General features: G+C 49.6%; 55 protein-coding genes and 3 tRNA genes (2 of these 58 cut by a window edge). 38 read left to right on the top strand and 20 right to left on the bottom strand.

Annotated features, from left to right (window positions below):
* The 5 genes in view from gspG to BM091_RS00530 are tightly spaced (at most 23 nt apart) and all read left to right on the top strand, a layout consistent with a single transcriptional unit that may run on beyond the window.
* On the top strand, positions 1-355 hold the 3' portion of the coding sequence (gene gspG, locus BM091_RS00550) for a type II secretion system major pseudopilin GspG (protein WP_093392614.1). The gene continues 77 nt to the left of window position 1, outside the view; only the last 355 of its 432 coding nucleotides appear in the window; the start codon falls outside the window, past its left edge; it ends in the stop codon at positions 353-355.
* A 10-nt stretch (positions 356-365) separates the two neighbouring features.
* Positions 366-758 carry a roadblock/LC7 domain-containing protein gene (locus BM091_RS00545; protein ID WP_093392612.1) on the top strand — a complete coding sequence of 131 codons (393 nt, stop codon included), beginning with the start codon at positions 366-368 and terminating at the stop codon, positions 756-758.
* A 14-nt stretch (positions 759-772) separates the two neighbouring features.
* On the top strand, positions 773-1381 hold the full coding sequence (locus tag BM091_RS00540) for a GTP-binding protein (protein WP_093392610.1): 609 nt from the start codon (positions 773-775) through the stop codon (positions 1379-1381).
* Between the two features lie 23 nt (positions 1382-1404).
* On the top strand, positions 1405-2943 hold the full coding sequence (locus tag BM091_RS00535) for a hypothetical protein (protein WP_093392608.1): 1539 nt from the start codon (positions 1405-1407) through the stop codon (positions 2941-2943).
* A 12-nt stretch (positions 2944-2955) separates the two neighbouring features.
* On the top strand, positions 2956-4548 hold the full coding sequence (locus tag BM091_RS00530) for a protein kinase domain-containing protein (protein ID WP_093392606.1): 1593 nt from the start codon (positions 2956-2958) through the stop codon (positions 4546-4548).
* Here BM091_RS00530 and rdgC read toward each other — a convergent pair whose 3' ends face one another.
* Entirely contained in the window at positions 4549-5700 is a 1152-nt protein-coding gene (gene rdgC, locus BM091_RS00525) for a recombination-associated protein RdgC (RefSeq protein WP_093392604.1), read from the bottom strand.
* 23 nt (positions 5701-5723) lie between these two features.
* Positions 5724-5903 (bottom strand): hypothetical protein, encoded by a 180-nt coding sequence (locus tag BM091_RS00520; protein ID WP_093392602.1) that lies wholly within the window; start codon positions 5901-5903, stop codon positions 5724-5726.
* Between the two features lie 169 nt (positions 5904-6072).
* Between BM091_RS00520 and BM091_RS00515 the strand changes: the two genes are divergently transcribed.
* The 16 genes from BM091_RS00515 to BM091_RS00440 all read left to right on the top strand — a co-directional run bounded on the left by BM091_RS00515 (position 6073) and on the right by BM091_RS00440 (position 21826).
* Complete coding sequence (locus BM091_RS00515; protein ID WP_093392600.1) at positions 6073-6411, top strand: hypothetical protein; 339 nt, start codon at positions 6073-6075, stop codon at positions 6409-6411.
* A 9-nt stretch (positions 6412-6420) separates the two neighbouring features.
* Positions 6421-6948, top strand: a complete 528-nt coding sequence (locus tag BM091_RS00510; RefSeq protein ID WP_093392598.1) for a hypothetical protein — start codon at positions 6421-6423, stop codon at positions 6946-6948.
* Between the two features lie 333 nt (positions 6949-7281).
* Entirely contained in the window at positions 7282-8229 is a 948-nt protein-coding gene (locus tag BM091_RS00505) for an acetyl-CoA decarbonylase/synthase complex subunit delta (RefSeq protein ID WP_093392596.1), read from the top strand.
* Positions 8230-8283: 54 nt separating this feature from the next.
* On the top strand, positions 8284-10260 hold the full coding sequence (gene cooS / locus BM091_RS00500) for an anaerobic carbon-monoxide dehydrogenase catalytic subunit (RefSeq protein ID WP_093392594.1): 1977 nt from the start codon (positions 8284-8286) through the stop codon (positions 10258-10260).
* A 128-nt stretch (positions 10261-10388) separates the two neighbouring features.
* A complete protein-coding gene (acsB, locus tag BM091_RS00495; protein WP_093392592.1) occupies positions 10389-12740 on the top strand; it encodes an acetyl-CoA decarbonylase/synthase complex subunit alpha/beta in 2352 nt (783 codons plus the stop codon).
* A gap of 83 nt (positions 12741-12823) precedes the next feature.
* Positions 12824-14176 carry an acetyl-CoA decarbonylase/synthase complex subunit gamma gene (gene acsC, locus BM091_RS00490; protein ID WP_093392590.1) on the top strand — a complete coding sequence of 451 codons (1353 nt, stop codon included), beginning with the start codon at positions 12824-12826 and terminating at the stop codon, positions 14174-14176.
* A gap of 105 nt (positions 14177-14281) precedes the next feature.
* A complete protein-coding gene (locus BM091_RS00485) occupies positions 14282-15163 on the top strand; it encodes a dihydropteroate synthase (protein ID WP_093392588.1) in 882 nt (293 codons plus the stop codon).
* Between the two features lie 200 nt (positions 15164-15363).
* Positions 15364-18114, top strand: coding sequence for a pyruvate, phosphate dikinase (gene ppdK, locus BM091_RS00480; protein ID WP_093392586.1), 2751 nt, complete (start codon positions 15364-15366; stop codon positions 18112-18114).
* Positions 18115-18194: 80 nt separating this feature from the next.
* On the top strand, positions 18195-19142 hold the full coding sequence (locus BM091_RS00475) for an HpcH/HpaI aldolase/citrate lyase family protein (RefSeq protein ID WP_093392584.1): 948 nt from the start codon (positions 18195-18197) through the stop codon (positions 19140-19142).
* Positions 19143-19146: 4 nt separating this feature from the next.
* A complete protein-coding gene (locus BM091_RS00470; protein WP_093392583.1) occupies positions 19147-19716 on the top strand; it encodes a chalcone isomerase family protein in 570 nt (189 codons plus the stop codon).
* Positions 19717-19719: 3 nt separating this feature from the next.
* A complete protein-coding gene (locus BM091_RS00465) occupies positions 19720-20031 on the top strand; it encodes an HNH endonuclease (protein WP_093392581.1) in 312 nt (103 codons plus the stop codon).
* Positions 20031-20231 (top strand): hypothetical protein, encoded by a 201-nt coding sequence (locus BM091_RS00460; protein WP_093392579.1) that lies wholly within the window; start codon positions 20031-20033, stop codon positions 20229-20231. Before BM091_RS00465 ends, BM091_RS00460 begins: the two co-directional genes overlap by 1 nt.
* A complete protein-coding gene (locus BM091_RS00455) occupies positions 20228-21235 on the top strand; it encodes a lysylphosphatidylglycerol synthase transmembrane domain-containing protein (protein ID WP_177193462.1) in 1008 nt (335 codons plus the stop codon). The genes BM091_RS00460 and BM091_RS00455 overlap by 4 nt, the downstream gene beginning before the upstream one ends.
* Positions 21236-21328: 93 nt before the next feature.
* Positions 21329-21404 (top strand) — tRNA-Val (locus tag BM091_RS00450).
* A gap of 4 nt (positions 21405-21408) precedes the next feature.
* A tRNA-Asp gene (locus BM091_RS00445) sits at positions 21409-21486 on the top strand.
* A 118-nt stretch (positions 21487-21604) separates the two neighbouring features.
* Positions 21605-21826 (top strand): hypothetical protein, encoded by a 222-nt coding sequence (locus BM091_RS00440; protein WP_093392575.1) that lies wholly within the window; start codon positions 21605-21607, stop codon positions 21824-21826.
* Positions 21827-21882: 56 nt separating this feature from the next.
* On the opposite strand, the gene BM091_RS00435 is transcribed toward BM091_RS00440, so the two are convergent.
* Positions 21883-22815 carry a metal-dependent hydrolase gene (locus BM091_RS00435; RefSeq protein WP_093392573.1) on the bottom strand — a complete coding sequence of 311 codons (933 nt, stop codon included), beginning with the start codon at positions 22813-22815 and terminating at the stop codon, positions 21883-21885.
* 128 nt (positions 22816-22943) lie between these two features.
* On the opposite strand from BM091_RS00435, the gene BM091_RS00430 reads away from it, so the two are divergent.
* From BM091_RS00430 to BM091_RS00420, 3 genes are read left to right on the top strand one after another with little or no spacing between them, the layout of a single operon-like run.
* The gene (locus BM091_RS00430; protein ID WP_143083072.1) at positions 22944-24230 is read left to right on the top strand and encodes an SEC-C metal-binding domain-containing protein; all 1287 of its coding nucleotides are present in this window, start codon (positions 22944-22946) and stop codon (positions 24228-24230) included.
* A 21-nt stretch (positions 24231-24251) separates the two neighbouring features.
* The gene (gene rlmD, locus BM091_RS00425; protein WP_093392569.1) at positions 24252-25649 is read left to right on the top strand and encodes a 23S rRNA (uracil(1939)-C(5))-methyltransferase RlmD; all 1398 of its coding nucleotides are present in this window, start codon (positions 24252-24254) and stop codon (positions 25647-25649) included.
* 9 nt (positions 25650-25658) lie between these two features.
* Positions 25659-27923 (top strand): PBP1A family penicillin-binding protein, encoded by a 2265-nt coding sequence (locus tag BM091_RS00420; RefSeq protein WP_093392567.1) that lies wholly within the window; start codon positions 25659-25661, stop codon positions 27921-27923.
* A 9-nt stretch (positions 27924-27932) separates the two neighbouring features.
* On the opposite strand, the gene BM091_RS00415 is transcribed toward BM091_RS00420, so the two are convergent.
* Positions 27933-28346: a DnaJ family domain-containing protein gene (locus tag BM091_RS00415; protein ID WP_093392565.1), complete on the bottom strand. Its 414-nt coding sequence runs from the start codon at positions 28344-28346 to the stop codon at positions 27933-27935.
* A gap of 52 nt (positions 28347-28398) precedes the next feature.
* Between BM091_RS00415 and BM091_RS00410 the strand changes: the two genes are divergently transcribed.
* A complete protein-coding gene (locus tag BM091_RS00410) occupies positions 28399-29118 on the top strand; it encodes an NAD-binding protein (RefSeq protein WP_093392563.1) in 720 nt (239 codons plus the stop codon).
* 2 nt (positions 29119-29120) lie between these two features.
* Here BM091_RS00410 and BM091_RS00405 read toward each other — a convergent pair whose 3' ends face one another.
* The 6 genes from BM091_RS00405 to BM091_RS00380 form a co-directional block, all read right to left on the bottom strand.
* On the bottom strand, positions 29121-29519 hold the full coding sequence (locus tag BM091_RS00405; RefSeq protein ID WP_093392561.1) for a cytochrome c3 family protein: 399 nt from the start codon (positions 29517-29519) through the stop codon (positions 29121-29123).
* Positions 29520-29559: 40 nt separating this feature from the next.
* The gene (locus BM091_RS00400; protein ID WP_093392559.1) at positions 29560-30246 is read right to left on the bottom strand and encodes a universal stress protein; all 687 of its coding nucleotides are present in this window, start codon (positions 30244-30246) and stop codon (positions 29560-29562) included.
* Between the two features lie 3 nt (positions 30247-30249).
* Positions 30250-31575, bottom strand: coding sequence for a (Fe-S)-binding protein (locus BM091_RS00395; protein WP_093392557.1), 1326 nt, complete (start codon positions 31573-31575; stop codon positions 30250-30252).
* A 24-nt stretch (positions 31576-31599) separates the two neighbouring features.
* Positions 31600-32265 (bottom strand): hypothetical protein, encoded by a 666-nt coding sequence (locus BM091_RS00390; RefSeq protein WP_093392555.1) that lies wholly within the window; start codon positions 32263-32265, stop codon positions 31600-31602.
* 225 nt (positions 32266-32490) lie between these two features.
* The gene (locus BM091_RS00385) at positions 32491-32835 is read right to left on the bottom strand and encodes a CGGC domain-containing protein (protein ID WP_093392553.1); all 345 of its coding nucleotides are present in this window, start codon (positions 32833-32835) and stop codon (positions 32491-32493) included.
* 31 nt (positions 32836-32866) lie between these two features.
* Entirely contained in the window at positions 32867-33685 is an 819-nt protein-coding gene (locus tag BM091_RS00380) for a TatD family hydrolase (protein WP_177193461.1), read from the bottom strand.
* A gap of 169 nt (positions 33686-33854) precedes the next feature.
* On the opposite strand from BM091_RS00380, the gene BM091_RS00375 reads away from it, so the two are divergent.
* A complete protein-coding gene (locus BM091_RS00375; RefSeq protein WP_093392549.1) occupies positions 33855-35558 on the top strand; it encodes an FAD-dependent oxidoreductase in 1704 nt (567 codons plus the stop codon).
* Positions 35559-35563: 5 nt separating this feature from the next.
* Here BM091_RS00375 and BM091_RS00370 read toward each other — a convergent pair whose 3' ends face one another.
* Both BM091_RS00370 and BM091_RS00365 read right to left on the bottom strand, forming a co-directional pair.
* Positions 35564-36184, bottom strand: a complete 621-nt coding sequence (locus BM091_RS00370) for a hypothetical protein (protein WP_093392547.1) — start codon at positions 36182-36184, stop codon at positions 35564-35566.
* Positions 36185-36242: 58 nt separating this feature from the next.
* The gene (locus BM091_RS00365; protein WP_218148762.1) at positions 36243-37436 is read right to left on the bottom strand and encodes a sulfite exporter TauE/SafE family protein; all 1194 of its coding nucleotides are present in this window, start codon (positions 37434-37436) and stop codon (positions 36243-36245) included.
* 403 nt (positions 37437-37839) lie between these two features.
* Here BM091_RS00365 and BM091_RS00360 point away from each other — a divergent pair, with 403 nt between their 5' ends.
* The 6 genes from BM091_RS00360 to BM091_RS00335 all read left to right on the top strand — a co-directional run bounded on the left by BM091_RS00360 (position 37840) and on the right by BM091_RS00335 (position 44747).
* The gene (locus BM091_RS00360) at positions 37840-39939 is read left to right on the top strand and encodes a molybdopterin-dependent oxidoreductase (RefSeq protein ID WP_093392545.1); all 2100 of its coding nucleotides are present in this window, start codon (positions 37840-37842) and stop codon (positions 39937-39939) included.
* Between the two features lie 20 nt (positions 39940-39959).
* Positions 39960-40460, top strand: coding sequence for a 4Fe-4S dicluster domain-containing protein (locus BM091_RS00355; protein WP_093392543.1), 501 nt, complete (start codon positions 39960-39962; stop codon positions 40458-40460).
* A gap of 15 nt (positions 40461-40475) precedes the next feature.
* A complete protein-coding gene (locus BM091_RS00350; protein ID WP_093392541.1) occupies positions 40476-42647 on the top strand; it encodes an NAD(P)-binding protein in 2172 nt (723 codons plus the stop codon).
* A 158-nt stretch (positions 42648-42805) separates the two neighbouring features.
* Positions 42806-43021, top strand: coding sequence for a hypothetical protein (locus tag BM091_RS00345; RefSeq protein ID WP_093392540.1), 216 nt, complete (start codon positions 42806-42808; stop codon positions 43019-43021).
* Positions 43018-43449, top strand: a complete 432-nt coding sequence (locus tag BM091_RS00340) for an SAM-dependent methyltransferase (protein WP_093392538.1) — start codon at positions 43018-43020, stop codon at positions 43447-43449. Before BM091_RS00345 ends, BM091_RS00340 begins: the two co-directional genes overlap by 4 nt.
* Complete coding sequence (locus BM091_RS00335; RefSeq protein WP_093392536.1) at positions 43446-44747, top strand: MFS transporter; 1302 nt, start codon at positions 43446-43448, stop codon at positions 44745-44747. Before BM091_RS00340 ends, BM091_RS00335 begins: the two co-directional genes overlap by 4 nt.
* On the opposite strand, the gene BM091_RS00330 is transcribed toward BM091_RS00335, so the two are convergent.
* The 6 genes from BM091_RS00330 to BM091_RS14360 form a co-directional block, all read right to left on the bottom strand.
* Positions 44742-45296, bottom strand: coding sequence for a GGDEF domain-containing protein (locus BM091_RS00330; RefSeq protein WP_177193460.1), 555 nt, complete (start codon positions 45294-45296; stop codon positions 44742-44744). The genes BM091_RS00335 and BM091_RS00330 overlap by 6 nt on opposite strands.
* A gap of 177 nt (positions 45297-45473) precedes the next feature.
* A complete protein-coding gene (locus BM091_RS13785) occupies positions 45474-45611 on the bottom strand; it encodes a hypothetical protein (RefSeq protein WP_177193459.1) in 138 nt (45 codons plus the stop codon).
* On the bottom strand, positions 45611-46669 hold the full coding sequence (locus BM091_RS00325) for an aminoglycoside phosphotransferase family protein (RefSeq protein WP_245735239.1): 1059 nt from the start codon (positions 46667-46669) through the stop codon (positions 45611-45613). The genes BM091_RS13785 and BM091_RS00325 overlap by 1 nt, the downstream gene beginning before the upstream one ends.
* Complete coding sequence (locus BM091_RS00320; protein WP_093392530.1) at positions 46641-47564, bottom strand: sugar phosphate nucleotidyltransferase; 924 nt, start codon at positions 47562-47564, stop codon at positions 46641-46643. Before BM091_RS00320 ends, BM091_RS00325 begins: the two co-directional genes overlap by 29 nt.
* A gap of 6 nt (positions 47565-47570) precedes the next feature.
* A complete protein-coding gene (locus BM091_RS00315; RefSeq protein WP_093392528.1) occupies positions 47571-48425 on the bottom strand; it encodes a hypothetical protein in 855 nt (284 codons plus the stop codon).
* Between the two features lie 18 nt (positions 48426-48443).
* The gene (locus tag BM091_RS14360; protein ID WP_281243956.1) at positions 48444-48755 is read right to left on the bottom strand and encodes a DsrE family protein; all 312 of its coding nucleotides are present in this window, start codon (positions 48753-48755) and stop codon (positions 48444-48446) included.
* Positions 48756-48854: 99 nt separating this feature from the next.
* On the opposite strand from BM091_RS14360, the gene BM091_RS00305 reads away from it, so the two are divergent.
* A complete protein-coding gene (locus BM091_RS00305) occupies positions 48855-49097 on the top strand; it encodes an FmdB family zinc ribbon protein (RefSeq protein ID WP_093392524.1) in 243 nt (80 codons plus the stop codon).
* 1 nt (position 49098) lies between these two features.
* Here the strand turns inward: BM091_RS00305 and BM091_RS00300 are convergent, their stop codons facing one another.
* Positions 49099-49893 (bottom strand): Smr/MutS family protein, encoded by a 795-nt coding sequence (locus BM091_RS00300; protein ID WP_093392522.1) that lies wholly within the window; start codon positions 49891-49893, stop codon positions 49099-49101.
* On the opposite strand from BM091_RS00300, the gene BM091_RS00295 reads away from it, so the two are divergent.
* From BM091_RS00295 to BM091_RS00285, 3 genes are all read left to right on the top strand, one after another.
* A complete protein-coding gene (locus BM091_RS00295) occupies positions 49836-50780 on the top strand; it encodes a ribonuclease D (protein WP_093392520.1) in 945 nt (314 codons plus the stop codon). The genes BM091_RS00300 and BM091_RS00295 overlap by 58 nt on opposite strands.
* Positions 50781-50784: 4 nt before the next feature.
* The gene (locus BM091_RS00290) at positions 50785-52536 is read left to right on the top strand and encodes a YcaO-like family protein (RefSeq protein ID WP_093392518.1); all 1752 of its coding nucleotides are present in this window, start codon (positions 50785-50787) and stop codon (positions 52534-52536) included.
* A 46-nt stretch (positions 52537-52582) separates the two neighbouring features.
* A tRNA-Ile gene (locus tag BM091_RS00285) sits at positions 52583-52658 on the top strand.
* A 300-nt stretch (positions 52659-52958) separates the two neighbouring features.
* Here the strand turns inward: BM091_RS00285 and BM091_RS00275 are convergent.
* On the bottom strand, positions 52959-55235 hold the full coding sequence (locus BM091_RS00275) for a GGDEF domain-containing protein (protein ID WP_093392514.1): 2277 nt from the start codon (positions 55233-55235) through the stop codon (positions 52959-52961).
* Between the two features lie 240 nt (positions 55236-55475).
* Between BM091_RS00275 and BM091_RS00270 the strand changes: the two genes are divergently transcribed.
* A complete protein-coding gene (locus BM091_RS00270) occupies positions 55476-56798 on the top strand; it encodes an HD domain-containing phosphohydrolase (protein WP_093392512.1) in 1323 nt (440 codons plus the stop codon).
* Positions 56799-57170: 372 nt separating this feature from the next.
* Positions 57171-57671: the 5' portion of a methyl-accepting chemotaxis protein gene (locus BM091_RS00260; RefSeq protein ID WP_245735202.1), read on the top strand. It continues 1416 nt past the right edge of the window; the window shows 501 of its 1917 coding nt (coding positions 1-501); its start codon is at positions 57171-57173; its stop codon lies beyond the right edge, outside the window.

The raw sequence follows: 57671 nt of genomic DNA, 5'->3' as shown, positions 1-57671 counted from the left end.
TCTCGGATTGCTGGCGTCATTGGTAGGACCCAAGCTCTTTCAGAAAATAGGGACCTCCAAGCAGAAAACCGCCAAGATGCAGATCTCCCTTTTCGAATCCGCTCTGGATGCATACAGACTTGATGTGGGAAAGTATCCTTCGACGGAAGAGGGCCTTGAAGCGCTCAGGAAAAATCCGGGCTATGAAACATGGAACGGGCCTTACCTGCCCAAGGACATCCCCGAAGATCCCTGGGGAAGAGACTATGTGTACAGATGTCCCGGCGAGCATGGAGATTACGATCTTTACTCTCTCGGAGCCGACGGACAAGAAGGGGGTGAAGGGGAAAATGCCGATGTAACCAACTGGGAATAGGAGCGCTACAATGGATCTGGTGCTAACCCCTGATAAACAGGAACAACTTACCAGATTGATAGAAGATGAGCTTATTGCCAATGGAGCGACTCATGTCTTTTTGGTTGATACGTCGGGTGCCCTGATTGTGGAAAAGGGGATGTTTGATCCCGAAACCGTTCTTCCTCTCGCCGCATTGTCGGCGGCGAACTTTGGTGCCACTGCCGAGATTGCCAGATTGGTAGGGGAGCAGGATTTTACCCTCCTGTTCCATAAGGGTGAGAAACATAATATTCATTTTTCCAAGATTGGTGACGATTATATTCTTGTGGTGCTTTTCGATAAGAATGTGGCTCTGGGGTTGATCAGACTGAAAATAGAAAAAATTGCCAATCAGGTACTTTCCATACTAGAAGCAAACTGAGACGGAGATTATAGGTGGCTATTATTGATCTGGCGAGAAAAGAGGTTCAGGTCAAGATAGTTTATTACGGGCCTGCAAGGGGAGGCAAAACGGCCAATTTGCTCTACATCTACAAGGCCATGAGCAAGCATGTCGCAGGCAAAATGGTCACCATAGACACCAAAGGTGATCGTACTCTGTTTTTTGATTTCTTACCCGTAAGCATAGGTAAAATCAGGGATTTGAATATTCGTATTCAGCTTTACACCGTGCCGGGCCAGACCATGTACCATGCCACAAGAAGACTGGTTCTAAGAGGTGTGGACGGTGTGGCCTTCATTGCCGACTCGCTACGTGTGCAGAAAAACAAAAACATAGAAAGCCTCAAGGATCTCGAAGAAAATCTCAAGTCCTACAACCTGGACATTCACACAATTCCGCTGGTTCTGCAATATAATAAAAGAGATCTGGAGGGCAGTGGAATACCTTTGCTCTCTATTGAAGAAATGGAAGCGGATTTAAACAATGACCTCAAAGCACCTCAATTCCCCGCCAGCGCCATAAAGGGTTTCGGCGTCTTTGAAACCCTCAGGGAGATAACAAAAAGAACCGTAAAAAGTGTAGCTGCAAAGCTTTTAAAATAACCAGAGCTTTGAGGATAGGAGCCATGTCATCTGAAGAAAAACATGTAAAGGACATCGCCTTTGAAGAAGAAAACAATAATGAAGAAGATCAAACTTCAGGAGCAGAGCCCGACGAATTCGATGAGTTTGTCAGAGCGCTGGATGAACGAATAGAGACCTTGCTCAGGCCTGTGGATCAGGACGGAGACGTGCATCTCAGGGAAGATGAGGAAAGTGTTCCTGGTGATGCGGAAAAGGAGATAGGTCTAGAACCTCCGGAACGACAGGAAGACGAAGTTGACCTTAATGAATTGATAGAAAAAATGCACATAGCCTATCTGGCCCTGGAGTGGGAATTTTCCCATGCCAATCTTGAAAAGCTTGAATCTTCTATAGCCGATATCGAAAAGGCGGTTAAACTTAACGACCATGCTCTTCGAATTTCAAAAATTCTAAGCCAGCTTATAGAGTTGTTTTATCAGGGAGAAAGGTTTGTCAACTTAAAAAGCATGGAGCTTCTCAAGGATGCTATCCAGGGGCTGTCCAAAACGGTCAAACGGGAAGCCATAACCCCTGAAATCGTTAAATCGATAGACGCACTGGAAAAGAACTTCCAGGACCTTATGTCTGAAGTTACACCCCCGGCTCTTGAAAAACCTGCTGTTGTTGAGCAAAAAGAGGCAATTGTAGAGAAAACGATTGAAGTGGTTAAACCGGAAGTTCCCGTTGAAGAAGCCGTTTATAGCAGAGAGGTTTCAATTCCTCCGGATATTCAGCCTATAATGGAATCCTTGTCGGGCATTCGTGCAGGAATAGAGAAGACAACCGGTAATCTTCAGCGTCTTTGTACGAAACTTGCGAAAAAACCTTCTTTAAGGGCGCTTAACGACTATTTGTCCAGGCTCGAAAAAAGTTACAGGTTTCATCTGGAAAAGCTTAGTAGGTTTGAAGATGAGCTTTCGGTGGTTTTAAGTCAGGGTTTTGCCGGGGGACAACAGGAAAAAGCGGCTTTTCAGGAAGAGCACGGTTTGTCCGGGCAACTTCCTTCCGAGCATCCTGAAAAGAAGGCGGGCCCCGTTGTTTACGAAGGCGACGAAATTCCGGAGGAGTACAAAAAAGTATTTCTCACTCAGATAATGGGGCTTTATTATTTCTTGCCAGCGCAGGCGGTGGTGAGAATAGCTCATGCGTCTCGCAAGAAGATGGAAACGATTCTTTCCAGAGGCTATGCAACTCTGAAAGATTTTAAGCCCTTCCTGAGAAACATAAAGACTTATCTTATTGGAAAGTGGGGTGATTTGAGTACTCAGGAGCTTAAAAGGTTGCGCTTTCGTCCTGTGGACGTTGGGAAACCTCTCGACCTCGGTAACACCCTGCAGGCAGTAGGTGGGGATGCAATCCTTCTCTCTTTTGACTACGGAAATTTTATCATTTTTGTCGATGCCGTGCTGTCAAAGGAGGCTCTGGATGTGGAAAGGCTGGAAGTGCACCCGGAGGAAACTGATATTGCCGGATACGCCAATGCAGGCGGCAGAAGAGGTGTTCCGGTATTAAGCGATAAGCTTTTTAAGAAATTTCTGTAATAGAGTATCGATATGGAGAGCGCCAGGGAACTACTGGATCGAAAAATCGAAGAACTTCGGTTGTATGCCCAACAGGGCCTTTTGGAGATCGTTGATCAACTTGCAGAAGATTTAATCAGGGAGGTTCAGGAAGGTAATCTCTCGGAGGATGAGAAAGAGTACTATTTTCAGGCGATAAAAAGTGTTTCAGGCGTTAGAGCCGAGAAACCAGCAGATGAGGAAGAACGGATTGAAGCGGAGAGCAGTATCACGAATGAAACTGTGGAATTCGACCCGGAACAAAAAATGGCCTACGCCAGGACCCTGATAGAAATTCAGGAATGGGATGAGGCAATCAAGGTTTTGCAGGAGATAGCGGCAACGGGTTACTCCGTTGAGCAGTGCTACGAGCTCTGTGGTGATTGTGCCGCAAAGAAAGGCGACATCGATAAGGCTATAAGCTTCTACGAAATTGTATATTCAACACCGGGGCTGAGTTCGTCGGACAAAGAGCGCATTCTGGACAAGATAACCAGATGTCAACAAAAGAAAGTCCATCGAAAAAGGGCCGCTACCTTGGCCCGTGTTTCTTCGGGAATGCAGAAGGTTGAAGCTATTGATTACGAATTAACGGCTCCCGACCTCGCAGAACAGTTCGAATCTTTTACGGATTTCATCGGAAACGTGGCGAAATCCTGGGTAGGCCGAGACGGAAAACCTCTTTCGGATAATACCTACACTTATGTGCTAAAAGACCTCTTATACGTCGGGCGCACTCATGCGGTGTTTGAAGCGTACTGTCAGGAAAGCGGGGAGACTTTTGCCGCCTGTACGCTTGTTCAGCCCTGGAACAGATGCGTTGCCTTTGTGGACATTGCGGAGTGGGCTTACACATGCCGCATGATGTCCTGTGATTTTCTGGATATACCCTACGATCTGGCCGAGGTTAACGGCATACCTTTTTTAATAAGAAAGCATTATGAGAAAAGCCTTGCCGAATACGTTAACGAGCAGGGCATTATGTCTATGGAGAAGGCCTGCCTTGTTGCCTATCAGATACTCGAAGGGCTGGGTTATCTACATCTCCATGTTGGGGCCGATGGAGTGAAAAGGAAAATCTATCACCTTGATCTGCGTCCATCTCGGGTTTTTCTTAACGGTAACGGCAGGGTTTATCTGGCTTACGGTGGATTATGGAAATTACTACAATCTAGGTGTCCTACACATACACGCCCCAGAAACCTACCGATAGCTTTTCTTCCCTACAGGGCACCCGAACAATTTCGGACTTATTTATGGAGTGACAAGAGGCCGCAGGTTGTAACGGACGTTTATCTTTTCGGTGTTTTGTTTTACGAATTGCTCACCGGCGCTGTGCCTTTCCAGGCTGAATCGGTTGAAGAACATGAAATTCTTCATTGTGACCAGAAGGTCATGCCGCCTCAAGTATGGCGGCCTGAGATACCCGATGAACTTGTCGAGATCGTTATGAAATGTCTGGAAGTGAAACCTCAAAAACGGTGGAGAAGCACGACGCAGATTTTATTGCTTTTGGAAAAGTTCCTGGGAGGGCCTTCGCGTGTTAAAGAACTTATTAAGAGGAACCGAACGGTTGATTCCGTTTAACTAGTTGTCAACATTTTTGAGTTCGGAGATTGGCTTACCCCTTCTGAAATTCATAATCCATCGGTTAAGTTCAGGCAAAACATCATCCTGCCAGGAACTTGTAAATCTAAAATTGAGAAATTCCCCGTAAAGCTTTCTCAAGAAAGCCCGAACCTCTTCAATACAAAATATCCTGTTAAAAAAGATACCGTCGGGATCGTTGCCTTCAGGGGGAGTATTAATGTAGAACTTGAGGGACTTAATGCTCCAAAGAGATGCATCCAGCGTAAAGGTGTATTCTCTGTCGGCTACCTGCATAAACCACTGTGCTTCTGCAGGTCTTTTCCCCGATGCCAGGGCCACGCGAGCTTCATCGAGATGATGCTTTTTAGATGTACAGGTAACCTTTTCCGTGCCTTCGAGAGGCACTCCCAGAGTTATTCGATCTCCCAGGTAAATGCTTCCGTGGCGTGAATCGTCAACTTTTACATCGTTGGTGTACGCTTCTGTTCGAAACCACAGCCAGGTAAGAAACTCGTACCCCAGAAACATACCTTCTTTAAGAGCGGTGGGGGACGAAGGGTTGACAAGCTTGGTTATGGAGTCCTTCACCTGAGCAGGGACATCGTCCATTGTGAGTGCCCACTTTAAGTGATATTGAGGTACAGGGAACAGCTTGAGATACCTTTCAAAATGAGCCAGAAAGGCTTCTATGACCCCTGAAGAAGCTGTGCCCAGCATCAGTTCACGACTTAAAGGGTTCCAGACGACTTCACAACCCCGTGGAATCGGAAAAGTGAGCTTTATTAATTTTTTTTCAACGGCTTCCTTCAAAATTTTCTGTTCTGATCGAGTGGGGGGCCGTCCTCGCTCCTTTGTAAAACGTAGCTTTTCTTCCTTTAAATGCTGTTTTAGGAGCATCGATGGGATTTTTTTCTCGTCGATGCGAAACTGAAAGACTATGTATTCGCCTTTTCGATAACCTCCATGATCCAGATCAATTGAGAAAAGATCGCTCCAGGAGACGAAACCGGATGTTCGGACGTCTTCTTCACCACAGGGGCTGAAGATCCCGGCTTTGAGGTTTTCATCGATGTAATTCCAGAAATCCTCCGTAATGGGATCGGGTACATGGAAAAAGGTTATCGTTGCAGCCCCTGATTGGATTCCCATAACATTTAACCTTTTTGTTTGGACTATGCTTCGGCTTCCTGGGTGGAAGCTTCCGTATCGGTAATCACCGGTTCGGTTTGCTGCGCCGTGGATTCTGTTTGCGCCTGTAGAAGCCCGCGAGCTCTCAGTTTAAGCCGTTTTCTTCTGCGTCGTCTCCTGCGCTCGATTTCTCGCCTCCGCTCGATTTTTTTATGTCTGGCCATAACCCTCCTCCCATTTTGCCGTTTATTTCGGAGCGTGTTCTCTTTACTCCAATCCATTATGAGAAGTCAAACTCTATTGATTCTGTCTGCTTTTCGTTGCCTTTCGTAATCGCAAAGGTTATTAGTAACTTGCATGAAAGGTTACGGCCCTCGTGGGAGGACTTAAAGGATGAAACTTATGAGCGTTGAAGATTTTCGCAGGGAGAATGAACCCTGGAAGACCTATTACGTTGCTTTTCTTAAGGGTTCTCATGGTGCGTGGTTTCCTTTTTGTGTTATGAGTTCTGAAAAGGGCGACAAGCTGGATACCCTGTGCGTTTCTAAGAGTTATTCTCTTCTTGAGGAAGTGGTGAAGCCCTGCGTGGATAAAATCGAGGCGATTGAGCAGTACATTGTTCACTACGTTTACGGTGAAGAGATAAACAACCTTATCGATCGCTATGGCCTTTCCCACGTGGGGTATATTGAGGATGATGGTGAGTGTGGTTGCGGCTGTGGATGCCGCTGAGGAGTGAAGATGGCGAGGATTATTTATGCCCATCCCTCAAGAAGAGGCTATCCTTTGCATGTGTTTACCGATCTGGATTTTTGGGATGCCAGAAAGATTTTCAGGGATAAGCTGGGTTTGTTGAGTGTCCGCAGAAACTTTGGGAAGGATCCCGACGGAGATATCTATCCGACTCAGATTGTATCGGACGAGCGATCTCAGAGGCTTAAGAATCTTGTTGAAAAGAGACTCAGAAAGGCCGTTGTTGCTCCGCCTCGTCACGTGGTTGTTCGTGAGATGATAATGAACGGATCTTTCAGATTCCGGCCTTATGATTATTTTCCGGACAGATGGAGTAAGAGCCTTATAGAGCGGGTTATGCGTTTCAGGTTGCCTCTTGAGCAGTCTGCCCTGTCTACTCCTTATTATACTGTGGAGCTGGTGTGGGAAGGGGATGAACTGGTTGTAAGGCGGATACATCGTGAAAAAAAGCACGATCCTGTAATTCGCACTCCCGAAGAAGCCAGAAAATACAGAATTATTCCCAGCGGTTTCTGACTTATACATCACTTTCTGGAATGACCGTCAGTATGATGCTAAATTCACAAGAATAAGACTTGACACTTTATGGCTGATTCCGTAAACAAATGTAACCTGAAGATGCAGGTCAATTGTAACCTGGTGCACGAATCCGGAAAGGAGCTTCTTTTAGTTTCTGCCATAGTGGATTGAGTTGAGAAATGAGGTGTATGATTCAAATTAAAACCCGGAAAGTAAAGGCGAAGCGAGGAAGGGAGCGTTATTGGCCTGAGCCGGGGGCTCGGGCATTTTTTTTGACTGAAATCTGCAAGGGTGGAAAGTCAACTTGTATAGAAGAAAGGAGGTACTACCTTGGCGTTTGAACCGACAAAACAAAAGTATACCGGAGCCGTTCGGCAGGTTACGCTTGGTGTGGGCGATAAGGCTGTTACGGTGGGTGGCAGATCCTGTTTCCCCTTTTACACCTTTGAGGGTGAGATGCCGAATCCGCCCAGGGTAGCAATGGAGGTCTGGGACAAGAATCCCGGCGATGAGTGGCCTGAGACGGCAAAAGAGCCCTTTAAGGACGTACTGGATGACCCCGTTGCGTGGGCAAAGAAGTGCGTGGAGAAATACGGGGCAGAGATCATTGCTCTTCAGACGAGAAGTGCAGACCCCAATGCCGACAACAAACCTGCTGCAGAAGTTGCCGCTGTCGTGAAGAAGGTGGTGGATGCTGTGGATGTTCCGGTTATCGTGTGGGGTGTAGCGAATCACGAGAAGGACATAGAGGTTATGAGGCTTGTTGCCGAGCAGTGTTCCGGGAAGAACCTGGCGCTCGCTCCTGTGGAAGAAGGAGACCATAAGCAGATCGGTGCTGCCTGTATGGGATACAATCATGTGGTGGTTGCTTCCACGCCCATCGACGTTAACCTGGCAAAGCAGCTCAACGTCCTGCTGGGCAACCTCGGAGTGAAGGACGATAAGATTCTCATCGACCCCACCACCGGTGCCCTTGGCTACGGGCTTGAATACACCTATTCGGTCATGGAGCGAATTACTCAGGCTGCGCTTGCTCAGGGTGACGACAAACTCGCCAATCCTATTGTGAACAATCTGTCAATAGAAGTTTGGAAAACAAAGGAAGCCAATCAGACCACAGAGGAAGCCCCTGAACTCGGGGATGCCAAGACGAGAGCCGTATTGATGGAAGCGGTAACTGCTGTGAGTTACCTGCTGGCGGGATCTGACATAGTCATCTTGAGGCATCCCGATACGGTTAAGTTGGTAAAGGATTACATAGAAAAGATGATGGCTTAGTTTTGATGAATTTGCATTAAAAAGACCCCAGGAAGGGGTAGAAGAGGTGAAGGTATGGCTGAGGTTGAAAAGAAAGAAAAGAAAAAAGAGTACAATTTGAAGGAATTTACCACCTGTGAATCCACCCTTATGATGCTCCAGAAGGCGGCGGCAGAAGGAGTGGATAACGCCTTCTTCCGGGCGGCCGAGATGAAGCCGTGCCCGATCGGTATGGAATCTGCCTGCTGTAAGCACTGCGCCATGGGACCCTGTCGTCTGAACCCCAAGGATCCCTATTCTCGCGTTGGTGTTTGCGGTGCCACGATTGACACAATTGCCGCCCGTAACTTTGCGAGAATGGTTGCCTCCGGTGCTGCGGCTCACACCGACCACGGTATGACGATGCTGGATGTCTTTCGGGATGTCGTGAACGGTAAGATTAAAGATTACAAAATTAAGGATGAGGTTAAGCTCAGAGAAGTTGCAAAGAGTGTGGGTATAGAGGTTGAGGGTAAGGAAACTCTCGAAATTGCTAAAGAACTTTATCATGAGCTGGAGAAAACTTACACACAGGTTGAGGGTGAAATTCCCTTTGCCAAGCGCGTACCTCCCAAGACTCTTGAGACCTGGAGGAAGCTCGGGATCGTTCCCCGGGGTGCCATGAGAGAAATTATGGAACTCATGCACCGCAGTCACATGGGTGTGGATCAGGATTACAGGAATATCGTATTGCAATGCTCCAGAACGGCTCTTGCCGACGGCTGGGGCGGTTCTATGGTTGCGACGGAGATTTCCGACATCCTTTTCGGAACTCCCAAGCCTCTGGTTGCGGCCGTCAATATGGGTAACCTCAAGGAAGACCATGTAAACATAATCGTGCACGGCCACGAACCCAATCTTTTTGAGTCTATGATAGATTCGGTTAATGATCCCAAATTGATTGAAAAGGCCAAGGAAGCTGGAGCAAAGGGGATTCAGCTCCTGGGTATGTGTTGTTCTGGTGCTGAGGCGCTTAGCCGTCATGGTATTCCTCATGCTGGAAACTTTATGAGTACCGAAGCTGTTCTGGTTACCGGCGCTGTTGATGCGATGGCCGTGGACGTTCAGTGTATCAAGCAGGGACTTTCGACCGTAGCCAAGTGCTATGGAACCCGTCTGTTTACGACCAATCCCAGGTGCAAGATTGAGGGCGTTGAGCACATCGAGTTTCATGAAAGAGAGCCCCGTAAGTGCACGGATAAAATAGTTGAGATGGCGATTGAGCGCTTTAAGAACGGGAGACCCGACAGGATAGTGATTCCTCCCCGGCGGGACTTCGGAGTGCATGGTTTTTCCCACGAATACATCAATTACATGCTCGGAGGTACCTTCCGGGCTTCTTATAAGCCGCTGAACGAAAATATTATAAACGGTAAGATAAGGGGTGTTGCGGGTGTTGTTGGTTGTACGAACCCGAGAGTGCGTCAGGACTGGGTCCATGTTGAGCTGGTAAAAGAGCTTATCAAGAACAACGTGCTTGTCGTTCAGACCGGGTGCTCCCAGATTGCTCTGGCCAAAGCGGGTCTTATGAAGCCCGATGCGGCAGTGCTTGCAGGGGATGGTCTTGCAGAGGTTTGTGAAGCCGTGGGTATGCCACCTGTTCTGGGACTGGGCTCCTGTGTTGATAACAGCAGAATTCTTATTGCCTGTGCCGAAATGGTCAGGATTGGCGGTCTTGGGGAAAGCATTGCAGATCTTCCCGTTGCCGGTGCGGCTCCTGAGTACATGAGTGAAAAGGCCATATGCATTGGGCAGTATTTTGTGGCTTCGGGCGTTTACACCGTATTCGGTGTAACCTTCCCGACCATAGAGGGTACGAAGTTCCACAAGCATCTTTTTGAAGAGCTTGAAGAGATGGGTCTTGGCAAATGGGGATTTGCAACGGATCCCATTGAAATGGCCCACAAGATGATCGCCCATATCGATAAGAAGCGTGAGGCCCTCGGCATCATGGGCCCAAGAGAAAGAAAGCTCTTCGATATGGCGGATCGTCGTGCTCTCGATGTTGTGTAATTATCCGGGGGTTCTGCTTTGATGCGGAACCCCCTGTATCCCAACCAATGGAGGTTGGGGTTTTATGGTTTGGAAGATTCTGGATACACGGAGTGTATCGAAAATATCCTTAAGAAAAGGGGTAAGCTATGTCGAGGTTAGTAGCATTTGCCGTAATACAGGGAGCTTACAATATAGTCGAAAAGGCCGAAGGTAAGTGGAAGCAGGCTATGGACAAGTTCGGACCCAATGAACCCATTGGGTTCCCGAACACGGCCTATTACCTGCCCATAATTTATTCAATTCTGGGTCATAAGGTGGAAAAGCTCGGTGATGCCGAGTTTGTTTTCAAACGCTGCTGGGAACTCATGCCGCCTCACCTGAGCAAGCGTATTTTCACACCGTACCTTGGAAATATCCTTGATGCCGGTATGGCGGCTCTCTTTGCCGAAGAAGTTGTTGAAGCAATTCGTTATGTGGAAGATCCCGACTTTTACTATCCCCATGAGGATCCCGACATCGAAAACGGCAAAATCTGGCTTGGTGCTGCAGATGACATCATCATGAGAAAGCGCGGCGTTGAGTTCGTTGACGGTACGGCGCCGGGTTTTGCGGCGATTGTTGGAGCTGCCCCCGATCCCGAGACGGCCAAGATGATTGCCGAGGAATATCAGAAGAAGAATCTTTACGTTTTTATGTGCGCCAATCAGTACGGCACCACCTTTACGGAACAGTTGATTCAGGCAGGGGTCCAGATTGGCTGGTCCACCCGGCTAGTGCCCTTCGGTCCGGATATCTCTGCTGCCGTTTTTGCTCTCGGTTTTGCAAATCGTGCGGCTATGGCCTTTGGAGGTATTGAACCCGGTGACTACCGTAGAATCCTTAAGTACAACAAGGATCGTATCTTTGCCTTCGTAAATGCCCTGGGCGATGTAAATGCTGAGTGGGCGGCCAATGCTGCCGGGGCCATTAACTGGGGATTCCCGACGATAGCCGATACGGATATCCCGGAAATTCTGGTCCACGGTGTTTGCACTTACGAGCACGTTGTGGCCAATGTTCCTCATGATCAGATTGTTTCCAGATCTATCGAGGTGAGAGGTCTTAAGGTTACGGTGACCGAAGTTCCCGTTCCTGTTGCTTATGGTCCGGCCTTTGAGGGTGAGCGTGTACGTAAAGACGATGTTTATCTCGAGTGCGGTGGTGGCAAGACTCCCTGCTTTGAGCTGGTCAAGATAGCGGATATGGACGCCGTGGAAGACGGAAAGGTGACCGTTATTGGTCCCGACATTAAGGATGTTGAACCGGGTTCGGTTTTGCCTCTTGGAGTGGTGGTCGAGGTTGCCGGAAGAAAGATGCAGGAGGACTACGAGCCGATTCTTGAGCGACAGATCCATCACCTTGTGAACTATGCTCAGGGTGTGATGCACATAGGCCAGAGGGACATTGCCTGGTATCGTATCAGCAAGTCTGCTGTGGAAAAAGGATTCACCCTTGAGCACATTGGGAAGATCATTCACGCTAAGTTCCACCAGGACTTCGGGGCTATTTTCGATAAATGTCAGGTAACCCTTTATACGGAAGAAGATAAGGTTCGAGAGCTTCTCAAAGAGGCTCAGCAGAGGTACAAGATTCGTGACGAGCGCATTGAGGGAATGACCGACGAGACAACGGAAATATTCTACTCCTGCACGCTTTGCCAGTCCTTTGCCCCGACCCATGTCTGCGTGGTAAGCCCCGAACGTACCGGTCTTTGTGGTGCCTATAACTGGCTTGACTGCAAAGCTTCATACGAAATAAACCCCACAGGTCCCAACCAGCCCGTTCCCAAAGGTGAAGTGCTCGATCCCGTTTTGGGCAACTTTAAGGGTGTAAATGAGTTCGTTGAAAAGGCTTCGAGAGGAGCGATCAAGAGCTACAATTTCTACAGCGTTGTCCACGACCCCATGACAACCTGTGGGTGTTGTGAATGTATTGCAGCGGTATTGCCGCTTTGTAACGGCGTCATGACCGTGAACCGTGAGTACACGGGCATGACACCTTGCGGTATGAAGTTCACGACCCTGGCGGGTACCATCGGCGGCGGTCAGGTCACGCCCGGCTTCGTGGGTCACAGCAAGTACAACATCACCCAGAGGAAGTTCATTGCCGGTGACGGTGGAATCAAGAGATTGGTGTGGATGCCCAAGATGCTCAAAGAGGAGATCAGGGAGCGGCTCATCAAGCGAGGCGAAGAGATAGGTATCCCCAACTTCATCGATATGATTGCAACTGAAGAACAGGGTGTGACGGAAGAGGAAATTCTTCCCTTCCTGAAAGAAGTAGGGCATCCTGCTCTGTCGATGCCTCCCATTCTCGGAGAGGCTATGCCTGAGGCTGCCGTGGCTGCCGAAGAGGCTGCTCCTGCCGCCGAAGAGGCAGCGGCCGGTGAAGCCGAATGGGGTGAAGAAGAAGGCGAAGCCGAGTGGGGAAGCGAAGAAGGTGAAGGTGAAGGCTGGTAGTTCTTTGTGAAATAAGTCGGTGTGGGGGGGATTCCCCCACACCTGTTATCTGTGATGGGAAACGGTGAGGAGGAGATTCGGTTATGGGAATGACGGGAATTGAAATTTTTAAGCTTCTGCCCAAGACAAACTGTGGCGAGTGTGGTGCGCCTACCTGTCTTGCTTTTGCCATGAACCTGGCATCGGGTAAGGCCGAGCTGGATCAGTGTCCTTATGTATCCGAGGAGACCAAGAAGATACTGGCTGAACAATCCGCACCGCCTATACGGACGGTTAACATTGGAACCGGCGATTATGCCATCGAAGTGGGTGGTGAGCTGGTGCAGTTCCGCCATGAAAAGACCTTCAACAATCCCACGGGCATAGGTTGCCTTATTACCAGTGATGAGGATGACGCATCCATTCAGGGTAAGATTGAGAGGTTCAAAGCCCTGCAGTTTGAGCGCGTGGGCGTGATGATGCGCCCCGAGCTTTTTGCGCTCCTCGACAAAAGCAATGATCCGGCAAACTTTAAGGCTTTTGTAGAAAAAATCATGGGGATGACCGATGCCAGTCTGATTCTCATGTCGCCGAATCCGCAGGTTATGGAGGCTGCTCTGGAGGTTGCCAAGGACAGAAAGCCCCTTATTTATGCGGTTACCATGAAAAACGGGCCCAAGATGGCGCCTCTTGCGAAAAAGTACGGTTGTCCCGTTGTTGCTCGCGGGGACGGTCAGCTGGATACCGTAATAAAGATCACTCAGAATTTGCTCAAGATGGAAATAAAGGATGTCGTCATTGATACGGGCGCCAGAGATCTGAAGACGCAGTTCACCCACAACGTTATGATTCGTCGTGCGGCTCTGGTTGATCGTTTTCGTCCTCTTGGCTTTCCGACCATAGTTTTTGCCAATGAAATGGCTTCATCTCTAGAGGAAGAAACCCTGGTTGCCGCAACCTTTATCGCTAAATACGGTGGAATTGTTATATTGAGTGATTTGCAGCCTCACTCTGTCTATCCGCTGTTGCTGCAGAGGCTTAACATCTTTACCGACCCGCAGCGTCCGATGACGACGGAACCCGGCATCTATCCGATAAACAACCCCGACGAAAATTCTCCCGTTCTGGTTACCTGCAACTTCTCACTTACCTACTTCATCGTGTCCGGTGAGATTGAAGCCTGCCGTCAGCCTGCCTGGTTGCTTGTCAAGGATACCGAGGGTCTTTCCGTTATGACGGCATGGGCGGCCGGTAAATTCAGCGGTGAAGACGTGGGAATGTTTGTTAAGAAGTGCGGGATCGGTGATAAGATCAAGCATAAAAGCATAGTGATTCCCGGATATGCGGCGGCCATCAGCGGTGAACTTGAAGAAGAGCTCGGCGGTTGGAACGTTGTGGTAGGTCCCAGAGAAGCCAGCCAGATTCCCAAGTTCCTCAAGGTTTTCAAGCCTGAGTAATAAATTTTTAATTCCATCGGGGTTCCTCCCCGGTGGAAAGCTTTTAATTAGCATTAAGGACGGTTTTCGAAAAATTGACGTAAATTTTTAAGGAGGCAGTGTCCTATGAAGCTTATCGGAGAAAATCTTAATATTGTCAGCAAGAAGTACGGAAAGGCCCTTAAGGAAAGGGACAAGAAGACGATACAGGAGCTTGCCATCCAGCAGGCTGAAGCGGGAATGGACTATATAGACCTCAATATAGGTCCGGCCGGCAAATATGGCGAAGAGCTTATGAGCTGGCTTGTTCCGGTTATTCATGAGGTCGTCGATCTGCCGTGTGCCCTTGACACTTCTAACATAAAGGCCATTGAAGCGGGGCTCAAGGCTCATAAAAAGGGTCGCGCTATGATCAACTCAATAATGGTGCGACCTGAGAGGATGGATGCGCTTTTGCCTCTGGCTAAGGAATATGACGCCGAGTTTGTTGCTCTTCTCTGGGGACCTGAGGGGATGCCTAGGGATGAGAACGAGCGAGGTGCACTCTGTGCGGAGATAGTATATCGGGCAACGGAGATGGGGATTCCTCCTGAAAGGATCTACGTTGATCCCATTCAGACACCGGTAAACGTGCAGCAAAATCAGATAATGAGTGCTCTGGCCTTTATGAAGATGTTTCCCGATATTGCTCCCGGTTGCAGTTCGACAATAGGTCTGTCCAACGTATCCAACGGGGCTCCGGAGCACCTCAGACCGATACTTAACAGGGTTATGCTGATCATCTGGAAGCGGTGGAATATGCAATCCGCCATAGTTGACTGTTTTGACAAAGAGCTTCATGCAATTGCTCGAGGCGAACGTCCCGAGCTGGAAGCTCTGGTCCACAAAGTTGAAGACGGCGAACCCATCGATATGGATTCTCTTACTAAGGAAGAGCGAGATTATGTAAAGACGGCTCGGGTAATTCTCGGCCATACCCTTTATTCTGATTCCTGGCTGGAGCTGTAAAACTCCGGTTATTTATAAAATTTTTTTCAAATCAGCAAAAAGAAGAGGCTGCCGAGAAGGTGGCCTCTTTTTGCTTTTGAAGTCGATGAATCTTAAATTCTTGTGTTTTTCCCGTTCTTCAATAATATAACCTCGTTACTTGGGTTTTGTGCCGCTGAATCTATTCTGTTTACAGCTTGAAACATCAGGGAGTGGGCACCATGGCGCAGAAGTATGTTTACTTCTTTGGAGGGGATAAGACCGAAGGCAATGCAAAAATGAAGATGCTCCTTGGAGGAAAAGGAGCGAATCTTGCCGAGATGGCAAATCTGGGTATTCCCGTACCGCCCGGCTTTACCATCACAACGGAGGTGTGCAAGTATTTCTACGAGCATGGGGAAACCTACCCTCCCGAGCTGAAGGAGCAGGTAAACGATGCCCTGAAGCGGGTTGAAGAGATCATGGGCAAGAAATTCGGTGATCCTTCCAATCCGCTCCTTGTTTCGGTCAGATCGGGTGCTCCCATAAGCATGCCGGGTATGATGGATACGGTCTTGAATCTGGGGCTTAACGATGAAACTGTTCGAGGACTTGCGGAAAAGACGGGGGACGAAAGATTTGCCTACGATTGTTACAGGCGCTTTGTAGCCATGTACGGTGATGTGGTACTCGGGTTGAAGCCGGTTGGTAAGGATGATGTGGACCCATTTGAGCAGGTTCTGGAGGAACTGAAGCATCGAAAGGGCATAACTTACGATAATGAGCTGGATCCGGAAAGCCTGAAGGAGCTGGTGACTCTTTATAAGAAACTGATAAAGGATCGGCTTGGTATCGATTTTCCCGACGATCCGGAAGAGCAGTTATGGGGGGCAATAGGCGCCGTTTTTAAATCCTGGAATAATCCTCGAGCCATTGCGTACCGGGAGCTCAACGATATACCCGATGATATGGGGACGGCCGTAAACGTTCAGGCTATGGTTTTTGGAAACATGGGGCCTGATTCTGCAACAGGGGTGGCCTTCACGAGAAACCCTGCCACTGGGGAAAACGTTCTTTATGGTGAATATCTTATTAATGCTCAGGGTGAAGATGTTGTTGCAGGGATCCGAACTCCTCAGCCCATAAACAAAGCCCAGAAAACCGATCCCGATTCTGTTTCTCTTGAAGAAGCCATGCCTGAGGTCTATGAGGAACTCGAGAGGATTAGAAAACTTCTGGATCGTCATTACCGGGATATGCAGGATGTCGAGTTTACAATCGAACGTGGGAAGCTCTGGATGCTTCAGACCAGATCGGGCAAGCGAACGGCTTTTGCGGCTCTGAGGATAGCCGTTGAGATGGTTGAAGAGGGAATATTGACCGAGGAAGAAGCCGTAATGAGGGTTGAGCCTCAGCAGTTAACTCAGCTTCTGAGGCCGACCTTTGACCTGAAGAGCAAAGAAAAGGCACTGGCTGACGGGGCTTTCCTCGCAAAGGGATTGAATGCGGGACCGGGTGCAGCAACCGGAAGGGTGGTTTTCAATGCTCCCGATGCAGAAGAATGGGCATCGCGAGGCGAACAGGTAATACTCGTCAGGATGGAGACTTCCCCTGAGGATATTCGGGGTATGCATGCGGCTCAGGGTATTCTTACAAGCCGTGGTGGTATGACCTCTCACGCCGCCCTCGTTGCCAGGCAGATGGGTAAGGTTTGCGTTGTCGGCTGTGGAGCTCTGGAAATAGATTACAAAAAACGGCAGTTTACCGTTAACGGCAGGATCGTTCGTGAGGGTGACTGGATTTCCCTTGACGGCACGACCGGAGAGGTCTTCGAGGGCAAGATTCCCACTCAGCCTTCTGAAATCGTGCGGGTGGTGGTGGATAAATCTCTTAAGCCGGAAGAATCAATCGTGTACAGGAATTATGCAAAACTGATGGAGTGGGCGGACCGTTATCGCAGGCTGGGTGTCAGAACCAACGCCGATAAGCCCGATCAGGCCTCTGTGGCCATTGCCTTTGGAGCGGAAGGTATCGGATTATGCCGAACCGAACACATGTTTTTCGAGGGAAGGCGCATTGACACAGTTCGTGAAATGATACTGGCCGATGACCAGGAGGGACGGGAAAAGGCTCTGGCGAAACTTCTGCCCATGCAGAAGGAAGACTTTAAGGGAATTTTCAGGGTTATGAAGGGTCTTCCCGTGACGATCCGAACTCTGGACCCGCCTCTACACGAGTTTCTGCCTGCTGATGAAAAAACGGCAGCAGAACTCGCCAGCTCCATGGGCGTTCCCTTCGAGAAACTCTGGGCAAAGATAGAGGCTCTTCATGAAGCGAACCCAATGCTGGGCCATCGTGGGTGCAGGTTGGGGATAGTCTATCCGGAAATAACGGCCATGCAGGTTCGGGCCATATTCGAAGCCGCCTGCGAAGTTCAGAAAGAAGGTATTCCGGTAAAGCCGGAAATTATGATCCCTCTGGTGGGGCATGTAAAAGAGCTGGAAAATCAGAAGAAGGTAATTGACGAAGTGGCCTGCCAGGTTTTTCAGGAGCAGGGAGTTCACGTGGTCTATTCTGTCGGGACGATGATCGAGGTTCCGAGAGGGGCTATTACTGCCGATGAGATAGCTAAAGAAGCCGAGTTCTTCTCCTTTGGAACGAACGACCTTACTCAGACGGTTTACGGCATAAGCCGTGATGATGCCGGGAAGTTCCTGCATCATTATCTGGAGAAGGAAATCTGGGAATACGATCCCTTTGAAAGAATAGACCGGGACGGAGTGGGACAGTTGATGAAGATCGGGGTTGAAAAGGGCAGATCGACCCGTGCGGATCTCAAGATAGGCATCTGTGGAGAACACGGTGGAGAACCCACCTCTGTTGAATTCTGCCATCAGATAGGTCTGGACTACGTAAGCTGTTCGCCTTACCGTGTTCCCGTTGCAAGGCTCGCTGCCGCTCAGGCTGCCATAAAAGAACGCCTGAAAGCCTGATAAACTGTTGAGTTTGCGGGAGAGGCATTCCTGGTGTCTCTCCCTTACCGCTTTTGAGTGCTTTCTGCGAGGAGAACGTTATGGCCGTGGAGCGCCCCTGTCGGTTGCGCAGATCTATTTTGTCTGTTCCGGGAAATCGTGAAAAAATGATTGAAAAATCCCGAAGGCTTCCCGCCGATGTGGTTATGCTCGACCTGGAGGATAGCGTACCGGTCGATCAGAAAGATGAAGCCCGAAAGCTGGTTATATCGGCATTGCAGAACGGAACCTGGAGGGCTCCTACTCTATCGGTGCGCATAAATCCCATGGACTCTCCCTGGGCGTACCGTGACATCGTTGACATAGTGGAGAAATGCGGACGGGTATTGCACACCGTAGTGATTCCCAAGGTTGAGGATCCCTGTGAGGTGAAGGCGGTAGATTATTTCATCGGTCAGATTGAGCTGAACTGCGGTTTTCCTTCCGGTCGGATAGGTCTTGAGGCATCGGTGGAAACCGCTAAAGGGATGATACTTGTGGAAGATATTGCTGTGAGTTCCCGGCGACTCGAAACCCTGGTTTTCGGCATAGCCGACTATACGTCCTCGGTGGGAGCTCCGGCGGTAGGTGTGAGCGGCCATGGGGAAGCGGAGGATTTTTATCCGGGTCACAGGTGGCATTTCCCGATGAGTCGGCTGGTTATGGCGGCCAAGGCTGCGGGTCTTATGGCCGTTGATGCCCCCTATGGAGACTTCAAAGATATCGAAGGTTTAAGGCGCTCCTGCCTCATCTCCCGTGGATTGGGCTACGACGGAAAATGGGCTATCCATCCTGATCAATTATCGATAATCAACGAACTCTTTGCCCCATCCCCTGAAGACGTTGAAAGAAGCCTGAAGATTGTGAGAGAATACGAAAAAGCCCGGGAAGAAGGGCGGGGAACATGTTCCGTTGATGGTAAAATGATAGATGGGGCGACCTTAAGACTTGCAAGGCAGACTCTGGAAAAGTGGAAAATGATGGAAAGCCTTAACAGAACGGAGGGGTAGGTTTATGAGCAGGAGGGGAATTATATTATTCACTGCGCTGTTCTTTTCCCTTGTATCCTTTTATGGGTATGCCTTGGAATTCAAAGGGGTGATCTTTGAAGACAGGTTAACCATTGGGGATACCGATTGTGTCCTTAACGGAGTGGGAATACGCAAAAAGTTTTTTGTGGAGGTTTATTACGGTGGGCTTTATCTGCCTCAGAAGACTGGAGATAGCCGGGCGGTAATTGAGATGGATGTTCCGAAGGCAGTGGTTTTGAAGGTTGTTTACAAGAAGGTTGATGCGGAAAAGTGGCGTGAAGGCTGGGTTGAAGGTTTCAAAAAAACTGCTGAATCTTACGGGGGTGACTTGAAAGAACGGATCGATAGGTTCGTGAGCTTTTTTGACGAACCCGTGGTGAAGGGTGAAGAAGTACGAGTGGTTTATGTTCCGAATCGGGGAACTGAGGTTATCGTTAAAGGCAGGTCTAAAGGCGTGATTCCCGGGAGTGATTTTATGAAGGCTCTCTGGGCAATATGGTTTGGGGAAGAGCCGGCCTCGGAGGAGCTCAAAAAGGGAATGCTGGGCATGTAGGATATGGAGAAGTACTTTTTTGTCGTCGAGGTTTCTCCGGAGTTCGTCAACCGGGAAAGAGAAAAAGCTAAGGCCTTAAAAAAAAGCAGGTGGTGGCAGAGAAAGATTTCTCAGGGGATTTGTCATTACTGTGGCAGATCTTTTCCTCCTTCGGAACTCACAATGGACCATATTGTTCCCATAATACGGGGTGGTCGATCAACCAGAGGAAACATCGTCCCCGCCTGTAAAGAATGTAACGCCAAAAAGAAATACCTTCTGCCCCTTGAATGGGACGAATATCTCAAAAAACTTAAAGACGACGGGAAAGAGTGATGGACATCTCTAGCAAAGCCGAATGCCGTGAGTGTGAGTTTGCCGTTTATTGTTTTACCGAGCCTTCTCAATGGGTTTTTCGCACAAAAAAGGATGTGGAAGAAATCAAGAGAGCCCTTGAAACCTGTCCGATAAGGCCTCTGGTTGGGATGGGTTATCGGGAAGAAGGGAGGGCTTTTTTGGGGAACGAAAAATCGTGAAGTTCTTTTACCTGAAGAGGCGGTTCTGGGTAACCGTTTTCGCGGGTTTATTGGTACTTGGATGGGTGGTTAAGAAGGCCCACGTTGGTGAAGTTGTCGGCTATTTGAAAGAGGCTGATCCTTTATGGTTTTCCGGCGCCTTTGCCTGCTCTGTTGGAAGTTACATCTGCATCGGAGAAATAATGAAAACCCTGATAAAGGCAACCCGGAGGAATCTAACCAGAGCCAGCGCATACCTGATAGCCTTCGTTTCGACGGTGGTAAATTATGTTATGTCTGTTGGCGGTATAAGCGGACTGACCGTAAAGGTATATCTCCTTTCTAAAAAGAAGATCCCGGCGGGAGAGACCCTGTCCATTTCCGTAATACACGGCTTTTTTACCAACACGATAGCCGTTTTCATCGTCGTAGCCGGGTGTTTTTTTACGGTAAGGTTAAAAATCTTTACGGGGGGAATTGCAATTCCCGTGTTTTTTATCGTTTGCTGTGCTCTTTTTTTCGGTTTTCTGTGTACTGCCGTCGTCGTAAGCAATCGGGTGAGAGAGTTGTGCTGGCTCTTGTTGAAAAAGATTGCCGAGGTTGTACCCGGCCCCGGCAGGATAAAAGGATTTTTTTCAAGGTTGGACGGAGCTTTTCGGTGTTTTCATGAGTCAATGTTGTTTCTTACGAAATCAACGGGAGGACTTGCCCGCACTGCTGCCTACGCCCTGGCCGACTGGGTCTTGATGTTCGGATGTCTTTATTTGTCCTTTCTGGCAGTACACTACAATGTGAGCCCCGAGCTTCTTATCGTTGGTTTTTGCACAGGGCTTCTGGTATCGCTGATTTCGTTAATTCCCGGTGGTCTTGGGATTTACGAGGGATCTATGGTCGGGGTTTTTTATTTGATGGGTCTTGATTATGAAAAAAGCCTTGCTGCGGTAATGATTTATCGATTGCTTTACTTTTTTATCCCGGCCGTTGTGGGCCTTGTGTTGCTCGGCCGAGAACTGGTTGTTGATTAGTTTTTGATATGAAAATTACTTGACAGAGTCCGTCTTTTCCATTACATGGAAAGTCGCCTTCGGGTCCAACCCCGGCTTGCCCGGAGGAAGGAAGGGCGGATAGCTCAGTTGGGAGAGCATCGGCCTTACAAGCCGGGGGTCACAGGTTCGAGTCCTGTTCCGCCCACCAGAGCGGGGTCGTAGTTAAGCCAGGTTATAACGCCGGCCTGTCACGCCGGAGGCCGCCGGTTCAAATCCGGTCGACCCCGCCATTTCTTTTTTGATCCCCCAGAAAGCCCCTTCATTGCCTTTTCTGAGGATTTACAAACCCGCATATCTGCTTACCTTTTAGTCAAAAAGGAATAATGGACTGGTCAGGAGGTTTTTGAGATGAGAGAAAGATTTGATTGGGTGAAGAATATAAGCTTTGAATCGAACGGCAGGGATGTATATACTGCTTCAGAAGCTCCCGCCGGGGAAAATGTGACCGGTGTTGCGCCGGAAGAAGAGAAAAAAGGAAAGGATCGGTCAATAGACAGAGAAGCCTGGCTTGAGCAGTGGATGGAAGATGTAAAGCGGTTCATAAGAAATATCGACGTTAACAGTCTATAGCGGTGTATCATATATGAAAGCCTGCGAGGAAAAAGAAAGGCCCGAAGGGGCCTTTTTTATTCGATAAAATAAGCTTCTTTTATCTTTCCGCTATCGTCCAGGGAAACAACCAGCGAAAAGGGAATATCCTGAACCTTTTCCGGGACACGCCAGGTGCTTACAAATCTGAGATCCCCTAATATGAGATTTTTATGGGGATTGGTTGCAGAAGTTTGAAAAGGAAATATAGCAAACCAATCATAAACCCTGAGGGTCCTGGGAATGGATGCATCCTTTTCTGCCGTTTTTAAGAAGTTTGCCCTTGCGAATTCGTATTCCGGCCCCTCAATTTTCATTCCCGGGAGGAAAAACCTCGCCATTTTGTATGAGCCTGGATTTATCGCAATTACCTTCCAGTAAAAAGGGGTGCCGAGCTCGGGGATCACGCGATGGTTTAAGGCCGGTGGCAGTATTGAGCTGATTTTGCGTTCTGCAACAAGGCCCATAGCCCCGCAAATCATCGGGTAGCAGAACAGGGTCAGCAGGGCTACGGTCGTTGCGGACTGCTTCCAGCGTGACAGTGATAGGAGTATTATCAAAATGCCCGTGAACAGGGGATCTACAATGAATACCCAGTCCAGGGCAAAGCGATGCCTTGAGAAGGGTAGAAAAATCTGCGTCCCGTAAGACGTGATAACATCCAGAAAGATGTGAATAAACATTGCCGTCGTTAGGGTTATCCAGGTGGTAAGGACATTCCATTTTGATGACAGGAGCCTTAATAGCAAAGCGACAAGGGCAGGAAAAAAAAGGGCAAAGAAAAGAGAGTGAGTGAATCCCCGGTGATGAACTATATATGCTTCTCTTCCAAAAAAACCGGCGATGTTATCTATGTCCGGTAAAAGTGCTCCAACAAAAAATAGCCATCCGTAACGGGCGGGAATGGTAAATTTTAGCTTCAAAAACTTTGCTCCAATAAGCCCGCTTACGCCGTGGGTTATAGGATCCATCGATTTTCCACTCCGGAGAAAGCTTAGTCTTCGCCTTTAAATTTAATAAGTCCTTCCTTTTGACACAAAGGAAAAAGCATGGTCATATAGGCTCTCCGGAAGAATTTTGAGAAAGGAGAAGAGATTTCATGGAGGATTCTAGGATGTCGGTTAATGCTTCCGATCGTTTTGCTCCTGTTTATGCCTATTTGAAAGGTGAAACTGCGGAAAATGTGTGTCTGCGATATGGGATCGGCAGAAAAGAACTGGAGAGACGGATCGGCGAATATCAGCATCTTGCCCGGCGTGCCGCCGCTATGGAAAGTCTTCCTGGCGAGAAGATATCTCGAAACGATCCCTGTCCCTGTGGCTCGGGAAAGAAGTATAAGAAGTGTTGTATGCCTTTACACGAGGAAATCAGAAAGACACTCCCCAGGGACCGCTGGTTGAAACAGGAAGAAAAAGCAAGAAAGAAGAAGTTTCTTGAAAAAGAAGTGCAGCGGGGTTTTGACCTGCTTCTCTCTATGGACTTTGGAAAGGCCGAAAGGTTGGCGACAAAACTCCTGACCGAGTTTCCGGAAGACGACCGCCTTCACGACATATTGATGACCGTGTTTATGGTTCGGCAGCGTTACGATGATGCGCTCGTCATTGCCAGAAAGCGCTGGCAGGTGGCTCTGGAAGAAAGGGATTACTATCAGGAGCACGGCCAGCACAAGCGAGACCGGGATGACACGGTGGTTCATTTTTACTCGCCCTCAACGTGGCTGGAAAAATTCTGGATTGCTCAAAGGGCCGGCAGTTACTCAAAGGAGTTTCCCGAAGGCAACCATCCCGTGTTGAAACGGCTGAGTGCGGAGCTTATGACCGCCAACGACGTTAAAAGATTTCCTCAGCGAGACCAGGAAGGTTATCGGGTAAGGCGAGAAGCCCTTGATTCGGTAATAGAGCAGATAAAAAGCTACGGGGAAGATGCTTATCCTTACGTTTTGCCGCTGGCCTACTACTTTTCCTGGGCAAGCCTCTTTGTGCCCGAAGTAATTGCCGCTCCGGGAACCGAAAGGTCTTTGCGCCTCCTTGCCGAACTATCAATGTTCAGATTTCCCTTTTTTGCCCAGATGTGCCTCAAGCATCTGGAGGAAGCTGGAGAGAGATCTGTTCCGATCATCAGGCAGGTGATAGAATCTCACAAGGCCTTTGACGAACTTAAGGTTGGCCTGATACTGGTTCTCGGAAATATCGTCTGTGACGAGAGCTTTTCCATACTGGTGGAACTGACGGAGCATGAAAATCCTTATGTCGTTAACTGGGTGGCTCAGGCACTGGGTAAGCATCAAAACCCGGCCGCTTTACCTTACCTTGAAAAGGCCAGGGAACGGCTGGGTGAGCTGAGCAAGATTGCCGGTGCTATAAGAGAGCTCGTGGAAACCCGCTAGTTGTGAATCGTCCCGAAAGATATGGCCATTAAGGCTGGAAAAGAGCTGATTGTAAAAATCGAGAAATTTGCGTTAGGGGGGAAAGGCCTTTCCAGGGTAAACGGAGAGGTGCTCTTTGTTGACGGTGGCATCCCGGGGGCCACCGTGAGGGTGAAGGTAACGAGAAAGAAGAAGAGCTACTCCGAGGCCAGGATACTGGAAGTAATCGAACCGTCTCCGGACGAATCCCCGCCTTTTTGCTTCCATGCTTCTTATTGCGGCGGTTGTTATTGGCAGCGTGTTAACTACGACAGACAGCTTGAATGGAAAGAACGTCTCGTAAGAGAGACACTTGAACATCTTGGAAATCTTGACGCATCGACGGTTAGGCCCATAACGCCTTCGCCGGAAACCCTGTATTACAGAAACAAGATGGAATTTGCCTTTTCTGCCAGACGGTGGTTCAGACCCGATGAAATAGCTAAAGAAGTTGAACTTAAGAGGGACTGCGGGCTTGGTCTTCATGTGAAAGGGCACTTTGACAGGGTTTTTAACGTTGAAGAGTGTTACCTGGAATCGCCACAGGCCGTGGATCTTCTTAAAACCGTTAGAGAATTTTGCAGGGGGAGCGGACTTCCTGCTTACGACATTAACAGGAAGGAAGGATTTTGGCGTTTCCTGGTTATTAGAGAGGGAAAGAACACAGACCAGCGCCTGATACATCTGATAACCACGACTAACGATGAAGCTGCCGGTACGATCGAGGCCCTGGGGCAGATGCTGGAAAAGACCGGAATGGTGACAACCTTTGTGCACTCGACGAACGATAGCCTTTCTCAGGTAGCCTTTGGTGAGTCGTCCATCGTTCTTTTTGGACAGGGCTATATTGAAGAGAGACTGGGAAATTTCAGGTTCAGAATTTCTCCCAATTCATTTTTCCAGACGAACCCACGGGGAGCCGAGATACTTTACGGCAAGGTCCTCGAGTGTGCGGGCCTGACCGGTGGTGAGACCGTCTGGGATCTCTATTGCGGGACCGGCTCCATTTCAATATTCGTTGCACCTCATGCCCGAAGGGTGGTGGGGGTTGAACTGGTTGAAGAAGCGGTGGCCGATGCTTACGTCAACGTGGAACTGAACGGCATTGAAAACTGCACCTTCCATGCCGGTGATATCAAGGAAGTTATCAGGGAATTGAGTACGGATGTTCCCGATGTGATCATTACCGATCCCCCGAGGGCGGGTATGAATCCGAAGGTTATCAGGGGGCTAAAAGACGTAAAAGCGCGAAGACTGGTTGCGGTATCCTGCAATCCTGCAACCCTCGCACGGGACCTGTCGATGCTTGCCGATTCATACAGACTCCTGGAAGTTTATCCTTTTGACATGTTTCCTCATACTCCGCATATAGAATGTGTTGCTTTACTGGAGAGAAAGTAACGGAGCAAAATGGCTTCAGTAAGATCGATTTTTAAGATTCTGCTCTGCCTATTACTGGCTATGGTGCTGGCTTCTGTCGGACTCTATGTGTATTTCGGATGGAAGGTTGAGGAAAGGTTTGCCGGCCGCCTGTGGAGCATACCATCTTACGTATTCTCCGACTCGCTAATCCTTTATCAGGGTCAGAAGCTGGATCCGGATATGCTGGTGAAGATGCTTGAAATGAGACTTTACAGGCCGGCGGGTAGGACCTTCAGGGCACCGGGAGAATACATCGTCGGCAGAAACAGAGTGGAGGTCTGGTTTCGGGAATTCAGCTTTCCCGGAAAGGAGCTTCCGGGTGGAAAGGTGGTTTTCAGTTTTTCAAAGGGCACGCTCGAGGAGATAAGGTCTAACGATGGAAAACCGTATGTTTACTACGAACTGGAACCGGTCGAGCTTGCCAGATTGTACGGTTCGGAGAGGGAGTGCCGAATTCTCGTGAGCCTTTCCTCTGTGCCCGATTACCTGAAGAATGCGGTAATTGCCGTTGAAGATCGCCGGTTCTACAGCCACGGGGGTGTGGACCTGGTCGGCATTCTCAGAGCTCTCTGGGTGGACATCAAGGCGGGAAGGATAGTTCAGGGAGGCTCGACCATCACTCAACAGCTTGTCAAAAACTACTTTCTTGAACCCGAAAGGACCATAAAAAGAAAGCTCCTTGAAGCACTAATTGCCGTCATAATTGAAACCAAGTTTACCAAAGATCAAATTCTGGAGATGTACCTTAATGAGATTTATATGGGACAGCGCGGAGGGGTGGCCATCCACGGCATGGGAGAAGCTGCTCGATATTACTTCGGCCGAAACGTTGAGGATCTCACCCTTGCCGAAGCGGCAACGCTTGCCGGCATGATCAAGGCTCCCAATTATTACAACCCTCACGAACATCCCGAAAGGGCTCGCCTGAGGCGTAACACGGTTTTGCAGATTATGTTCGAGCTGGGCATGATCTCCGAAGAAGAGTTCAGAAAGGCATCAGCAGAACCCGTCTCGGCTTTTCGCATCCATCAGCCTGTAAAGCGGGCTCCCTATTTCGTTGACACCGTGATGGAGCAACTGAAAGAGCTTTATCCGCCTAAAGTGCTGGAAAAAGAAGGGCTCGTGATCTACACGAGTCTGCTACCGGAAATGGAGGTCCAGGCCGAGTTTTCCGTTCGGAAGGTACTTCAGGACCTGGAGAAAAGAAAGAGAGCAGGGGAAGATCAGAGAACTTTGCAGGCGGTTCTGGTGGCCGTACAGCCCAAAACGGGAGCCATAAGGGCTCTGGTCGGTGGGCGTGATTATGCAACCAGCACCTACAACCGGGTTCTTTATGCAAAACGACAGCCGGGTTCGGCCATAAAACCCTTTGTTTATGTTACGGCCCTTCACGAAGGGTGGACAGCTGCCAGCTGGCTCGAAGATGAGCCTCTGTCCCTAAGTGTGGGAGGTCGGGTCTGGAGTCCTCAAAACTACGACCGGCGTTTTAGAGGTCGAGTGATGCTTCGAGATGCCCTGGAACAGTCCCTAAACGTGCCGACAGTTCGCCTGGCCATGACCGTTGGTCTTGACAGGGTAATTGACATGCTAAGGAGGTTTGGTTTTAAAAGCTCTATCGAAGCATATCCGTCTCTTGCTCTCGGAGCTTTTGAGGTCACGCCTCTTGAGCTTGCTGCAGCTTATACCGCCTTTGCCAACGAAGGGGATCGGCCTTTTCTTGTTTCCATAAAGGAAGTTTTTGATTCGGAAGGTAACCGTCAGCAGAGAAAACATGTTGAATGGAGTGAGGTCATTTCTCCCGAAGAAGCTTTCTTGATCACCAGCATTCTTGAAGGTGTCGTGCAGAGGGGAACTGCCCGGGGATTGAAGGCCATGGGGATAGATTTCCCCTGCGCCGGCAAAACGGGAACCACGAGTGATTACAGGGATTCCTGGTTTGTTGGATACACTACGGATCTGGTGGTTCTTGCATGGATAGGATATGATGACAATAAACCCACGGGACTGAGCGGGGCTTCAGGTGCCATGAAGATATGGGCCCACTTTATGAAAGAAATCAGTCCTTTTTTGAACCCCCAGCCCTTTTATCCTCCTAATGGCGTGGTCGGAGTGGAAATATGCGAAGCATCGGGTGCTGCGGCAACTCCTTATTGTCCTTCCACAAGATGGGATTTCTTCATCAGGGGAACTGAGCCTTCGATCTCCTGTCCTTTGCACAAACCGGCTTCAGAACTTCCTTTGTGGGAGAGATAAGTAAGAATTTCAACTGTCCCGGTTTTCATGTCCTTCTTTACGAGGTGGTGCAACTCGATCGAGTACTTTCTCGTAATAATACTGACCCATCTCGAGAAGCGGTGAAACCCTGCGCATCGTGTTCAGCTTCATTATCAGATAGTTTAACTTTTTTATCTGACGATACTTTTCCTGGGTGTCCTTTATCCCCGAAAGAAGTTCCTCGGTGGTCTGAATTTCCTTTTTGATCTCCATTTCAGGAGGAAGACATCCTGCGTTTTTTAAAATCTTGTAAGCTATCCGGAGTTCGGGTGCGATGTGGCCGTCGTTTTCAAGAACAATTGGTTTGCCTTTGCCGGGCAGGTTGTCAAACTCGCCCCGTTCCATGGCTTCTCGAATTCTTTCTTCTGCAATTTTTTCATAAAGGGTAAAAAAATTACTCATGGGAAGGTCCTCCACCGTGTGGTGAAGTTTTTCTCGGAGATAGGAGCCTTTAATGGATACCATTCTTCGATTGTGGGAACAAGAAAATATCGATTCTCTGGAAGGTGCTTCTGGTGTCGTTCTGATCGGGGCGGGTCAATTTGGCAGAAAAGCCCTGAAAAGGCTTTTCAAGAAGCATCCGAGCCTTTCTTTTACGGTCGTGGATGCCCGGAAAGAAGCTATCGATCTTGCAAGAAGGGAAAAAGTAAACTTTACCGGATTTGCAGGGGATGGGATTGACTATCTTGTTGAAAATCCTCCGGATGAAGGAGCGTGGATTATCCCCGCCGTGCCGATCCATCTGGCCTACCTGTGGCTCAGCAGGGTTCTCGCCCTCTCGGGTTTTCGAATAGGGCCCTGTCCCGTGCCGGAGGAACTATCCAGAAGATTACCCAACCCATTCCACCACGATGCCGACTGTATCTTTGCCAGCAATGCAACCTTCCTGTGCCCTGACCACTGCTCCGAACCCGACGGTATATGTACTTACACAAAGGAACCCAGGAAACCTGACCTGTTTTCTCTGATTGCCGATTCCATCCCGACCGGGTGGGCCGGTGCAGTTGTCCGTAGTTTTCAGCTTGCACCAGGTATTGGGGGCTATCCCGCCAAACATCTTCGCCTGCTTGAAGAATGGGCAAAGAAACTTCCGGCAGGCCGGGCTCTTATAATAGCAACCGCCTGCCGGTGCCACGGTGTTGTCCATGCAGGTAGAATCCTGCAGGTAAAGTGAACCTAATGGCCTTCCGCACCAACCTGGCCTCTGTGGCAGTCGGCACATAGCACGGGACCGGTGGGCAGTTTTTTTCTCAAAAGTTTCCTGTGGCATTCAATGCACTGTCCGTGAAAGGCTTCTCTGAGGCCGGGCAATCCCGCTTTATTCCCATGGCAGGAGCCGCAGGCCTCGCCCTCACTGCCAACATTGACACCGTATTCGTTGAAATCATGGTGGCATCTGATGCAGTCGATTTTTTCCTCATGCAGGGCGTGGGGAAAGGTTACGACAGAACGCCTGTGAGGTGCCAGGGCGTCATGTTTTAGTTGCATTTGCTCGTCCTGCGCCTTAAGAGCCGCGCTCGGGGTCATGAGCATGATTGCCGAGATGGTTATCACGACAAGTCTTTGAACACCCATAGGATCTTCATCCTCCGTAAGTCCGACAGCATCACAAGTTTTATCCCTGTTTCTTCGTCGTCTCCTCGAGGCTCAGCCTCTGGTCCGGCGATGTTACGATGGCTACCGGGCAATGAGCCCTGAGGCTCACCTTACTTGCGGTCTCTCCCAGATGAGGCCTCTCGAGGTTGAACCCGTTCTGTGAAGGGTCCTTTATCGAATAGGGCCCCATAACTATCATGTCTGTCTTTTCCCTTCGGGCAAACCTTACGATTTCCACCCAGGGTATTCCGCCTTTGGCCTCAATGCGCATCTTCACAGGAGTTCCCGGCTCCATTTTAGCCGAGTAGTATTGGTGCAGGCTTTTTTTGAGTCTTTCAAAGACTTCACTGGAAGGCCAGGTTTCCCCATCGGCCGTGATCACATGTCCGGAGTAGCGATGCCGGGATTCTAGCACATGGAAAACGATGAGTTCTCCGTTGCACTCCCGGGCCAGATCAACGGCGGCCTTAAAGGCAAAATCGGAACTTGCGTAAAGGTCTGTGCAAAACAGAATTTTGTGTTCCCCCGGGAGGGGGCCTGATGTGTGAGGGCATTTTTCGATATGAGCCCACATTTCTTTGTGCAGTGCAAGGCGTTTACTGTAAGACGCTTCACCTTCGCCGGGGACGGGGCGATATACAAAAGCACATCTTTCACAATAACTTTTTTCGCGCCTGACTTCTTCTCCGCAAACCGGGCAATTCATTGCTTATACCTCATCTGATGATGATTCTTCCCGTTGTTGCTCGTCGGGCCTTAATTCCTCCGGTACGAACATTGTTTCAACAATAAGCTCTTTAAGGGATACGACCCTTACGCCAAGATTGTATTCTTTGTTCAGGTCGTTTATCTGGTCGTAGCAATTATGGCAGGGCGTAACTACAATCTTTGCCCCTGTTGCTCTGATTTGTTCTGCCTTTACCCTTCCCGAAATCATGCGCCTCTTACGAAATGGGCCTCCCATGGGAATAAAACCACCACCTCCACCACAGCAGTGATTGTGATCCCTGTTAGGGGACATGTCTCGAAAGTCCTCGGCAATGTAGCGCATGATTTCCCGTCCCTGTTCCCAGAGGCCCCCGTTTCTGCTGACATTGCAGGGATCCTGATAGGTGATAGGGACATCTATTTTCTTTGCAGGATCTATCTTGATTTTTCCGTCTCTGAGGTATTCGTAAAAAAGCTCGACGGAGTGCTTTACGGGAACGGGGGGCTTTCCGTTTCGGTAGCCGGCAAGGTAAGGTCCTTCAAAGGCGGCGGATCTGAAGGCATGGCCACACTCGGTTATGAGTATGGCCTCCACCCCGAGTTCCCGGGCCTTTTTGTACATGGCCTCAACGACCTCACCGGCCAGTTTTTTATCCCCCGCATACATCGCCAGATTTGTACAGTCCCACCCTGAGGTTGGAATGGTCCAGCTTTCTCCGGCGACCCTGAAAATCTGAGCCGCCATGGCGAGGTCCTGAGGATAAAACATAACCTCTCTGGGATTTATGGTGTACATGTACCGGGCACCGGCAAGGTCTATGGGAATCTCCACGCCCTTTATCTCATCACGGGCCTCTTCGGCCATCCATTCACAGGTTTCCACGAGGTCTTCCGCCGTTACGGCCATCTGATTCCCGAATTGACGGTAATTGGGCAAAGTCCTTGCGAGCCCTTCCGGAACAAACCCCTGGCTGTAGCAGATGGTTCGCACCAGAGAAATCATCGAGGCAATGTCTATACCGAAGGGGCAATACATGGAGCATCTCTTGCAAGTGGTACATTCACCCCAGGCAATATCCAGACACTCCTGCAGAAATTTTTCGTCCACCTTGCCTTTCTTTTTGTAAAGAGTTCCAAGGGTTCTGTGGAATTTATAGGCCGGCGAGAAGCGAAGGTCTTTATTGTTGGCCAGATAGAAAAAACATGATTCAGCACAGAGCCCGCAGCGGGAGCATATGCTGAGCCATGTCCTTATCCTTGCTCCGTTGTTCTGGTCGAGTATTTCTTTGATTACAGAAGGATTAATTCGAATTCCTTCTCCCGTCATGAGATCCCTCCGAAGGCGGTTGTTTTACCAGCAGCGTGCTCCACGGCGTGCGCCCATTTCAGCCCCGATAAAGGCCCGTGTAAAAAAGTACAGGACTACATGGGCGAGCTTCGTGAAAGGAATGATTGCAAGCAATACCTCGGCAGAAAGGAGATGCAAAACCATTACGGGCCCATAAGGTCCTATGCGATGGTAGGCCATAAAACCGGTTATAAAGGGAAGAGAACACAGGAGCAGTAAGGTATAGTCCCACCAGGTGGTAAGAAACCTGACCTCAGGCCTTAGAATCCTCCGCCCCAGAAGCACAAGGGCCGACACGATAAAGACCACCGTTAACCAGTCTGCAACTGTATCGTTAAGCGATGGCAGGCTTACTCCCCAAGCATTTTCCCACAGTATGTTATGGGCATTCAGGAATAAAGGAACCAGGATAAAGGTCAGATGAAAGAAAAAGAAGGCAAGGGAAAACAAAGGCTGCTGTCGCCAGCCCCGGCTTCCCAAAGGAACAAGCCAGGCAAAGATGGATTTGAGAGCCCACGAGACCGAGAAGTGATTGTAAAAAACCCTGTCCCGATCCAGACTCAGGGCGTAGAGATAAATACATCGGAAACACAGCCCGACAATGCATACACCGAAAGCAATCCAGGTACCCCGGGACAAAAGAAAATCATAGAGAGATTCCCAGTTCATGATACATCCCCTCCTGAGCTTGAGATAGCCGTTGCAGGGAAATTACTCATCTCGGTGCGTCTAGTCAACTGTAAGTGTTTGAATATTCAAGAGAAAATTGTCACAAAAGGTGTTTAATTATACAACAGAGGCTTTTCGTGAAGGCTTATTGAGGACTTGCTGAAATCCGGGCTGGATTTGACAGGAGCCCCCGCCGGTTGACCCTAACGGGGGCGTTCCGGGTTTCTAGGTATATTCATGGGTTCCCATAATCACAGGTATACCGAAAGTGTCCTGAAGCTTTTGGGCCATTTCTTCGGGCTTGTAATGAGGACATCCCGGAAAGGACCCAACCATGCAGGTGCTCATGTAGATTGCCTCGGGTTTCATCTCGGAAAGCTTCATGGCCATCTTGGTATTGGGAATAACGGTTTTGCCGGGACATTCACAGGCAATCCAGAAGACAACCTGAGAAGGCTCGTCGAATTTGCCTTCTCCAAGAGCGGCCGCCTTGTAACAGCGCCATTCACCCGGACAACCGTAACCGCTGTCCATGTATTGCCCGCAGCTAAGAATTGCCACTTTTTTCATTGCCTCCTTCCTCCTTCTCTGTGGTTAACAGTCAACGGTCTCTTATTGCGAAGAAATTTAAACAGTGATCCCGTAAAAGCCCTTTTTTCAGCTCTTCGTCGGGGAATGATCTATCGCAAATAAAATCAAAGAAGGGTTTCGAAATAGACCTGGCACCGTCGCTGTTAAGCATTAACCCTTTGAGGGCGTCTCCGTGCCGCTCAAGCATCGTTATCAGGTCCTTCTTGGAACACTTGCCTTCCTGCAGAGTCAGTCCGGCAACCAGACCCTGTTCGTGCACGTAAGGGAAGGTTTCGGGGGTTACGTGGTCTATGACCGTAAAGGGATGAAGGGGTTCGTAGTAGGATAAGATATCGAGAATCCGCCTTGTTATATCCTTCTTATTCTGCCTGGGAGTGTGTATCCCTACACGCTTTCCGGGAACCACCTGTTCTTCTGCCCATTCAAGTTGTAGCCGGAAGATGCGCTCCTCTCTTTCTGAACCCGTATCGATGCCTATTTCTCCGATGCCGAGGCAGAGGGGCGACGAAAGGTGTTCAAGCATCGATTCGGTGACTTCCCGGGGAAGGCCAGAGGTTCCGTCGAGGTCCGGAGGGATACAGCGGGGGTGAATGCCCACGAGGTAATAAAAAAACAGACCCTGTTGCCGGAGTCTCTGGCAGAGTTCCTTAAGCCGATTCCAGTATTCAGGATAGTGACGATAAGATTTAATACCCTCGACGTAAGACCAGCTTATCCCTCCAACCCGCATTCTGTGGTAAGTGTCAAAAAATTCTGGCACCAGGGAGTTCATGATGTCGGCATGGCAGTGAGAATCGATTGCCAGGAGCTCCGGTAATTCTGTTCTCATGATGGTACGCTCCTTTTGAGAGAAAACTCTTTGAGCAACCGTACCTGCACCCGTTATGGTAACATCATTTAACATTACTTTTGCAAAATCTCAAGGCCTGTGTTAACCATCTGGTGACATGTTCTGTATCGGTAAAGCGGTCGTTATTCGAGATCAGGAGGAGGTCATTATGGGTGGTAATGGGCCGTTGAAGGTTGTAATTGTCGGGGCCGTCGCCTGTGGGCCAAAAGTAGCCTGCAGGCTAAGGAGGCTTTTACCCGATGCCGAGATCACGGTTCTGGAAAGGGGAGATCACATTTCCTACGGTGCCTGCGGAATTCCTTACTATGTGGAAGGGCTGTTCCCTGAAGTGGAAATGCTTACGGAAACCCCCGTCGGTGTCAGGCGCACTGCCGCCTTTTTTGAAAAAGCCAAGGGCGTAAGGGTTCTCACCCGTAAGGAAGTCTTTTCTATCGACAGGGAGCGTAAGGTTGTAAGAGTAAGGGACCTCAACGACGGGAAAGAAGATGAAATACCTTACGACCGTCTCGTTCTGGCTACGGGTGCATCTCCCATAAAACCGCCCGTGAAGGGAATCGATCTCAAAAATGTCTTTTTCGTCAGGACCCCGGAGGATGCCAGAAAAATTCGTGATGCAGCGCTGAACTCGAGCTCAAAGAAGGCCGTCGTCGTTGGTGCCGGATATATCGGCATCGAGATGGCAGAGGCTCTCGCCTCGATCGGGCTGGAGGTTTCTGTTGTGGAAATGTTCGATCAGATCTTTCCCCAGTTTCTTGATCTGGAACTGGCGCTTCTGGTTGAAAAGCATGTAAGGAGCAAGGGGGTTCGTGTCTATACCGGGGAAAAAGTGCTTGAGATTGGTGGGAAAGACTCTGTCGAGTCTGTGAAGACGGAGAAGCGAGAGATTCCCGCCGATCTTGTTGTTGTTGCGACCGGCGTGAGGCCTAACGATGAACTGGCCAGAGCGGCAAATCTGGCGTGCCATCCCAGAGGCGGAATTCTTGTGAATGCCTATTGTCAGACGAACGATCCTGACATCTATGCGGGTGGAGATTGTGCCCTGAACCAGTATGTTTCTCCGATAACCGGAGAATACCTTTACATTCCCCTGGGTTCCACTGCAAACAAGCACGGCCGAATTATCGCAAACCACATAGCCGGACTTCCCACTCCTTTTCCCGGTGTGGCCTGTACCAGTATCTGTAAGGTTTTTGACTATACGGCGGGGCGTACGGGACTTACGGAGAAAAACGCTACCGACATGAACTACGATGTGGAATCGGTCATCTGGGCTGGGCCGGATAAGCCCCATTACATGGGAGCCAAACCTCTCGTGATAAAACTTACCGCCTCAAAGCGTTATCGTAAGATTGTCGGGGTTCAGATTGTGGGTCCCGGAGATGTTGCCCGCAGAATAGATGTGGTGGCAACGGCTCTGTCCCTCGATGCCACGCTGGACAAGCTGGCTTATCTTGATCTTGCCTATGCTCCCCCCTATTCGCCTCCTCTGGATCCCATCATAACGGCAGCCCATGTGCTTCTTAATAAGTTGAACGGTTTTGCTAAAGGATTAAACCCCCTTGAAGCAAAGCGGTGGATGGATGAGAAGAAGGATCTCCTGCTTCTGGATGTGAGAACGCCGCAGGAGTTTTCGGAAGTAAGGATACCCGACGATCGGGTTGTTCACATACCCCTGGGGGCTCTTAGAGAAAGAATCTCGGAGCTGCCCAGAGACAGGGACATTCTGGCCTTCTGCAAGGTAAGCATGAGAGGCTATGAAGCCCAGCGAATCCTTAATGCTGCCGGATTTGAAAGGGTCTGGTTTATCGAAGGTGGAATTGTAGCCTGGCCCTTCGATCTCGAAACATCGTAGAAGGCTTATTGAGAAAGCGGGTGGGGGATCCGTTCTCCACCTGCTTCTTCTGAAGCCTTCCTGGAAATGTCTTTCCTGCGTTTTTTCTCCCTGTCATAAACCTTGAGGAGTGCATATATCCTTCCGAAGTAGGGCAAGTGGGGCTGGAGCTTTCCGAAGGTTATGTGGCATATGGCAAAGAAGGCGATGAAAAAGAAGGCAAAGCCCACGGTTGATCCCACAAAGGGTAGCGAAAAGGGGAGGGGAAATTCGATCCCGGAAAACCTTATCTGCATCCATCCCAGGAAGAAAGGCGCAGGCCACAGGGATGCGGCGGAATGCGCCACCGACAGGAAAAATAGCTTTCCGAAAGCTTCGTTTGCCTGATTATTGGCGCCTTCGTAGGCCTTGCGGTCTCCCATAGCGAGAGCTTCCAGAGAAAGGTTATTCCATCTGGTGAGTTCTTCTCCCAGCCTTTCCATGTATCGTCGATTTGCCAGGAAGGCCAGCGATATGGAGAATTGACCTATAAAAACCGCCAGAGCTGCAAGTAGAAAGGTTCCCAGAAAGAAAGCGTAGATCGGGTCATCAATGATTCTGTAGAGCTCAATCAGGTAAGAATCCAGCCACATGTAAAGGGCATGCATTGTGTTTATTCCCTCCTGAAGGGGAGGATGGAAAGGCCCATCCTCCTCTATGCTCTTATTAATAGGGCGGTACGATGCTGTAGCCCAGAAATCCTTTTGATGTGTAGCGGATGCCCACATAAATTGCCAGCAGCACAAAGAGGCGTTTCAGCCACACGTCAGGAATGTATTTCTGGGTACGAGGACCGATCATGGATCCTACAAAAATACCGATTAGCTCAACGGCTATCAGAGGCCACCAGACCATAACGCCTTTGATGACCATATAGTTGAAGATGCTCACCACCATGCCGATCAGAACTATAAGAGCCGATGTCCCCGCAACGATAAACATGGGAAGCTTGAGTATGTCTGTCATGAACGGGACCAGGAGAAATCCTCCACCTATTCCAAGGAAAGATGCCATTGCGGCGATGAAAAATCCGCCAAGGGCGGCCATAAAGGGATTGAATTTGAACTCAACGCCGCTGAAGGTGAATTCACAGGTAGCGGGAGTGAAACACTGTATCCTGACACCAAGCGCGGAAGTGTCGCCTTTCTGCTTAACCGCTTCTTCGAAGCGCTTGGCTGCTTCCGATGCCGCTTTGCGCTTGGCTCGGGCTCTTTCGGTGGTGCTGTAAAACATAAAACCGGCCACAAGGAATACGGCGAGACCGAAGTATCCGAGATATGCCTTCAGGCTGATTTTCCCTGCCGTCAGAATCGGCACAAGGGTGCTGCCGACGACCGAGCCCACTCCCATCGCAATTCCCAGCGGGGCTATAAGGCGTTTCATCTTCGCATAGTTTATCGTTGAAACGAGGGCGCTTAAGCCGACAAGAAACTGATTGGAGACACGGATTGAATCGGTGAGAAATTTGTTCAGTGGTGGGTTGGTTGCCTTAAAGGAGCGGGCGTAGTTGGCCAGCCCGAAGATGGTGATGTGACCAACTCCGGCCATGATTCCCCCGAAAGCGCCAACGGTTGAGAATATCCATCCCACCCAGATGGCCCACAGAAGACCTATTAAATAGGACGGCTTAGGTGCGCCGGGGATACCGAGATAGCCTCTTGGCGCCTCGGGATTTATACAGCCCTTGGTTACTTCACCGGCACACCTGGGAGTGCTTGAAATGATCTCTGCAAGCTTTCCGGAAATGCCCGAGATCGGTCCCACCTGATCCTGAGCCATACTGCTGTGGATCATACCGATCCATCCCAGAAGACACAAAACCAGAAATGCAAAGACAATGGGTTTGAACCTGCTCCTCATTACTAACCTACCTCCTTACGATCAGATTTTCGTACCAATAATCCCGCTGTGCGCACAGCGGTTATTTCCTCAAGCAAAGAAGATGCCATGGTTCTGGAGACCGTCAGTTCTTCAGAAACCGCCAATATAAAAATCCCTGACCTTGATAGCCTGAAAGCGCCTGATCACCATTCAGGTGCAAATAAATTTTGCACTGCAAAATTGTTTTGCTTTCTGATCAAGATGGGGATGAGCAGGGACGGTTCTTTCACAGATCGGCAATTACGGAACGAAAATTGCTTCCGACCTGTTCTGCTGATTTGCCCTGGTGTTTTAATTTTGAGATAAAAAGCCCCAGTGCGAATAGTCTGTGAACTTCTGGTCTGTGGGCTAAAAACAGCACAATGGAGGAAGGAGAGAGTCTATGAGTAAAACCGTTTACAGTCTGTGTTTTATGTGCACCGTCAGGTGTCCGATCAAGGTAGAGGTGGAAAACGGGCAGGTTAAGTGGATTGAGGGAAATCCTCATGTTCCCGGAATTGAAGGTAGCCTTTGTGCCAAAGGTGCGGCAGCGATTGCCCTTCTGAACGATACTCAGAGGCTTCAGGGGCCGATGGTTCGTACGGGGCCCAGAGGATCGGGGCAGTGGAAAAGGGTTTCCTGGGACGAAGCCTTCGATCTTGTGGCGAAGAAACTTGGAGAAATAATAGAAAAATACGGCGGACGGAGTGTCGTGCTGGGTGAGCGCACCAATCTCGCCACCCATGTTTCCAAGACCTTCTTAAGATGCATTGGAAGTCCCAATCACTTTACCCACGATGCCCTGTGCAAGGGATCGGTCAACACGGCCTGCAGGTCTCTTTTCGGCTATACCGATGCTCAGATGGGAATTGATTACAAAAATGTAAAACACATTGTCTTTTACGGGCGCAATTTCTTTGAATCCCTTGAAGTCAAGCCCATTAATTTCCTGATGGAGGCACTGGAGAAGGGAGCCAGGATTACCTACATAGACCCACGCGTAACGGTTACGGCCACCAAGGCCCATCGTTATTTTATGATCCGACCGGGCACGGACCTGGCCCTGAATTATGCTCTCATTCATGTCATCCTTAAGGAACGCCTTTATGATGTGAAGTTCGTCGATAAATGGGTTCACGGTCTGGGAAAACTGGAAGAGTTTGTTCAGCCTTATACGCCCGAATGGGCAGAGCGTGAAACGGGAATTCCTGCGGATAGGATTGTTGAGCTGGCGAGGGAGGTCAGCAAAGATAAACCTTCTGTGGTATTCCATTACGGTTACAGAGGGGCAAGCCATACCAACGAGATATACCTTCGTCGTTCCATCTTAATACTGAATGTTCTCATGGGTAACATTGAGGCGAAAGGTGGTCTCTTTTTCAAGAAGGGTCCGGGAGAAGTCGGAGGGAAACCGGCCAGAAAGCTTACCGAACAGGAGGGGCTTCCCAGGGTGGAAGAGGTACGCTTTGACAAGGTTGGTACTGAAAGCCTTCCTCTTCCAGACCCCAACCACGGCGTGCCTCAGATGCTGCCTTATGCCATACTCAACGAGGATCCCTACCCCATAAAAGCTTTCATAGTGAATCGATTTGAGCCCCTTCACTCCATCCCCGATCGAAAGCTCATGGAAAGGGCGCTGGAGAAGCTGGATCTTATAGTAACGGTTGACGTGAGGTGGAGCGACATAGCCTGGTACTCCGACATCGTTCTTCCGGAATCCACCTTTCTGGAAAGAACCGATTGCGTCCAGCAGGCCAACGGCCTGAAACCTCAAATGTTCCTGCGGCGACAGGCCGTACCGCCCAGATACGATACCAGGCCTTATTCGATAATAGTAAAGGAAATTGCGACCCGTCTCGGTCACGGCCGTTTCTTTCCATACGAAACCATGGAAGACCTCGTGAGATGGCAGCTGGAAGGGACGGGATTCACTCTGGAAGATTTTGAAGAAAAAGGCTTTGTTTCTTACACTGATTCCCAGATTTTCTGGGATCGTGAAAATGGTCTTAAACTGAAGACGCCTTCGAAGAAAATAGAGTTTGTTTCGTCTCTTCTGGAAAATGCCGGATTTCCTTCTTTCCCTCCCTATGAGCCTGTTTTGCCCCCGCCGGAGGGCCGATACAGACTCATGGTCGGGCGCTGTGCCGTCCATACTCACGTATCTACCCAGAACAACCCCTATCTCAACGAACTCGTACCCGAAAACGTCCTGTGGATTAACACCAGAGAAGCCGAAAGGCTGGGGATTAAAAATGGGGATCTTGTGGAAGTGTCGTCGCCCTGTGGAGATGGCTGCGTTAAGGCTTACGTGACCGATCTGATCCATCCCGAAGCCGTGTTCATGCTTCACGGTTTTGGGCATACTGCGAGGTTTGCCGAGCGCTCTTACGGAAAAGGTATATCCGATGCCCTTCTTCAGGAAAACAAGTCAGATATGGTAGGGGGAAGCCCTGCTCTGGATGAAACCATCGTTACAGTACGTCGCGCTTACAGGAAAGCTTAAAGCCGGGGGGAGGATAATCGATGAGCCAGTATTATCTTATGCAGGATTCTAAGAGGTGCATTAACTGTCATGCCTGTGAGGTTGCCTGCAAGAGCAACAAGCAACTACCCGTTGGACCGAAGATATGTGAAGTCGTAGCCGTTGGACCCAGGTTCGTTGGAACTTTGCCCAGGGCTTTTTTCAAGTTCATTCCCTGTTATCACTGCGAAAAACCCTGGTGTGTGGCCGTTTGCCCAACCGGCGCCATGCAGAAGCGCCACGACGGCATAGTCTATGTTGATTCCGAGTTATGTGTGGGCTGCAAGGCCTGCATGCAGGCCTGTCCCTGGGGAGCTCCTCAGTGGAACCCCGAAACGAAGAAGGTTGTTAAATGTGACTACTGTATGGATCGGCTGGATAAGGGGTTGAAACCGGCCTGCGTAACGGTCTGCACGACAAAGTGTCTCTATTTCGGTAAGGCCGGTGAGGTTCCTTCGATTCAGCGGCAGAGAACGGCTAAACAGATGGCGGTCTTTGAGTGATCATGAGGATACGGTATGGCTGCGGAAAAGAAACTTTCCTGTGAGGTTGCCTCATTAAGGCAAAAGTTGTGGGATGCGCTGGTGAACGGAAAATTCGACCAGCCGAGGTCCCGGTACTTTGCAGAAGAAATGCTGAACCTGGTTGATGATATTTCCTGGGGCAGGGCAGGTGAAGGTCATGTTGATGCCGTGAAAAATCTTGCGGAAAAGATAATATCAGAGGGTGAGAGTGAAAGTTCTGTTAAAACCGCCCGGGATATTCTCAACGACCTGATTGCCGGTGAAGAAGTATTCCACAGTCATGTTGCTACGAGGAACTGCCCCAGCGGAGATTGCGTTGTGCTTGCTCCGTCTCCCTGCCAGATGGCCTGCCCTGCCGGGCTGGATATTCCAAGCTACGTGACGCTCATAGCTATGGGTAAAGACGACGAGGCCGTTGAGATCATCAGGGAGGATAACCCCTTTCCCTGGGTTTGCGGCCTTGTTTGTACCCATCCCTGTGAATTCGTCTGCGTTCGGGGAAGAATCGATGAACCCATAGCGATAAGGAATCTGAAGGCCTTTGCTTCGGAACGGGTTATGTCGCGGGGAGGTTACAGAAACCCCGTGAAGGCTCCGGACAAGGGCAAGAAGGTCTGTATAATCGGTGCCGGCCCGGCAGGGCTTACGGCCGCGTACTTTCTGGCCTTAAAAGGTTACGGGGTTACCGTCATCGATGCCCTGCCCGTTGCAGGCGGTATGATGATGGTGGGAATACCCAGATTCAGACTGCCCCGGGAAGTGATAGATCGTGAAGTCGATGCAATCCTGGCTCTGGGCGTTGAATTGAGGCTGAATACGCGGCTGGGAAGAGATGTGACCATAGAGCAATTAAACCAGGAGGGATACGAGGCCATACTCATCGCCATCGGTGCACACGGCTCCTTCAGGATGAATGTACCCGGTGAGGACGATTATCCACAGGTCGTGAGTGCCGTCGATTTCCTGAGGCGTGTTGCTCTCGGAGAAAGGCTCAAACCGGGCCGGAGGGTTGCCATAATAGGCGGTGGAAACGTTGCAATTGATGCCGCCCGTACCTGTATAAGACTTGGCTGTGAGAAGGTCACCATAGTTTACCGTCGTTCTCGTGTGGAGATGCCGGCAAGCGAAGAGGAAGTCCTTCAGGCCGAAGAAGAAGGAGTTGATTTTGTATTCCTGACCGTGCCCGTTGAGGTTGTCGGTAGTAACGGAAAGGTTACGGGCCTCAAGTGTGTGAGAACACAGCTTGGCCCCCCTGACGATCAGGGCCGTCGTAGGCCTGTGCCGGTTCCCGGGAGTGAACACATCATAGAGGTTGATGCCGTTATAACCGCCATCGGCCAGAAGGTGGAAAAAGAGGGCCTGATTGAGCTGAAAGGGCTCGACTGGACCCGAAGAGAAACCATACGGGTTAATACGGTGACAATGGAGACCTCCATTGAGGGGGTCTTCGCCGCCGGTGACGTCGTTACCGGACCGGCAACCGTGATCGAAGCAATCGGAGCAGGTAAGAAGGCAGCCGATGCCATCGACAGGTATCTTCAGGGACTGCCCCAACCCAAAAGACCGCCGGTTCCCGTGAGAAGACGGCGTCTGGAATGTCTGAAAACAACGGCGTCTCAAAAGATGAGACTTCACAGGCCTCAAATGCCTCTGCTGAACTGCGATCGACGCCGCATTACTTTTCAGCAGGTGGAATTGGGCTACGATGAGGACGATGCCAGAGCCGAAGGATACCGGTGTTTAAGGTGCGACATCTGCCGTCGCTGTGGTCGTTGTGTCGAGGTCTGCAGAGATCTTATGAAGGTGGATGCGTTACCTCTGGGGCACTTCGACTTTGACCATCCCGTTGCGACCGATTTCAGGCAGGTGCGGGAAAAGTGCATTCTTTGTGGTGCCTGTGCCGCCAATTGTCCCAACGAAGCAATGGTCATGGAGGAAAAGGACGGAGAACGGATACTCTACCTGTGCGGAACCGAACTGAATCGCTTGAAACTCGAATACTGTACCGAATGTGGTAAACCCCTGGGACCCGAGAGGTATCACGACTTTGTCATGCAAAGGCTGAGAGCAGAAGTACCAGTAACGGGTGATATGAGGATATGCATTGATTGCGCCAGAAAAAGATTTGCCAGATCCCATGACGATTCTCAGATTCCGCCGGCCTGATCTTCCATGTACGGGATGCCGTGGTCATTATTCCGGGCGACGGCATCCCTTTTTGCCTTAATGGTTCATCCTTGACTGACAATTCTTTTGGAGCGAAAAGTATACGGAAGCTTTACACGGTCACTGCAGGGAATTAAACCGTTGCAAAGGGGGAAACCATGGCCGGTTTCCGTAAGGGCCAAAAGGTTGAAATCTACAAACGATCCGATGATGAGAGCTGGGAAGAATACATGGACGAGTTTATAGGATTGCACGGGATTGTGACCGACCCGGATACGAGTAAAAATGATCCCGATGCCCTTATAGAAGTTACTCTTGATGAGAAAGGTACTTATAGATTTCCTCAGGATTGTCTGAGAGTGATAGAAGAATGAGCGAATTCGGTAAAAAGGAGATACTGTTTTTCCCCATTGGTTTTGTGCGTGTACAGGCCGATAAGGTACCCAGGCACTGGACCGTATCGGATCTGGAAGGCGAAATTGTTATTGATCCCGCTTATTCAAAAGGGCTTTCCGATATATCCACAGGGGATAAAATAGTCGTCCTTTTTTATTTTCACAAAAGCCCGCCTTTTAGTGACGAATTTTTGATTCAAAAACCTCCTCACAAAGATCGTCCCATGGGTGTATTCAGCATTTGTTCGCCTATCAGACCCAACGCTATTGGCCTTTCTGTGCTCGATGTTATCGGGCTTGACGGCAATGTCATAAAGGTTCGTGGAATTGATATGTACGATGGAACCCCGGTTCTGGACATAAAGCCTTTTGTAGAACCTCCGAAACGGAACGGTGGAGTTGGTTGATTTTTCTGAAGTGGGCGGTTCCCCGTGAGAGGGTGTGCAGGGCATGGTGTCTTTACGATGGGGCCAATTCTGCCTTCGCAACCGTTATACTGACGGCCCTTTTCCCCGTATATTTCTCGCAATCCGTCGTCCCCGATAGAGGTCTCTGCCTTCTTGCCCATTGTGTTCCCGGGCCCTCCCTGTGGGCTTACGGGGTATCCATCTCGGTGCTTATCGCCGCCCTCTTTGCCCCTCTGGCCGGAAAGGTGGCGGATACATACGGACTCAGAAAACCCCTTTTCATACTTTTTGTTCTTTCCGGTGCCGGTGCTACGGCCATGATGCTTTTTGCCTATCCGGGTTGGGTCTGGTATGCTCTGGTCTGTTTTCTCATAGGACACCTGAGCTTTCTTTTTGCCGATGTAATGTACAACAGCTACCTTCCAATAATTGCTCCCGAAAACAAGCACGACATCTTGTCGTCTCAGGGTTACGCCTGGGGCTACGTCGGGGGAGGACTTCTGCTGGCCTTCCAGTTTTTTATCCTTGGATTACCGGGAATAAGGATTGAACACAACGATTTTTTCATTATTAGATTGTGTCTTGCCTCTGTAGGCATCTGGTGGCTTCTCTTTTCTCTTCCGGCTATGGTCTGGTTGCCGGCTTCGGCCATAGAGGGCTTAACGAAACATTCGGTTTCAGAGCCATCCTGCGACGGATTCCTGAGCAGCCTTAAGAGAATAAAAGAAACTCCGGGAGCCCTTCTCTTTCTTACTGCTTTTTTCTTCTACAACAACGGGATACAGACGGTAATAAGTATGGCAGCAATCTACGGTTCCTACCGGCTGGGAATAACCCAGAAGGAGCTTATGGGAGCGCTTCTCGTCACCCAGTTTGTTGCCTTTCCGGGAGCCCTGTTATTCGGCTTTCTTGCGGACAAGTTCGGGACTTTGAGAATTCTTCTGGGCAATCTGGCTGTGTGGTGTCTTATTGTAACCTATGCGGTATGGATCCGCCGTAGCCTGGAGTTCTGGATACTTGCGGGGTTAAGCGGTCTGGTTCTGGGAGGCAGTCAGGCTTTAAGCCGCTCCGCCTTCACGAAATTCATAAAGGATAACCGATCCGGTGAGTTTTTCGGCTTCTATGCCATGGGCGGAAGGTTTTCTTCTCTTCTGGGGCCTTTCGTTTTCGGTATGGTTTTTGATGCAACCCGTTCCATGGAGGTTTCCATTTTAAGTGTGCTTTTTTTCTTTTTGATGGGAGCAGTTTTGTTGTGGTCCTGTCGCGTCCGCTGGAACGGTTATTCGGGGGTATCATGAATTGGCAAAGATTTTCAGCAGTTCCTTTTCCTGGGGAGAAACTTCGATTTTGGGTTCTTCTGCTTCCCAGACTATTCTGTTTCGACCGTTTTGCTTGGCTTCCATAAGGCATTTATCTGCCCGATCCACAAAGGGAGTTACTTCCGGAGGCGTCGTTCCCCTGTAAGTTGCAACCCCGAAGCTTGCCGTAACGGGGATCTCTTTTCCGGCATAGAAGCATTTCAGCTTTTCAATGGCCTCTTTGAGCCTTTTTGCGACACCTACGGCCTGACTGAGGGATGTGCCCGGTAGTACCACGGCGAATTCTTCTCCTCCATAACGGCAGGGCAGGTCTCCGGCCCGAACACCGTTGCGCAGCGTGTCGGCTACGCTTTTTAACACATAGTCTCCTGCTATGTGCCCGTAGGTATCGTTTATTTGCTTGAAGTGATCAAGATCCAGCATGATCAGGCTTGTGGGCACACGACTTCTCCGTGTTCTGTGCATTTCCGATTCCAGTGCCCTGAAGAAACTTCTCATGTTGTACAGGCCCGTCAGAGGATCCAGCATGGAAAGATCCCGGAGCTTCCGGTTTTCATGGACAAGCTTCAGAAAGGCTCTATATAATGGACATCTTCGAGGTGCTTTAAACCCTCTGGGCGGGTTAGAGCAACACTTACTCGATATCATGAGAGACCGACCGGTCGATTTCTTAAAGCAAATCGGGGCTCTGAGGCCCCGGTTTGATTAACCCTGCTCGGATACCGCCTTCTCCAGAACTTCCAGATTTTTAAGGATTCTCTTCTGGTTTTTCTTAAGGTTTACTTTATTAGGGTGGTCTTTATTTTTTCTTTTTTGACGGGTACGGGTAGTCTTCGACGTCATTAAACAACCCTCCTCTTGCCGTTTTGCGCACACTTCCCGTGTAAATTGCGCCTATAACAGGTTATCGCCGTGCTGTCCATGACTTTTTCAAGTGCAGGAGAAACAATGTCAAGTAAACTCCGAAGCTTCCTCAATTTGGGGCAATTTTTCAAAAAAGAGTTTCCCTTCAAGGCCCTCCAGGCCTCCGGAATATAAGCGGCAAACCTTATTTTCTTTTTTTGCCTTGTGAGAAAAGCAAAAGCGGCGAGAATTTGCAAATTGCGGCAGAGTGTTACGGCGTGAAATCGTGCCGTCGAAAAAGCAGGGTTACGGGATGCGTAAAAGGCTATCCAGGAAAGCCTTTCGCTTCTTCCCACCGGGACGTAGGGGTCGAGAAAAAGGGATGCTATGTCGTACTCGGGAGGCCCGTAGCGCATCCCCTGAAAATCCAGCAGGTAGATCTTCCCTTGCTTTGCCATGAGATTTCGGCTCTGAAAATCGCGGTGTATAACCGTGTTGCCTGTTAATATTCCGGATTTCTCGGCGAGATAAGAAAAATCATCCGCCAGGTCTTTCCATCTCACATTCAAAGATAGAAAATCGTTTAGAAAGGCTTTTCTGAAGTATTCCAGTTCTTTTTCCAGGACGAAAGGGGGATCGTAGTATTGACCGTCAAGACAGTAAGCAGGGTCAAAGGCTTCGGGGGCTTTGATATGGAAGTCAAGGAGCAGACGGAGAATTTTTCCGTACAGGGTCCTCCGTTTATCCCGGGCTTCTCTTTTCACTAGATCCTGAATGTGTACATTTCCTGCATCTTCTACGATGAAGAATCCCAGAGAGTGATTTTCCGCAAGGATTCCCGGCACGGATATACCGAGGCTTTTCAGGTAGCGACCAAAGGCGGAAAAAGCCCTGTTTTCCCGCTTTACGGTTTCTGTCTCCGGAGGATGTACTATTAAAACGGCTGAACCTTCGGGGCCGTGGAGACGAAAGAATTGTCTTTCCGAGCCGTCCCCGGGTAGGGGGATGATACGCTCTGGAGCCGGAAAGTCAGGGAAGATACCGGCAAAACTCTCCACGTCCAATCGGAATGACTGCCGAAGGAGTGATGACCGCACTTTCAAAAACTCCCGATACCTCAACCCCGTCCGTTACTATACACGATCTCAGCCTGCTTCCAGTTCTTACAACGACCCCGTCCCAGAGTATCACCTTTTCCACGGAACATCCGGGTTCTATTACAACCTGGGAACCCGCCCAGAAAGAGCGGGCACCTTCTGAAGTGTGTGCGTCAAAGTATCTCCGTATATTGCCTATGTCATGCCATGCAGAAGGCGGACACTCAACGGCACGTATTCTCCCTTGTTTTAGCAACGGAGCATAAAGATTTATAATGTCCGCATAGTCGCCGCACCAGCTAATGCTTTCGGCCGCCTTCTTGTCCAGCAGGTGTATTCCTGCAAAAGCCACAAGCCGGTAGCCGAGATCTTGCTCTCTGGAGGTCAGTTCTTTCGATCTGAACCGGATAACCCGGCCTTCGTTGTTGACGACCACATTGTTCAGACCGGATTTTGAAGATACCACGATAACGACGGCTCCCGGTTCGGGTTCAAGACCGGAAAGCCATTCGATCTTCTGCGAAGGAAGAAAAGTGTCGGAGTTTACAACCATGAGCCATCGGGCCTTTGATGAGTTCATACAGTGCATTACGGTTCCGCCGGATCCCAGGATTTCCGGTTCGTAGAGTAGCCGCCAGTTTCTGAAAGGAGATTTCTCAAAAAACCTGAAAAACCAGGGTGAAAGTGCATGGGTGTTAACCCAGATAGATCCTATGGTGAAGACCTCGTTTAAGGCGTCGTAACAGGTCTCAAGGCAGGGCTTTCCCCTTACGGGAATAAGGGCTTTCGGTCGGTAGAATGTGAGAGGCCGGAGTCGTGTTCCCCAACCTGCAGAAAGGAGAAGTAGATCCATCATGTCAGATCATCTCACGCCCAGCCGATCCATAATATCTTCAATGACACCTGAAAAGTGCTCGTGGACGGTGACCGCATTCTCCGGCTCTATCACATTCTTTTTAAGAAAAAATTTCAAGAAGTCTTTAAAGTCTCCGGGCATATCCAGCCGGTGAACATAAAGGCTTCTGTTCAAGGAAAGGGAACGGAAAAATCTGTTATTGATTTTTTCCACCTCTTTTCTGAACCCTGAAAATATTTCTTCCCAGGGGAGACATTCCAGCGCAAAGGAGTTGAGCCCGGACTGGATGACCCTCTTTACCACCATGCGCCACGCTCTTGGGTGAATTCGGCGTTCCAGGAGAAAGGGAACGTGCCATAAAAGCTCTGTACAGCTCCATCCACGAGCAGTTGCATATTCGTAAAAAAGTCCCAGCACTTCCTCATGCCAGAACAAAAGATGAAAAAGGGGATTTGCCTCCGGGCTGGAATAAAAAAAGGGGGACAACCCCTGTGATGGCTCCAGCCAGAAGGTTTTCTGCTCATGAGATAGGCGGTCAAAAATCCCGGCCTGAAGGCAGGACTCTCTTGCACACTTTGCACCGTAACCCGTGATGTGACGCAGGTCTTCGCCTCCGTTCGCCTTCGGATGGAGCATACAGCCAATTCTTAAAAATCTACTGTCGAGATAACCCAGAGCCCAGCAGCTGAAACCCGTGATGGGTTTTCTTCTTGCAATGTTTTCCGGCAAACGCCTGCGGTTTTCTCTGAACTCCCTTTTAAGAATCCTTACATAGGCCAGATGATCGTATCCCGCAGGCCTTATAGGAGGGCAACACCCAAAACACGAAAGATCTTCTGACGGAGAACAGAGGGTGATCATCTGGACGAAGACCCTTCCTTAAAAGGTGAAAACCTTATCCGCTTCCATCGCAAGCTCGTAAAGGTCGTCCATCCAGCCGACAGGGCAGGTAGCAGAGGCCACCAGACCGTGGGCCTTGAGACATACCCCTCAGACGTAAAAATCACCTTCAAAGCTGTTGATAAGGCTCATAACGTCGAACTGCTCGTTTGAGATCTGCTCAAAGAGGACGCCTTTACCCAACATGAAAACGCTTACTTCGTCTCCTTTTTTTACCGCCACATGAGCAAGCCTCATAGCGTTATAAACCGTTTCGGCATCGTTTGTTGTGATAATAAAAAGGACTTTCATTGATTTCTCCTATACAAAGGTTAACAATTAGGCCTTGACGGGCATCGATTACGCTTTATAAGGACAATTGCATTCTTTTCAAAATTAAGGAGGCCGGAAATGCCCATTTACGAATTCAAGTGTAGCAGATGCGGGGCGGTACGGGAATATCTGTTTAAGTCCTCTGATGAACGTGTTGAGCTTTGCTGTGACCAGTGTGGCTCTGATGAGATGGAAAGAATTGTCAGCCGCACCAGCCATTTCGTCAAACCCTCGGCGGGAGAAGGGCCCTCGGTTACGACGAAATCCTGTAAGCCCGGGTCTTCCTGTACCACCATAAATCTTCCGGGTTATTCCCGGTAATTCAGAAGCCGTAGCGGTTTACGAAGAAGGTTCCCTTGCCCTTCTGACGCCGTAGCAGGACGTAAAAGGCTCCGAGCCCTCCGTCGCAGGATCGGGCAGAGGAAAAGGCAAGGACTATTTGTTTAAGAGGGTGGTGGGTGAGCCATCGGATGAGTCCTTCCTTTAAGACGGGTTTTCCTTCAAGAGAGTTTAGTCCTCTTCCGGGGATTATGAGAACGCATCTTATGCCCTTGGCATAACACCGTTCGAGAAAGGAAATGACTTTTATTTTCGCTTCCTTTCTAGTATATCCATGAAGGTCGAGGTAATCCTGATAACTGAACTCCCCTCGGCGGAGTTTCTTTAGAATACGGTACGGCAGTCCGTGGACTGCTCCCTCGACGTATTCATCCGTATAGAATAGATCAAAGGTGGTAGCGCCGGAAACCAGTTCGGCGAGTTGAGCGTATGCTTCGTGTTCGGAACGGATAAAGTTATGCGGAATGGATTCGGTAGGTCTCGGAGCCGGTATTCGCCCCGGGCCGTCTTTTTCTATAGGGACAACGCCCTCCATTGCCCTGGCAAAGATTTCTGCCTCATTTTCTTCGGCTGCTTGTGCCTCCCGTTGCCGGAGACGCTCAACCGCTTCCATGATTTCCCTGTACTTGTTTTTTCCGGATCTGCGGGTTGTTTTTTCATTAACCAGACCGAGCCGTTCCTGAATGTCCGCAAAGGGCTTGTAAAAGGAGTCGTCCTGCAATGAAACCGAAGAAGGAGTTTCTTTCTGCTTCCGCCCTCTCTCCTTTTTCCGCCTCACGGCCCCATCCTCCTTCAGATGAACTGATTGTCTCACTTATAACACGACCCGAAGAGCTTGAACAGCTTGCGATTCATCTTGCCAGATGCCCGGCCATAGCCCTCGATACCGAATCCAACGGCTTTTATGCCTATTACGAAAAGGTTTGCTTGATCCAGATTTCCGATGGCCGTGTAAGCTATATAATCGACCCGCTGGAACTCGGAGATTGCCTTCCCCTGAAACCCCTGCTTGAGTCCCCTGACATTGAAAAGATCATGCACGACGGGGTTAACGATGTGTCGGGGCTGTACCGGGATTTTGGTATAAGGATTGACAACCTTTTTGATACCGCCGTAGCCTGCAGGCTCCTCGGCCGTAAACGGCGAAGCCTTGCAGCTCTCGTAGAAGACTACCTGGGAATAAGGATAAACAAAAAAGGCCAGCAGTATAATTGGGGAAGCAGGCCCCTTAAGGATTCCCACATTGAATATGCCGCCCTTGATGTGCACTATCTTCTGATCATTGCTCAACGCCTTAAAGACGAGCTTGCCGAAAGGGGATTGCTGGAATTGGCATACGAAAAAAGCCGGGGCGTGGCCAGATCCACCGTTCCCGAGCGCTCCTTCCCGCCTGACGGCTATACGAGAATAAAAGGCTTCTGGGATCTTGGCGAAGATGAACGGAGAATCGTAAAAGGGCTTTACAGATGGCGGGATTTTCTTGCCAGACGCTGGGATAGAGCACCTTTCAGGGTTATGCCCGACATTGCACTGGTGGAACTGGCCGTTATGAAGCCCGCCGACGAATCCGATCTCAGAGGGTTGAAAGGAATTCCAAGAAGGTTTAAGAAAGGCGGGCTTGCCCGGGAGTTGCTCCGGGTTATTAAAGAGTGGCAGGGGGTGTGAAGCCATGAAGGCGCCCGAATCGGGAATTGAATTGAAGGATGTTTTTAAGAAGTACAGCTATGACCAGGATAAGGTAAGAGACCCTGCGGAGACCATAGAGTGGGTCAAAGAAAGGTTTCGTTCGTCAGGCCGGGAAATCCTGCTCAAGACGCTCAGAATAGACACGGGACGCCTGGGCATTCCGGTTTACATAAGCCTTTGCGGTCCTGATGCCACGCGTCTTACGGGGACCCGCAAACAGATGGGAAAGGGTGCCACTCCCGAGCAGTCTCAGGCCAGTGCACTTATGGAGCTTGCCGAAAGATTTAGCTTTTTCTCCTACTTTCGTGAACGATCCCTCCCCGTATTCTCATGGAAGGAGGCTCAACCCTACTGTCTTTCCGTAAGGCATCTTTTAATGGCAATCCACGATGATGTGACGTCGCCTGAAGAGGCCGAAGGCTTTCTTGCAGATGTTCCCCTGAGGTGGGCACCGGCTGCAAACCTGACAAAGGGGGTTGATGTCTGGGTTCCCTTTGACTGGTTCTATTTGATAAACGAGTACAACGGGCCTGCCGCCGGAAACACTCTTGAAGAGGCGGTGGTTCAGAGCCTGGCTGAGGTGGTCGAACGCCATGTGGGAACCCTGGTAAGCTACCGTAAGATCCCGACGCCTCTAATTGATGTCGATACGGTTCAGGACACCGCCGCAGTGGATCTGATAAAAAAATTTCAGAGCAAGGGCATTGTACTTTATCTGAGGGATTTCAGTCTTGATACGGGCATCCCGTCGGTAGGCGTATTGGCTTACGATCCCTCCACCTTTCCCGAAAGGAGTGAAATAGTCTTTACCGTGGGCACAACGCCCGGTCCTGCTAAGGCCCTGTGCCGTGCGCTCACCGAGGTCGCCCAGCTGGCAGGGGACTTCGAAAACCGAACATCCTACAAACCCACCTTTCCCAAGTATCGTTCTCTGGAAGAAGCCTCGTACCTTGCCGATGTTTCGGCCCGGGTTTCCTTGAGCAGCCTGCCTGATTTGTCGGACGAAAACATTCTTGAAGAAATTCGGAAGATGGTCCAGAGCCTGGCGGATACTCAAGGGTGGGAGGTCCTGGTAGTTAATACGACTCATCCCGACCTCCGGGTTCCGGCCGTGTATACCATCGTTCCCGGTGCTCATTTTCTCGACAGGGCCACCGGCACGGATTTTCCTCAACACATGGCAAGAGTCCTTGTTAAGTCTCTCCCGCCCGCAGAAGCCGTAATTCACCTGCAGAGACTTACGGAAAAATTCGGTCGAAGGTATGACCTTATCTTTTTCCTGGGCTACGCCCTTGAAGAGTCCGGAAACATCGACGATGCCCTCAGGCTTTACGAAGTAAGTTTGAACGATGCCTCTTCTGATGATGAAAGGGCCAGTGTGCTGGTTCACATCGCTTCTTGTTACAGGAAGCGCGGGGAGTTTAAAAAAGCTCTCAGTGTGCTCGATAAGGCCGAAGCCCTGAGCCCCGATATGAAAGAACTGCATCATCTCAAGGGGGTGTGCCTTTATAATTTGAAGAAACACAAAGAGTCCATAGAATCTTTTGAAAGGGTCGTGGAGCTTGACCCCGGTTCGGCCATTGACTATGCAAACATCGCTTCCAATTTGAGAGAACTCGGTCATGTAAGGGAAGCAATTTTTCTGTACAGGATGGCCCTTGACCTTGACCCGACTCTGGATTTTGCCAGAGAAAACCTGGAGAAGCTTTCCGCTTCGCAGTCTGAAATTCGTTGACGAAGGTCCTCTTTCTGGAATATATAAATAACATCAGGATTTCGGTGGGCCCATAGCTCAGTTGGTAGAGCCACCGGCTCATAACCGGTAGGTCCCTGGTTCGAGGCCAGGTGGGCCCACCAGAATATCTAAATCTTTATTGCCCATGGAACATGCCCTTGGAGTAATCCTTATTTGCAGATGGAAGGCCAATCCCGGTCCTTTTGGCCGGCAGAATCCCGCTGCTTGTTGCGGCTCGTTCTTTGCCCGGAGGTTGATCCCGGACAAATCTCCGTTGATGATGCGATCACCGTCAGGCCCGTCAACTGCTGCTTTCCCCACGCCGGATCTCGTGCCCTACAATCAAAGAGCCTTCAGAAGAAACTTTTTAAGACGCCTTTTCCAACCCATCAGGAAGCTCTGCATCTTTGACCTGGGGTGGTTTACCTTACGGCTTTTACCCTGTTCCTGCCCTCTCTTTTTGCCGCATAAAGAGCCTCGTCAGCCCGTGAAATTATGGAGTCGGGGGTATCGCCGGGGCGGTATTCGGTAGCTCCAAAACTGACGGTGAACTCCCTTACTTTATGAACTCCGAGCCTCTCTATTCTCTGCCGCAGGTCTTCGGCGAGAACGATGGCATTGTCAACCGGTGTGGCCGGCAGCAGGAGCACAAACTCCTCTCCGCCCCAACGGGCCAGAAGATCGGTCTTCCTGATCCGGTCTTTAACCGTTTTTACTAAAACCTGAAGAACCATGTCCCCGGCTTCATGACCAAAAAGGTCGTTTATAGACTTGAAATGGTCTATATCGAACATCACTACCGAGAAGGTCATTCCGGTCCTTTTTGCTCTTTCTATCTCTTCGTCAAGCTTTTTCTCGAAGTACCTGCGGTTGTAAGCGCCGGTAAGAGGGTCGGTAATGGAAAGTCGGTAGAGTTCCTGCTGCATCCGCTTGTAACGGGTTATATCACTGGCGTAGTGAACATACAGGTTTTCTGCCACCATAATCCACCAGGTCTCCCAGATAGTACCGTCCGATTCAAGTTCCTTACTGATTTTCTCTTTTTTACCCAGAGCTTTGTCACTTTCGCAGAAGATGCATCGAGTTTCGGGTAGCGGGCGGCCTGTTTCCAGGTAATGACGCCTCTGTTCTTCGGTGATGAACCTTAGGTTCCAAATTGCTTCCCAGCAGTACCGACCTTCTTCGGTCCTGAAGATCTCCCGAGCGGCTCTGTTCTGCGCCACGATTTTCCGCTCTTTTGAGATAAGCCAGGCCGGATTGGGAATAGCCTCAAGCATCATCTGCCTCTGTTCATAGGATAGCTTCTTTTCGGTTACATCATCCCCGATTATGAGGATCATAGGAGATTTATCTCCCCCGGTAATGAGTGCCCCGTAGAAGTGGATAAACCTGCGTCCATTCCGGGTTAAGACGGGAATCTCCGCCTCGTGAGTTTCAGAGCGGAAATGGGCGATTCGCAGTAGGAGCTCCTCCGCCTGATTTCTAAACTCTTCCGGAATGAAAAATTCGACCGCTTTTTTCCCAAAAACTTCATCCCTCTTAAATCCGGTTAATCTTTCGGAGTACCGGTTAAAAAGCACAATCTCGCCGTCAGGTTTAAGACCCAGGACAATAAGTGGCGCATTCTCAATAATTGCTTCAAGCTGGGCTTTCTTACGCTGAAGTCGGTTCTGCAACTCTTTCAATCCATGAATGTTAACATTATAGCCCAGGACTGCTAACTCACCCTGATAAGTTATGGAAGTAACCGTTCCGAGATACCAGAAATGGGCACCATCCTTCCTCAGTGCCCTGTACTCGTAAGGCTCAGATCTCCTGCCCTCAAGCATCTCCCTTGCCGCCCTGCTGACTCTTTCCCTATCCTCGGGATGGACGAGATCAAGGGGGTGCATCTTCAAGAGCTCGACTTCGCTGTAGCCCGTAGCCAGAACCATTTCCGGGTTAACCATCTTAAAGTGACTGCCCTGGGAGATATATATGGCGATGGGGGCGCTGAGAAAGATTTTCTCTAAGAGCTCCCTTGTCTCACGCGCCTCGGTAACATCGATCACCGTGACAAGGGTTTGTTGAGTTTCCGGAACGAGGACGGCGGATGAAATCCCTCTCCTTACCCTGCCGTCCTTTGTCAGAAACCTGATCGCGTGAGAAATGGGTATCGGTTCTCCTCTGAGCCGCATTGAATGGCGCTTAAGGACCGCGGAAATTTCTTCAGGATGGATGATTACTGTTGCCTGCTTGCCCAGGAGTTCTTCTTGACTATAACCTGTTTGTTCCGAAAAAGCCCTGTTTACCCTCAGGATCCTCAGGTTGCTGTCAAGAAGAAGTGCCATTGCCTCCATGTTCTCAAAGAGAGCTTCGAAATATCCTTGACATATGTCCGCCTGGTTCAGTGGCTGGAGAACTTCAAAAACAAGACTTTCTCCGGAGATCCTTTCTTCCCAGGCTGTAGCAACGCAACTGATGCCCTTTCCTTCGTTGATTTCAATCCATCTCTGCGATAGGTGTTTGCTTTCTTTCCCGTCGATAAGCGGGCAGGGATTGAGGTCGCAGAGGTACCCCTGGCAACCTTTTTCAACGAGCCCTTGAGGCCGGAATAGCCGAAGAGCCTCACGGTTAGCCCATCTGATGAGCTTGTTCTTTCCTATTACAACTATCGGAAGGGGCCATGAATCCAGGTGAGCAAAATAAGATCCCTCCACAACGGCATCCTCCTACGAGGAAATTCTTCTCCAGCTACCCCCAATGTATTCCTCCAAATGAAGCAACACTGGAGGCATAAGAATAAGACCCACTTATTTTGCAACATTTCTTACAGAGTTTGCCACTAAAAATATCAAAAGAAGCAGCGATTCTAATTGCGGTGGCTGCATGAATTTGTTATTTGTTTATTTAAACGGTATTTAATTTTTTTTTCAAAAAAGGGGGGAGAGGATGGTACAATGGTACAGGGGGGTAGGCCTGTTCTAATTGTGGACAATAGTGCTGACTGTGACGCAGTAGCGGGACTTCTCGGCAAAGAAGGTATAGCGGTCAAAAGGCCTTCATCCGGGAAGGAACTCGAAGTCATCCTTGCGGAGGAATCTTTTCCGCTGATATTGTTCGATCCTCATGCTTTCGACTATGAAGATCTTGAACTTCTTCAACTCCTTAAAGAAAAAGCTCCAGATGCCTTTCTGGTAATCCTCACAGCCCCAAACCTCAGTCGATTGGGTCTTGAAGCCCTGAAAAGGGGAGCGGACGATTGGGTTGAAAAGACTGATGAAGGCTTTCAGCGGCTTCCGTTCCTCGTGAGAAGGCTTCTTCGGGAATGGGAGATCAGAAACCACCTGGTAAAGCTGGAAGGACTTGTTGATGAGTTTATGAAAACAGGCAAGGCGGGGTTTGTCCTTCACAACGGCCATAATGTCCTTGAAACGAAAGGAATGGAAGCTATCGGTGATCACGGCCTGGACACCTCATCCCTTGATAGCATTCAGAGGATGATGTTCGATGCTCACCCTGAAGTGATGGAGGGGGATTCTTTATTAAAAATCCAGACACCAAAAGACAGAAAGAGCCTGCTTTATAGAAGTGCAAAAATCCCCTGGGGTAAAGGTAGTGCACAGCTCGACCTCTTCTTTGATTTAACCCCGCAGCAAGAGCGTTTTAATGAACAAAAGCGGCTTGCTGGAGTTTACAGGAAACTGCTTGAACAGACGATCAGGGTCCTTTCACGAGCGCTGGAGTTCAAAGATCCTTACACGGTGGGCCACCAGAAGCGTGTTGCCCGGCTTTCCGTGGCCATAGCCGAAGAATTGGGGTTGGAGCGGGATCGAATCGAAGGTCTGAATACAGCCGCCTTGCTTCACGACATAGGCAAGGGTTTGGGCGTTCCCCTTGAAATCCTCAATAAACCCGGAAGGCTTACCCAGGCCGAGTGGGAACTCGTAAAGATGCATCCCCGATTGGGCTTTGAACTCCTGAAGGAGATTGATTTCCCATGGCCTGTGGCGGAGGCCGTGCTCCAGCATCATGAAAGATTGGACGGGTCGGGCTATCCCCAGGGACTAAAGGGTGAAGAAATTATCCTCGAAGCCAGAATAATAGCCGTTGCGGACGTAGTAGAGGCTATGACGAATCACAGACCCTACAGACCGGCTTTGGGGCTTGACCGCGCCCTGGCTGAGATCAGAGAAGGCAGCGGAAAACGCTATGACCCTCAGGTCGTTAGTGCATGTCTCTCACTTCTGCAGGGGGGATTTTCGCTGAGTGCGGATGACTAGGCAGATGGTTAAAAGGTTCGTGAAGCTGAACCGCTTCGAAAAGACGGATTTTGGAAATGACGGCAGTTATATTTTATGTATCGGGCGTGCATAACGGGTTTAGTATTTTTGCAAAGCTGAAAAATAAGGGAAAGGAGGGAGAAGACTGCGCAGAATTTAATAGGATTGCTTTCCCTTCTCCAAAGGCCGGTTTCTTTACAATTTCTTTCACTACCCTTTTGATTTTTTTTCAATAAGCTTAAAAAATAAATTGCAGGTCATGGGGCTTTTCTTCTGACGGAACAATATATACCGGGATGGAAGACCCTTTTGTCCTTCATGCCAACTGAACACAATTAATAACTACTAACCCTACCGGTATAGGAGGACAAAATGTTTAGAAATTCAAAACTGTCAACAAAGATTGTTGCTGGCTTTTTTGTGATGCTGATTATTATGCTGGCTTTTGGAATCTTTGTAGCCATAAAGTGCTCATTTCTTGTTGGAATGTCAAAGAGTGTTTCAGGCTTCGCAGTTCCTCAGGCTAAAATGTTCGGTGAAATGCAAAACAGTTTTTTGAAAGCCATGTATAATTATCGCCTGTTCATTGCAACGTCAGATAAAACCTTCGAAAAGAACGCAAAACATCATTTACAAGAGGCTAGCTCATGGATTATTGAAGGTCGAAATCTTGCAAATAAATTGAGTTTGAGCGATAGGGAAAAGTTAAATTCTTCTCTGAATGCAGTATCCGGTATGCTCAAGGATTACGAAAATGAAGCGTTGAAGGCGCTTGAGGCGGGGAAAGAACTCTATGAAGCAAGAGAACAGATGGAATCCGCCGGACTGACCTTTACCCGGTCCTGTAATGAGCTGTTGAAGTATCTGAGCGAT

Source organism: Thermodesulforhabdus norvegica, from assembly GCF_900114975.1.
Classification (GTDB): Bacteria; Desulfobacterota; Syntrophobacteria; order Syntrophobacterales; family Thermodesulforhabdaceae; genus Thermodesulforhabdus; species Thermodesulforhabdus norvegica.
This window is presented reverse-complemented; position numbering and strand designations above follow the sequence as displayed.

Bases quoted from the DNA above. Each gene is read 5' to 3' on its own strand.
- BM091_RS00545 (WP_093392612.1), top strand. From the start codon at position 366: ATGGATCTGGTGCTAACCCCTGATAAACAGGAACAACTTACCAGATTG.
- BM091_RS00535 (WP_093392608.1), top strand. From the start codon at position 1,405: ATGTCATCTGAAGAAAAACATGTAAAGGACATCGCCTTTGAAGAAGAA.
- BM091_RS00530 (WP_093392606.1), top strand. From the start codon at position 2,956: ATGGAGAGCGCCAGGGAACTACTGGATCGAAAAATCGAAGAACTTCGG.
- rdgC (WP_093392604.1), bottom strand. From the start codon at position 5,700: ATGGGAATCCAATCAGGGGCTGCAACGATAACCTTTTTCCATGTACCC.
- BM091_RS00520 (WP_093392602.1), bottom strand. From the start codon at position 5,903: ATGGCCAGACATAAAAAAATCGAGCGGAGGCGAGAAATCGAGCGCAGG.
- BM091_RS00515 (WP_093392600.1), top strand. From the start codon at position 6,073: ATGAAACTTATGAGCGTTGAAGATTTTCGCAGGGAGAATGAACCCTGG.
- BM091_RS00510 (WP_093392598.1), top strand. From the start codon at position 6,421: ATGGCGAGGATTATTTATGCCCATCCCTCAAGAAGAGGCTATCCTTTG.
- cooS (WP_093392594.1), top strand. From the start codon at position 8,284: ATGGCTGAGGTTGAAAAGAAAGAAAAGAAAAAAGAGTACAATTTGAAG.
- acsB (WP_093392592.1), top strand. From the start codon at position 10,389: ATGTCGAGGTTAGTAGCATTTGCCGTAATACAGGGAGCTTACAATATA.
- acsC (WP_093392590.1), top strand. From the start codon at position 12,824: ATGGGAATGACGGGAATTGAAATTTTTAAGCTTCTGCCCAAGACAAAC.
- BM091_RS00485 (WP_093392588.1), top strand. From the start codon at position 14,282: ATGAAGCTTATCGGAGAAAATCTTAATATTGTCAGCAAGAAGTACGGA.
- ppdK (WP_093392586.1), top strand. From the start codon at position 15,364: ATGGCGCAGAAGTATGTTTACTTCTTTGGAGGGGATAAGACCGAAGGC.
- BM091_RS00475 (WP_093392584.1), top strand. From the start codon at position 18,195: ATGGCCGTGGAGCGCCCCTGTCGGTTGCGCAGATCTATTTTGTCTGTT.
- BM091_RS00470 (WP_093392583.1), top strand. From the start codon at position 19,147: ATGAGCAGGAGGGGAATTATATTATTCACTGCGCTGTTCTTTTCCCTT.
- BM091_RS00465 (WP_093392581.1), top strand. From the start codon at position 19,720: ATGGAGAAGTACTTTTTTGTCGTCGAGGTTTCTCCGGAGTTCGTCAAC.
- BM091_RS00460 (WP_093392579.1), top strand. From the start codon at position 20,031: ATGGACATCTCTAGCAAAGCCGAATGCCGTGAGTGTGAGTTTGCCGTT.
- BM091_RS00440 (WP_093392575.1), top strand. From the start codon at position 21,605: ATGAGAGAAAGATTTGATTGGGTGAAGAATATAAGCTTTGAATCGAAC.
- BM091_RS00435 (WP_093392573.1), bottom strand. From the start codon at position 22,815: ATGGATCCTATAACCCACGGCGTAAGCGGGCTTATTGGAGCAAAGTTT.
- BM091_RS00430 (WP_143083072.1), top strand. From the start codon at position 22,944: ATGGAGGATTCTAGGATGTCGGTTAATGCTTCCGATCGTTTTGCTCCT.
- rlmD (WP_093392569.1), top strand. From the start codon at position 24,252: ATGGCCATTAAGGCTGGAAAAGAGCTGATTGTAAAAATCGAGAAATTT.
- BM091_RS00420 (WP_093392567.1), top strand. From the start codon at position 25,659: ATGGCTTCAGTAAGATCGATTTTTAAGATTCTGCTCTGCCTATTACTG.
- BM091_RS00415 (WP_093392565.1), bottom strand. From the start codon at position 28,346: ATGAGTAATTTTTTTACCCTTTATGAAAAAATTGCAGAAGAAAGAATT.
- BM091_RS00410 (WP_093392563.1), top strand. From the start codon at position 28,399: ATGGATACCATTCTTCGATTGTGGGAACAAGAAAATATCGATTCTCTG.
- BM091_RS00405 (WP_093392561.1), bottom strand. From the start codon at position 29,519: ATGGGTGTTCAAAGACTTGTCGTGATAACCATCTCGGCAATCATGCTC.
- BM091_RS00400 (WP_093392559.1), bottom strand. From the start codon at position 30,246: ATGAATTGCCCGGTTTGCGGAGAAGAAGTCAGGCGCGAAAAAAGTTAT.
- BM091_RS00395 (WP_093392557.1), bottom strand. From the start codon at position 31,575: ATGACGGGAGAAGGAATTCGAATTAATCCTTCTGTAATCAAAGAAATA.
- BM091_RS00390 (WP_093392555.1), bottom strand. From the start codon at position 32,265: ATGAACTGGGAATCTCTCTATGATTTTCTTTTGTCCCGGGGTACCTGG.
- BM091_RS00385 (WP_093392553.1), bottom strand. From the start codon at position 32,835: ATGAAAAAAGTGGCAATTCTTAGCTGCGGGCAATACATGGACAGCGGT.
- BM091_RS00380 (WP_177193461.1), bottom strand. From the start codon at position 33,685: ATGAGAACAGAATTACCGGAGCTCCTGGCAATCGATTCTCACTGCCAT.
- BM091_RS00375 (WP_093392549.1), top strand. From the start codon at position 33,855: ATGGGTGGTAATGGGCCGTTGAAGGTTGTAATTGTCGGGGCCGTCGCC.
- BM091_RS00370 (WP_093392547.1), bottom strand. From the start codon at position 36,184: ATGCATGCCCTTTACATGTGGCTGGATTCTTACCTGATTGAGCTCTAC.
- BM091_RS00365 (WP_218148762.1), bottom strand. From the start codon at position 37,436: ATGAGGAGCAGGTTCAAACCCATTGTCTTTGCATTTCTGGTTTTGTGT.
- BM091_RS00360 (WP_093392545.1), top strand. From the start codon at position 37,840: ATGAGTAAAACCGTTTACAGTCTGTGTTTTATGTGCACCGTCAGGTGT.
- BM091_RS00355 (WP_093392543.1), top strand. From the start codon at position 39,960: ATGAGCCAGTATTATCTTATGCAGGATTCTAAGAGGTGCATTAACTGT.
- BM091_RS00350 (WP_093392541.1), top strand. From the start codon at position 40,476: ATGGCTGCGGAAAAGAAACTTTCCTGTGAGGTTGCCTCATTAAGGCAA.
- BM091_RS00345 (WP_093392540.1), top strand. From the start codon at position 42,806: ATGGCCGGTTTCCGTAAGGGCCAAAAGGTTGAAATCTACAAACGATCC.
- BM091_RS00340 (WP_093392538.1), top strand. From the start codon at position 43,018: ATGAGCGAATTCGGTAAAAAGGAGATACTGTTTTTCCCCATTGGTTTT.
- BM091_RS00330 (WP_177193460.1), bottom strand. From the start codon at position 45,296: ATGCTGGATCCTCTGACGGGCCTGTACAACATGAGAAGTTTCTTCAGG.
- BM091_RS13785 (WP_177193459.1), bottom strand. From the start codon at position 45,611: ATGACGTCGAAGACTACCCGTACCCGTCAAAAAAGAAAAAATAAAGAC.
- BM091_RS00320 (WP_093392530.1), bottom strand. From the start codon at position 47,564: ATGATGGATCTACTTCTCCTTTCTGCAGGTTGGGGAACACGACTCCGG.
- BM091_RS00315 (WP_093392528.1), bottom strand. From the start codon at position 48,425: ATGATCACCCTCTGTTCTCCGTCAGAAGATCTTTCGTGTTTTGGGTGT.
- BM091_RS00305 (WP_093392524.1), top strand. From the start codon at position 48,855: ATGCCCATTTACGAATTCAAGTGTAGCAGATGCGGGGCGGTACGGGAA.
- BM091_RS00295 (WP_093392520.1), top strand. From the start codon at position 49,836: ATGAAACCGAAGAAGGAGTTTCTTTCTGCTTCCGCCCTCTCTCCTTTT.
- BM091_RS00290 (WP_093392518.1), top strand. From the start codon at position 50,785: ATGAAGGCGCCCGAATCGGGAATTGAATTGAAGGATGTTTTTAAGAAG.
- BM091_RS00270 (WP_093392512.1), top strand. From the start codon at position 55,476: ATGGTACAGGGGGGTAGGCCTGTTCTAATTGTGGACAATAGTGCTGAC.